The following is a 57,671-nucleotide window of genomic DNA, read 5'->3' as shown; positions in this document are numbered from 1 at the left end:
CGCAGACACGCCGGAATATGAAAGCACACCAATTCGTGATGACGATTGCTGCTGCGTTAGCTTTACTCTTCTTCATCATGTATGCGTTACGAACGATTTTATTGGGCAACACTGCATTTGGAGGGCCGGATACGATTAAACCGTACTATACTGGATTTTTGATTTTCCATATCCTGCTCGCCACATCAGGTGGTGTCCTTGGACTGATGGCTCTTTTCTTTGCTTATAAGAAAAACTTTGCGAAACACCGTAAAATTGGTCCGAAAGCATCGGTCATTTGGTTTTTAACGGCGATTACAGGTGTTATCGTCTACTGTCTTTTATACGTGGTTTACGAGCCGGGAGAGACAACAAATGTGTTTCGGGCAATCTGGAACCATTAAGGAGGTCTTGATTTGAAGAAAAACAGTTATTTGACTGTCGCCGCAGTCGTATTGATTTTAGTGGCTGCAGCAGGCGGATATTATTATTTTTTCATGAAAGAAAAATTACCTGTCATTGCGGAACCAACTCCGTTTGAATTGACGAATGCAGTCGATGGAAAGCAGTTTAGTTCGGAAGATGGAAAAGTCAAAGTCTTGACGTTTTTCTACTCGAACTGTCCGGACATCTGTCCGTTGACGTTAAACGATTACCGCAAATTAGAAAAACAGTTACGTGCTGAAGAATTGTACGGAACAGATGTTGAACTTGTTGCGGTTACGGTCGACCCGAAAGTGGATACACAAAAAGTCCTGAAAAAATATGCGTCCAACTTCGAGGCGAATGCAGAAGGCTGGAAAGTCTTGACGGGAGACGATGTCGTCATCGATCGTCTGACACGACAATTGAATTTCTATTATTCAAAAGCAGAAAGCGGCTTGGTCACACACGGCACGCAGATGTTCATCCTTGATCGGGATAATAAAGTCCGGGCGATTTCTTCGATGGCAAAAACGACAGACGAACCGGTTGACTTAGAGGAAGTAATGACATCGGTCAAACAACTTGCGAAGGAGTGAATACCGTGATGGAACAGCAGTATGAAGTAACAGGCGAAGTGACGGTCTCCGTACAAGCGATTGAAGAACTTTTACTCTGTACAGTCCTTGATTTCGGCGCAACTGTAGCACGGATCAAACGATTATCCGGAGACTCGATTTCATTCAGCTTGAAAGTCCAGGTCGACGCCACCCGGCTTCCGGGTTTGTATCACTATTTGCGTGAACAAGTAAACCTCCAATTAGGGGAAGATGTGCTCGACTATCTTCAGTTGGTGGCCAAGTAACCGGAACCCATCGATTCCAGCGGGATGTCCGGAAAAAGTAAAGGAGGCACTTTCTCGGTTCATGAGAAGGTGCCTCCTTTTTACAACCTTTTTTAAGAAATGGATATGCAAAAAAAAATCAAAATCCACGAAAGGTGAATTTTGATTCGTTTGATGCTTATTTTTCGAGCGTTTCAAGTAGTGCAGTCAAGCGGCGTTCGCAGTCTTTGACGATTTCAGGAGGGAACTCCTCATCGTACTCGACGCCGTGCGGATAGTAATGTTTTCCGAGTAACGGTGTCAACATCCGAACGACTGCTTGACGGTCCTCGATCTCACCTTGAATGGCATAGACCGGAATACGGAGGTAAAATACCTCGCCCGTCGATTGTTTTTCGTACTTCATGTCATACATGGCACGCTCATAATCCCATTGTCCTTCACGGACGAAACGGTGATGCGCCATAATCGTTTCGAGTAACCCAAACTTCATTTCCTTATTTTCGATTCCGAACTGTTCAAACTTCATGTGTGAATCCCCCTATACCCCAGTTTGCTAGCGTACACTAGTCTTTCCAAGCTATCATACCATAATGAAACAACCAATAAAGAAAAAGTTGTGAAGTCAATTTGAAGAATTCATGAACTTCCGTATTTTCGCTCAACGTATTCAAGAATCGTATCCGGTGCATGGATGCCGAGATGATTTAACCCTTCTCCGCCAAAGAAAACGTTAAATTCAAGCACATAAATATGACCGTCCCGGAAAATGAGATCAAATCCGGCATGATCGATATCAAGTTGCTTAGCGAGCGTCAGCACAAAATCAAGTGCCTCCTGTGGAATGTTCTCGAAATCAAGGACACCCCCTTGAGCGACGTTATTTAAGAACTCGGTACCGCCGACCCGCCAGTAGGCAGCGAGAACGTGATCGCCGACGACGACGACACGTAAATCCTTTTCATTCGGAATATATTCCTGTACATAAAACGTATCATGTTGCGCCACGTATTTATCCCAGTCCGCGTCATTTTTGATCAGATGGACGCCTTGACCCATGGAACTGCGGACGGTCTTGGCGACGAACGGAAAACTGAACTGATCGAGTACACGGGAAATCGTGAATTCGTTTTTTCCGTAAATTTCTGTCCGGGGAATATTATCAGGAATAACGGTTTTGAAAATCCGTGTCATTTCGATTTTATCGTGACCCAAATGGAACGTCGCTGCTGAAGGAAAAATCGGTTTTTTCATTCCATAGATGATGGAATGAATCTGCCAGTATTCCGGGAACAAGATGACATCCGCCTGGGCGATTTTATTTAATGAATCAAAATGATAATCCGACTTCGCATGTTCGGTTTTGATTCCAATCGTCCGGAACATGTTAAATGATAAAAATTGCATACAATTCATTCCTTCCTTCTGAACAAATTATACACAATTCAGCGTGCTAGGAGCGAGATAAATGTTATGATATGATGGTTAAGTTAAGGAGGAGATTCGTTGTGATTTATTCAGATAAAACAGTCGACCTCATCAACGCAGCGGAAGACCTTGCATACTCTCTCTCGCAAAGCGAAACAGGTCAAGCATATAGATTAGCAAAACAGGCACGTGCAAACTCAAGACAAGCACAGGATGTGATTCGGGACTTCAACCGAATCAAGGAAGAGTACGAATTGGTGCAACGATTTGGCCGGTATCATCCGGATTATCAAACCATCACAAAAAAAGTACATGAAATTAAACGTGCACTGGATTTACAAGAGGAAGTCGCGCAGTTTAAAAAAGCTGAAAAACAATTGGAAACGCTTCTCGGACAAGTCAGTCTCGTCCTGGCAGGACAAGTCTCTCCTCAAATCAAAGTACCGACTGGAAATCCGTTTTTCGATCAAGGATGCGCAGGCGGATGTTCGACTGGAGGAAGCTGCAGCTGTAGCGGTTAAGAACGACACAAGGGAGGAACGGTGTGTGATCAAGGATCGAATTGGACTTATCGTCTATGTCAATGCATTGAAAGCATCACGTCAATTGCGTCGGTTCGGAAATGTCTATTTCACTTCAAAACGGGAACGATACGTCTTTTTATACGTTGATTTGGAACGACATGAACAGGTGGTTGAACGGATTACAGAATTACCGTTTGTCGAAAGCGTCATTCGATCAGAACGACCGTTCATCAGTGAAACTTATGCAAATAAAAAAGGTAAGATACAAGAAGAAGTCTAACAGGTAGAGCGATGAGGTCATCCTCGTCGCTTTTTTGTGAAAGGATGAGAATGCATGCGGGTCATATCAGGGGAACGAAAAGGGATGCGAATCAAAGCTGTACCGGGGGATCAGACACGACCGACGACAGATAAAGTCAAAGAGTCTTTGTTTAATGTCATCGGACCGTATTTTGACGGAGGAAAGGCACTCGATTTATTTGCCGGCAGTGGCGGTCTTGGGATCGAGGCATTATCACGAGGGTGTGATGAAGCAGTTTTTGTCGATCAACATTTCAAAGCGATTCAAACAATCAAAGAAAATTTAGAGATAACCCGCTTTACAGAGCGCAGCCGCGTCTTAAAGAAGGACGTGACGGTGGCATTATCGGAACTTTCGGGCGAGTCACCTTTTAAACTGATTTTTCTTGATCCACCGTATGCGAAGGAGCAACTTGCTGACCAAGTGGCGTACATAGATCAACATGACATGCTGACAGACAATGGCGTCATTATTTGTGAACATGGAACGGAGACGGAGTTACCGGATGAAATCGGTCGTTTACAGGTCATCAAACGTCTGCGGTACTCTACGGTCATCTCAATTACATTGTATGAATTTACAGAACTGGAGGAACAAGCATGAAACGAATCGCCATCTGTCCCGGGAGTTTTGATCCCATCACGAACGGACATCTAGATATCATTGAACGGGCAGCACCAATCTTTGACGAAATAATCGTTGCCGTACTGAACAATTCCTCCAAGCAACCGCTGTTTTCGGTGCGTGAACGAATGGAGCTTATTTCGAAAATGACGGAACATTTACCGCACATTAAAGTCGATTCCTTTAACGGGTTACTCGTCGATTATGCTTCGGAGGTCGGAGCCGACGTCATCGTCCGTGGATTACGTGCCGTATCGGATTTTGAATATGAAATGCAGGTCGCCTCAATCAATAAAAAAATGAATGATCAAATCGAGACGTTGTTTATGATGACAAATAACCAATATTCGTTTTTGAGTTCATCGATTGTCAAGGAAGCCGCAAAATACGGAGCCTCCGTTGCCGGACTTGTGCCTCCTGCCGTCGAAGAAGCATTACGTCATAAATACAGCAAAGGAGAATTGAGATGAAAGCTTGGAAACCGGCACTGGCCGCTGTACTCGCAGCGATGATTGCTTTTTTTGTTCCGCTTCCGTATTTTATCTCTTATCCCGGAGATGCGACCTCGACGGAGCAATTGATTGATGTCGAAGGAGCGACGAAGGAGCCGGGGGATTTAATGATGTTAACGATTGCCCAGCGCCGGGCGACTCCGTATTTTCTCGTAGAGAGCCTATTTTTGCCGTTTGCGGATCGTTCGAGTGTCAGTGACTATTTGTATGACGGTGAGTCGGATACGCAGTATGAGAAACGTCAGAAGCTTTACATGGAAGAAGCCCAGCATAACGCGACGATTGAAGGGTATGAGCTCGCAGGGAAGAAGGCGACGGTCGATTTCAAGGGCATTTATGTATCTGGCATCATTCCGGACGGTCCGGCAGACGGGAAGTTAAAAGCGGGGGACCAAATCACGGCGGTTGGTGACGAAGCGATTACTTCATTGAGCGGATTCATGGAAACGATCAGCAGTAAAAAAGCTGGGACGGAAGTAGAGTTGACGTTCCTACGAAACAAAAAACAACGACAAACGAATATCAAAGTCAGTCAGCTGACGAAGGAATCAGAGCGAGTTGGACTGGGGATTTATGAGCCGCTTCCGATGTCTTCGGTAAAGACGGATCCAGAAGTCGATTTTAACGTCAAGGATGTCGGCGGTCCGTCGGCTGGGATGATGTTTACACTCGAGATTTACGACCAACTGACGAAGGGTGACTTAGCGAAAGGGTATAAAATTGCCGGGACAGGTACGATTGAAGAAGGTGGAAAAGTCGGTCCAATCGGCGGCGCCTGGCAAAAAGTTGTGGCAGCAGACGAAGCGGATGCAGAAATCATGTTTGTCCCGTCCGGTGAAAATTACAAAGAAGCTAAACCGTCCATAAAAAAAATCGAGACGAATATGAAACTCGTCCCGATCAAGACAGTGGAAGATGCACTGGATTATTTAGAAGCGTTGCCGGCGAAATGAGCAAAACGGCGATGCTCTTCGAGCGCGTCATAACGAGCCAAGGGCACAGCATAGGCTGCTGTGACTTGGCTTTCTTTGATGAGCCAAGGATGTTTCTCGAATGTCGAGATGACCGGGACCCGTTGTTTGATTTCGCGTAAAGCGAGGCGTCCTTTATCATTGAATGCTAACGGACGCACATAGTCAATCCGGTCAAATGCAATCTCATCAATCTCATTTGCCTTAGTTGAAGTCAATACGTAAATCAGGGCGCGTTGAAGGCTCGTCCGGGTATAACGACGCGTTTTGACAGCAGCCATGAAGTCGTCAAACGTCTCGTTTTTGCGTGCTCCTTCAATCAATCGCGGAGCCAAGGAAGAATCAATCCCGTTAAATTGCGTTAAATCATCGAGACTGGTTGTCAGAAGGCGGTGGCGGATAAACGGATAGTAGGGCTCAAATGAAGCGAAGACCGCGTTCTGCAGCGTCTCAGCGGTCAGTGCCGGCAAACCGATTAACGAGTGGTGTTTGGCATAGTAGGCGCGGATGGCCGTCGCACTCATGATGTCACCGATCGAAAGGTCATGATAGCCGCTCCCGATTCGTTTAGTCGTGTGTAAGGTAATCGTAGAGGCAGCCCGTGCGTAATAGTAGCCGAGGGTATTATTCGGCGTCGTCAAGTCCAGGGTTGTCGTCATTTCCCGAAATGCTTGGCTGGCGGCTGTTGCCGAAGACAGTCCGCGCGCTAATCCTTGTTGGACCAATTCTTGATAACGTGGACTCGCTTCATGATTTTCAGCAGCGGCATGGATGAAAGAGGCTAACTGACCACATTCGCTCCCGAACGATAAAATTTCGGCTCCGATGGTCTCCGCAATCGTTACCCCGCCGAGGGCGAACCGGTCAGCCCGTTGGACAGCGAAATAAAATGGAAGTTCGAGAACGAGATCGATTTCACCACTTGCGACAGCTGCTTGCGCGCGCGACCATTTATCTGTAAAGGCCGGTTCCCCGCGTTGTGTGAACGTCCCGCTCATGATCGCAACGATCAAATCAGCACCGGTTTCCTGGCGTGCGATTTTGGCTTGATAAAGGTGTCCATTGTGAAACGGATTGTACTCAGAAATAATTGCAGTCATTCTCATGAAACTTTCTCCTTTGCAAACCGAATTAAGTGCGGTAATATGGATGAAGACGTCCAAAAGTGTTCGTTCTCTAGCGATTTCAGTGTAAAGAAAAAACATTGACAAAACAAGATGTCCTCTCTATAATTCATATTGTTGCAATTGAGGTGATTCGGATGAAATGGTCCCTGATGCAATTGAATAAATTGCGCAATCTGGGTCAACTTCAGGTTAACGAGACGATTGAGCTTCCTGAGCTTATCGCCCTCCATCCGGATATCCGGGCGGTGCAACCTGTGCACGTTCGTGCAAATGCATCGTTTACATCGAATCAATTAATATTCAATCTCCGGATTACAGGTGAAATGACGCTTCCGGATGCCCGGACGCTGAGTGACGTCGCGTACCCGTTCGAGATTGAATCCATCGAGTCGTTCCTGCTCGAGGTTGATGCTGTTCCGAGTGATTCGGATGAGATCAACTTACCGAACGGGAATACGGTTGATCTTCAACCACTCGTGCAAGAATTGATTTTACTTCATGTGCCAGTGCAAGTGCATGGGGATGATGAAGAAAATCAGTTGGTTCAAGGGGAAGGCTGGACGGTTCTCTCTGAAGAAGCGCCAGAAGAAACTGAACCAAAAATTGATCCGCGACTTGCGGGTCTCGCTCAGTTCTTTAAAAAAGATCAGGATTCCTAATCTTTTCATAAAAAGACGAGTGTATTTTTTCAAGGAGGTGGACAACGATGGCAGTACCATTCCGCAGAACGTCGAAAACACGCAAACGTCTTCGCCGTACTCATTTCAAACTCCGTGTACCAGGTATGGTCGAGTGCCCAAACTGTGGTGAAATGAAACTTTCACACCGCGTTTGTAAAGCATGTGGCTCGTACAAAGGTAAAGAAATCGTCAGCAAGTAAGCTGAATGATCGGTATAAAAGCGACCCTAGAATCGAGCAATCGGTTTGACAGGTCGCTTTTTTTGATGAAAGAAGGAGCGTGAGCGGATGAGTAATATAGGAATCATCGGTGCCGGATCGATTGGATTGTTAATCGCGTCCTACCTTGCAGAACAACACCATGTGACACTCTATACGAGACAAACGACAGGGCACGACATCACCATCCTCCGGGATGACCAAGTCAGCCAACCGGTAGAGGTACGGCCACTTAGTCAATTCGAGTCACAAGACTTGGTGTTCGTGACGACAAAGTCGTATGATATAAAAAGTGTGATGCCTTACCTGACGACCGGAAAGATGCCGGTCATGTTCTTACAGAACGGAATGGGGCATGTGAAAGAAGCAGAGCGGGTACAGTATGCTTTGTTCGGAATCGTCGAACACGGTGCCATGAGAACGGGACGATACGCGGTGCAACATACCGGGATGGGACGCATCCGCTACGGACGAGTACCTGTTCCGATGCTTGAAGCCACACCGTTACAGTTTGAGTATGTTCCGAATATCGAGCAGGTCATGTTAACGAAATTATTCATGAATGCGGTCATCAATCCATTAACAGCCTATTACCGGATTACAAACGGTCAATTGTTGGAAGCGCCCTATGCTGAAAAGGCACACGGTATTTTTGAAGAGTTACGGAACGTCTTTCCAGAGCATCCGATCAGTTATGAAGAAATCGCACAGGTCATCAGACGGACCGCATTGAATCGTTCGTCGATGCTTCAAGATCTAGAGCGGGGAAGACAGACAGAAATTGAACCGATTGTCGGTTTTGTCCTGGAACACGCGATGAATCCGACGCCCTTACTGACTTTTTATTTTCATCAGATTAAATCTCAGGAAAAAAGAGGGGATTCGATGTGACGTGGTTTATTATCTTTCCAGTCTTCAGCTTGGTTAGTCTATATATCATTTTTTTTGCTGTCTTTCGCCAACATGGAAAAGCAGTTCGGTTTGCACTTGATTTAGGTACATTCATCGTATTGTATGGGATTCATGTCGCGTTGATTGCACTGACAGGTCAAAATTACTTAGGATGGTTATTGATTGCCGTACTCTTGATTTTTGCGGTCAACGCCTTATGGCAACGCATCAAAAAAGTGGACGTGGATTATATACAAATGATACGACACAGTTGGCGGATTACAATCTTGATTGCTCTTCCAGTTCAGTTGATGCTGTTTGGAATCGGAATTCAACAACTGTTCATTCATTGATTTTGTCAGAAAGAAGGGATTTTGTTTGAAGGTACAATCATTTCATGCCTTGTATGACGAAGATTCATTGATGCATAAAGCCTCTCGCCAGGAATTTTCGAAATACGTTGATCATATTGGAACAGAAGGAATGCGGGCAAGGAGCAGCCTTTTACAAGAACGGCAGTATCCGCATCTGAACCCGCTTGTCGACGAACTGTTGCGGCAAAATCCTCGGTTGAACGACAGCTTGAAGAGCCGTCTCGAACTGTTGCGGACAGGTGAGGCGCAAGTTGTGATTACCGGTCAACAAACCGGAATCTTTGGCGGTCCGATGTACGCCGTTTATAAATTGCTGACCTGTCTAAAGGTTGCCCGCCAAACGGAAGAACTGATCAGTCGCCCGGTTTTCCCGATCTTCTGGTTGGCAACCGAAGACCATGATTTTGATGAAATCAATCATCTGATCGTCCCGACACATGATTTCCGGACGCGGAAGCTGGCCGTCCAGGCGCCGGACTCGATTTCGCGCTCTGTCAGCCGTTTGGCCTTTGATCAGACAGCCGTTAAGGAAATCGTACGTCAGGCATTATGTACTGAACGAGAGACGCCGTATACAAAAGAATTGTTGGCATTGTCGGACCGGTTAATCGAATCCAGTTCGACATATGGAGAATTTTTCGCTTCTTTCTTAGGAGAACTTGTCGATCACGATATCATCTTCTTTGACGCGGATACGCAAGCAGTCCGTCAACTTGAAATCCCGTTTTTCGAACGGCTGATTCAAGACAATACCGAAATCCGCCAAGCCTTATCAAAAGGTATCCAACAAACCACCGAATTGCCGGATACATTTCTAAATGAAGAAGCGGCCCACCTCTTTGTTGAGGATATCGGACGCGATTTGTTATACCCGGGCCAAGATTTTGTGACGAAACAAGGGAAGACCTATACGGAACTGGAACTGTTGGCATTGCTGTATGCAAGCCCGGAACGTTTTTCAAACAGCGTCGTCACACGTCCGTTGATGCAAGATTACTTATTCCCGACACTCGCTTATATCGGAGGACCGGGTGAAATTGCATATTGGACGAGACTACGACCATTATTCCATCACTTCGATTGGACGATGCCGCTGTTGATTCCACGGATGGGGGCCGTCATGTTGCAGGCGAAGGAAGAGAAAGGGCTTCGGCGTCATGGTCTGAGCCTTGAACAAGCGCTTCAGGCAGGTGTCCCTCTCGCAGCGTTCGATGCGACTGCGATTAAACGCCAATTGCATGACTCGACCATGTTAGGTGCGGTCCTGGTCGAAGAAGTCACCCGGATTGAAAAACAGGAGTTTCAGACGACGGCTGTCGCAACGAAGCTCAATAAACAGCTGCAGCTTGCCTTGGAAACAATCGTCGAACAAAAACGGCGTCTTCATGAACAAACGAATCGGTCGGATCGGGCACTCCAATATCAATTGGCACCCGATTATGCACCCCAGGAACGGATTCATTCGATCTTACCTTGGCTGAATCGCTATGGTTTGAATTTAGTTCAGACCTTGCGGATGCAATATGAACAAACTGAGGCGGAACAATTGAAAATCATGCTATAAACCTGCGAAATCAGCAGGTTTTTTTGTTTTTTTAACGAAAGATACATAAAAGTTCAAAAAATCAAGGAAACTGTCTCATTTTCGTAACGTTTTCAAGAAAGAATATGATACATTGAAAAAGAGTAACGTCCAGTTTGGACAGTGAAAGGTGAGGCAGCACATGTTTGAGCATGAAACAGTATTAAAATGGGAGTCCATTAAAGGGCTGAATATCAAACCTGACGGGATTTATGTCGATTGTACGTTAGGTGGAGCAGGACACAGTGAAGAGATCGTCAAACAGTTAACGACAGGACATCTGTACGCGTTTGATCAGGATGATGTCGCACTGGCACATGCAGCAGAACGTCTCGCGGCGTATGAAGGTCGCTTTACTTTAATAAAAAGTAATTTCGTACATTTAAAAGAAGAATTAGCAGCACGATCTGTGACAAAAGTGGACGGGATTTTATTTGATCTCGGTGTATCTTCTCCACAACTAGACGAAGGCGAACGTGGATTCAGCTACAACTTTGATGCCCGACTCGATATGCGTATGGACCAAACGTCATCGCTATCGGCATATGAAGTCGTCAATGAGTGGCCGTATAACGACCTTGTTCGAATTTTGTTTACATATGGGGAAGAAAAGTTCTCCAAACAGATTGCACGCAAGATTGAGAAGGCACGCGAAATCGCACCGATTGAAACGACGTTTGAACTAGTCGAATTGATCAAAGATGCGATTCCGGCACCGGCCCGCCGCAAAGGGGGGCATCCGGCAAAACGGACGTTCCAAGCGATTCGGATTGCTGTAAATGATGAATTGAATGTCTTCGACCGCGCCGTCTATCAAGCAATTGATTTATTGGCTGTTGGTGGACGCCTATGTGTCATTACCTTCCATTCACTTGAAGACCGTATGTGTAAGCAAGCGTTCAAAGAGAAGTCATCGTTACCTGAGCTTCCGCAAGGGTTACCGATGATTCCTAAAGAGTTTGAACCGGAACTACGCCTGGTGACAAGAAAACCGATTACAGCAGGAGATGATGAACTCGATGACAATCGTCGATCACGCTCTGCCAAGTTACGAATCGTTGAAAAAATGAAGGAAAGTTGAGAGGAGCATTCAAATGGCAGAGCCACTTCGCAAGCCGATGCAAACCATGGAACCCGTTCGGCAGCAACCTATCCAAGAACCACGTAAGACGGAAGATATCGCACGTCGTGTTGCGGTTCGTCCGAAATATCGTCTATATCCATTTGAGAAGTTTTTGTACAGTGCGATGATTGGCGGAATCGTCCTTTTCGGCAGTATGACGATTGGCGCTCATAACGAAGCGTATAATGTAAGCCGGGATCTCGCGAAGGAAAATCAAGTCACGCAAGAGATGAAGAAAGAAAATGAACGTCTTCAACTCGAAGTGACCAACTTAAGCTCTCCAGAACGAATTTACAAGATTGCGAAAGAACAAGGTCTTGATATGCGAAAAGGGAACATCAAGGTGATTCCTAAATGAATCCACTATCTAAATCCCGACGGAGAGTAGCCATTGTCATGTTGATATTTGCTGCTCTCTTTTTGGTGTTCATTTCACGCTTTTTGTACTTATCGACGACAAAGAAATTCCACGGGGAAGACATGCTTGTCTACGCAGAAAAAAAACGTTGGGAGTCCCAGGCCACACTGCCGGCAGAACGTGGAGAAATCTTTGACCGACTGGGCTCGCCGATTGCGATTAACATCCCGTCCTATCATTTGGTCGCCGTCTACCGGTTAGGCGGGGAAAAAGATCCGGATGAGACAGTGGTCGACTTTAAGAAAACAGCGACCGGACTTGCGCCGATTCTCGGCATGTCGGTTAAAGAACTGGAAACCTATCTGATTGAAAATAAAAACCGTTCCCAAATCGAATTCGGTAAAAAAGGGAATGATCTGACGGTTGATCAGAAAGAACAGATTGATCGGTTGAAGCTGCCGGGGATTCGATTGATCGAAGAACCGAAGCGCTATTATCCGAACGGGATTTTCCTGTCCGATACGTTAGGGTTCGTCCAGAAAATCACAGAGGATAACGGACGGGTCGTCTTAAAAGGACAGATGGGTATCGAAAAACAGTATGATGAGGCTTTACGTGAATCGTTTGGTTCCCGTGTCTTTGAAAAAGATCGCAGCGGCGGAGAACTGGTTCAAGGTACTTCGAAAATTTCAAATGAGCCGAAAGACGGATCGAACCTCTATCTGACCATCGATCATCGGATCCAGCAAGCACTCGAGAAACAGATGCAAAAGATGTACAACGAATACAAACCTAAAAATGCGACAGGAATCGTAATGGATGCCAAGACAGGCGAAATTTTGGCGATGACGGATCGTCCGTCGTTTAATCCGAATTTACGCGATATGACGGATTTTACGAATTTTGCTGTCTCCTCACGGTTTGAACCCGGATCGACAATGAAGATCTTTACGTTGGCTGCTGCCATCGATGCAGGTGTCTTCCGTCCGAACGAACCGTATAAATCAGGGAGTTACAATTATAAGGGAACTGTCATCAAAGACTACAATGATGTCGGTTGGGGAACAATCCCGATGATTGAAGGGGTCTACCATTCCTCAAACGTCATGTTCTCGATCCTGACAGCTGAAAAGCTTGGAATCGAACGGTATAAAGACTATTTCAAGAAGTTTCATTTTGATCAAAAAACGGGTATAGATATTTCGGGTGAAGTAAACAGCCAATCTGATCTGTCCAAACCGTTGAATACGTTGATTACATCATGGGGACAATCGACGGCAGTGACGCCGATGCAGATTCTCCAAGGGGCGACAGCAATTGCCGGAAACGGTGAGATGGTCAAACCGCATATTATCCAAAAAGCGGACCATACGGATAAAGCGCCGTATAAAGCAAAAACGGAAGTGGTCGGAAAACCGATTTCTGCGGAAGCGGCAAAAGCGACCCGTGAAGCGTTGGATGGTGTCGTCAACAGTAAAATCGGTACTGGACAAATGTATAAGCTGAAAGATTATCGTGTCATCGGAAAAACAGGGACGGCACAGATTTCAGAAAACGGAAAATACATCCAAGGACAGTTTATTCATTCCTTTATTGGAATGGCGCCAAAAGATGATCCCGAATTGATCATGTACATCGCTGTCGACCGGCCATCGAAAAATGAGTCTTCGGTTTCCGGACCGAGTATCATGAGTCCGGTCTTCAAAAGTGTCATGAATACCGCTTTGCAATATCGAAGCATCAAACCTGCGACTCAAAAAGAGTCGGTGGATGTCAAAGCTAAAATCATTCCAAGTTATATTGGGAAAAGTATGAATCAAGCAGAAGAGATGGCGAAGGAACAGGGGGCCGTACCGGTCGTTCTCGGTGACGGGGTTGAAGTCGTCTCACAAATACCGACGCGCGGACAAGAATTCGTCAGCGGGGAACGTGTCCTCTTTAAAACAGGACGGACGTTCAAAATGCCTGATATCACCGGTTGGTCACAACGGGATGTTAAAAAACTTGTCAGTCTCTACGATTTAAAGTTAGACGTGATTGGTAAAGGTTTTGTAACCAAACAATCGGCACGAACTGGTACACTAGTGAAAGAAAATGGAAAGCTGACGGTGGAACTCGCTGAACCAAAAGAGTAAGAAACAGCGGTCTCCTGATTTCTGCAGTGAAACGAGGACGGACCGGAGTCATTCGTTGACTTCTGTTCGTCCTCGTTTGCTGTAATCGAGTGGAGGAAATAGGGATGGTAACAATTGCACAGATCGCCCAGTGGTTGGGATTGGAAGAAACCGATACACGGTCATTAAGAAATTTTGCGACGGATTCAAGAAGTACACTCACGGAAGGGTTGTATATCCCAATCCAGGGAGCACGCGTCGACGGACATTCGTTCATCGAGGGAGCAGTTGCTCAAGGCGCGATTGCCACGTTGTGGAAAAAAGGCATTCCGCTTCCGGAGCTTGACATCACGGTTCTTGAAGTCGAAGATCCGTTAAACGCGTTACAAGTCATCGCACAACGGTATTTACAGCAAGTGGCACCAAAAGTCATCGCGATTACTGGATCAAACGGCAAGACATCAACAAAGGATATGATTGAAAGTGTCCTGAAACAGTCGTTTCGGACACATAAAACGGCAGGTAACTTCAATTCAGATATCGGAATGCCTTTGACGATCTTGATGATGCCGAACGAGACGGAAGTTGCTGTTCTCGAAATGGGAATGAACGGGTTTGGAGATATCGAACTCTTATCGAATCTTGCCGAACCGGATATTGCACTCGTGACGAACATTGGCGAGTCGCATGCCGAACAGGTGGGCGGACGAAGTGGAATCGCCCGAGCTAAACTAGAGATTCGATCTGGTTTAAAACCGAATGGCCATCTCTTCGTCGATGGAGATGAACCGTTGTTGGGAGAAGTGCCGGCTGAACGCATTGGGTATCATGCGACCAATACGTACATCATCGAACAGGCGGAAGCGACGTTCATCGGGACGACTTTCAAATTTGATGGTGCGACGTTCAACCTACCGGTCCTTGGCAAACACCAAATCCGGAATGCAGCGTACGCGATTGCGACAGCTCGAGCACTTGGTCTTACGGACGAATTGATTCAGGCAGGATTGAACGAGGTACAATTGACACCGATGCGGATGGAACGATTAATGTATGGTCAAACTGCCATCATCAATGATGCATATAATGCCAGCCCGACTTCGATGAATGCAGCAATCGAGACGGTTGCAACGCTCGATGGATTTACGAATAAAGTCGTCGTTCTCGGCGATATGTATGAACTCGGTCAACAGGAACGCCTGTTGCATGCCTCTGTCGGGAAGAAGATTGCACTTCCTGTATCCCATGCTATCCTTGTAGGGGGGAAAGGGCGTTATATCGCGGATGGAATTGTTGATCCGACCGTCCAAGTCCAATTTGCGGACACGGTCGAAGATGCAGCCCGTCTGCTCCAACCGTTGCTCGGCAAGCAAACCGTTGTTTTGCTGAAAGCTTCGCGTGGACTCGCACTGGAACAAATCTTCACATATTTAAATGAAACTTAATCCTTAAAAGTAGGTGTTTGTAATGATTACATTATTCATCAGTTTAATTATTGCGTTTTTGGTTGTCGTACTCGTGATGCCAAAAGCGATTCCTTTTTTACACAGCCTTAAATTTGGTCAAGAGATTCGGGAAGAAGGTCCGGATTGGCACCAAGTGAAATCAGGGACGCCGACGATGGGTGGAATCGTCATTTTGCTGGCTATGATCGGCAGCCTGATTGTTCTCTTATTGATGGGAGACTTGGATCGGAGTCATCTGTCGTTGCTGTTCTTAACGCTTGCCTACGGGGCAATCGGTTTCATCGATGATTACATCAAGGTCGTCAAAAAACGTAATCTTGGTTTGAACTCGAAGCAAAAATTAGTTGGACAAATTGTTGTTGGTCTGTTGTTTGTCTGGTTGAGCGGTGGATTTTCGAGTCAGGCGACGTATCTGTCGATTCCATTTACGACCTGGTCGATTGATTTCGGTATCCTGTATCCATTAGTCGCGTTATTCTGGCTCGTCGGATTCTCGAATGCCGTCAATCTGACGGACGGACTGGACGGACTCGTATCCTTTACGGCTATTCCGACGTTCCTGTTCTTTGGCCTCTACGGATGGTTCATAGCCGATGAGCCAGGTGTTGCCTTATTTGCTTTTTCAGCTGTCGGTGCATTGATCGGGTTCCTCGTGTTTAATGTCTACCCGGCTAAAATCTTCATGGGTGATACCGGCTCACTTGCTTTAGGAGCAGCCCTTGCTGGTTTATCGATCTTATTGAAACTGGAATTATTGTTAGTATTGATTGGAATTGTATTCGTTGTTGAGACATTATCGGTCATCCTGCAGGTTATTTCCTTCAAGACGACAGGAAAACGTATCTTTAAGATGAGTCCGATTCATCACCATTTCGAAATGGTCGGTTGGAGTGAATGGCGAATCGTTGGAACATTTGCTTCGATTAGCTTAATCGTGGCGTTAATCGCCTATCTGTTCGTGTAATCGAAATTCGTGGTCAAGAAAGTGAGCGATTTAATGATGAAGAGTTCTGAACTGGAGAAGAAAAAAGTATTGGTCCTTGGGACTGCGAAAAGCGGAATTGCAGCAGCGACCTATCTTGTTAAGGCAGGAGCTGTCGTGACGGTGAATGATGGAGGGACTCCTTCGGAAGCCGACGTACAAACGCTTGAATCTTTGGAGGTCGAAACGGTTTTCGGAAGTCATCCGCTATCCTTACTGGATGGAACAGAATTAATCGTAAAAAATCCAGGCATTCCGTATCAGATTCCGTTATTACAGAGGGCAATCGAGCGTGGCATCCCGATTTGGACAGAAGTTGAACTGGCTTACCGTTCAACGAAAGCAGATTGGGTCGCGATTACCGGATCAAACGGTAAGACGACGACGACGACACTGGTCCATGAATTATTGAAACAGGGGTCAAGACGCGTTCATTTAGCTGGAAACATTGGTTTCCCGGCAGTTGAAGTTGCCCAGCAGACGGCTGCAGATGATGTCATCGTCATCGAGTTATCCAGTTTTCAATTGATGGGAATCGAATCATTCCAACCAGTCAGTGCAGCCTTCTTAAACTTGTCGCCGGCTCATCTTGATTATCACGGAGATGTAACGTCTTACGCGGCAGCAAAAGCACGGATCTTTTCAAACATGAATGAAGCTGGACGACTTGTCGTCAATGCAGACGATGAGGAAGTCATGCGCTTGAGCGAAACAGCGGCAGCGGAACGATTGACGTTTTCACGTCGTCAACCGGCCTATGCACATGTCGAAAACGGTATGATCTTCGTCGGTCAGACAAAAATTCTTCCGGTCAGTGAACTGGCGCTTGGCGGTGGACACAATCTCGAGAATGTCCTGGCCGCCTTGACATTGATTGAACCTTTTGGGATTGCCTTAACGGCGATTCAAGAGGTTTTGCGGACATTTGGTGGAGTCGCGCACCGGACAGAATACATCGGAGAATTTGCCGGACGAAAAGTCTACAATGACTCAAAAGCCACGAACAACGTGGCGACGGAAGCGGCCCTGTCCGGTTTTCACTCGTCTATCATCTGGATCTGTGGTGGACTCGAACGCGGTGCAGATTTGACACCGTTAAAAAGTGCGATGACCCATGTCAAACATGTCATCGGACTCGGTGAGACAGGTCAACGCTTCGCTGATCTAGCTGACGATCAACAGATCGCCTCTACGGTAACACGTGAGATGGAAGAAGCCGTTATCACAGCATTTGATGTTTCGAAGCCCGGTGATATCATTTTATTATCTCCGGCATCTGCAAGTTGGGATCAATATAAGACATATGAAGAGCGTGGCGAACATTTCATCCGTTCCGTTCAAAAAGTAGGGGGGACGGCGAAATGAGAATCGTAGTTTCAGGTGGCGGAACAGGCGGGCATATCTATCCGGCACTGGCCATGATCCGAGAAGTTGAGCGTCGTATGGCATGTGAAGTGTTATATATCGGTACTGAGAATGGACTCGAGGCGGACATTGTCCGCCGGGCAGGCATTCCGTTCGAATCAATTGAAATTTCAGGACTACGCCGTTCCTTGTCGTTTGAGAACGTCAAGACCGGTGTCCGCTTTTTGAAAAGTGTGGTCCGAGTCCGAAAGCTTCTGCGTGATTTTCAACCGGATATTGTTGTCGGAACAGGTGGTTTTGTTTGCGGTCCTGTCCTCTATACAGCAGCGAAGATGGGGTATAAGACGCTGGTCCATGAACAAAACAGCTTACCTGGAATCACCAATAAATTCTTGGCGCGTTATGTCGACCGGGTGGCATTGTCCTTTAAAGGGTCTGGTCATCATTTCGGGAAAAACGAAGGGAAAACGATTCTAATCGGAAATCCCCGGGCCTCAGAAGTTGCGATGTTGCAAATTGATCCAATCGAAGAAAAACAAAAATACGGTTTTGAACAAGATCGGCCTCTGATTGTCGTTTACGGCGGCAGCCGAGGAGCACCGGCCATCAATAAAGCGGTCGTCGAGATGATTCCCATGTTGACAGCAACTGACTGGTCATTGTTGTTCGTCACAGGCCAGGTCCACTATGAAGACATCCAGACACAAGTAGGAACATTACCGGACCGGATTCAATTGCGACCGTTCATTTACGATTTGCCGTTGATTTTAAAAGCAAGCCAGTTGGTCATCTCGCGTTCCGGGGCAAGTACGTTAGCCGAATTGACGACGCTCGGTTTACCGAGTATCTTAATTCCAAGTCCGTACGTGACGGAAAATCATCAGGAAGTAAATGCTTCTTCACTCGTCGAGACAGGAGCGAGTCTTTTGATCCGGGAATCCGAATTGACGGGGGAACGATTGTTCGAGGCCTGTACGAAGGCGATTGCCGATCAAGTCGGCATGTCTAAAGCATCGCTCGCACTCGGCATGCCAAATGCGGCAAGTGATTTGGTCGATGAATTATTACGGTTGATTCAGCAAAAAAACTAAAGCATTGCAGGAATAGACCGATAAGGTACTGAAATTAAACATAATGGAGGGAGAGGCTTACGTGAAGGAACAACAACCGGCAAGACAGCCGAAGATGGATACGACTGTCCGCAGCTTAGAAGATAAAATTCCATATGTCCGTGAGCAGCGTCGGAAAAAGGCGAACCGGCGTTTAATCTATGTCCTCATCCTGATCGGTCTATTGATTGGTGTCGTCTTCTATCTTCAATCGAGTTTTTCGCGTGTCGCGACGTTTGACGTCACCGGCACCGTGAACGTCAAGAAGGAAGACATCATTCAAGCATCACGTATTAAGGTGAAGGAGACACATGCCTTCAATGTGTCGGAAGAAGCCGTGTTGGAACGGATTGAAGATGTCCCGGGTATTCGTGAAGCGACGATGAAAAAAACGTTTTTACATCATTACGAAGTTGACGTCGTCGAAGAAAAAGAGATTGCGTATGCCAAAGATAAACCGGGTGCCCGGATTGTCTTAGCGGATGGGACGATTCTTCCCGGAAAGTCGAAGGAAGAATTGTTTGATGCACCGATTCTAACAGGATTTACGGATCAGTCCCTGGAACGTCTGACAAAGGAACTCGTCAAAATCGAGCCGAAAGTCCGGAGCCGGATTTCGGAAATCGTAGCCAATGATCAGACGGACAAGGGGGGATTGAAGTTATTCATGACAGACGGAAATACCGTCTTATTGAGTACATCGGCTTTTTCTAACTCGTTGAATGAATATGTCAAGGTGATTTCCGCTTTGCCAAAAGGAAAGACTGGAACAATCACCATTGATGGAGGAATCTATTTCAAACCATATAAAGGTAAAAATTAGAAAATAACATCATGGATTAGATGGGTTTGACAAACGTTTGTTTTCATTAGTAGGAAAGCGGACACATCGTCATCAAATCGTAATCTATTAGATGGGTAAGTTAGACAATAACTTCTTTTCGTGAGGTTTTTTATAGTGTAGACTTAAACGAGAAGAAGATTGTCTCGATTCCTGTAAATATAAACAGGGACGATAGGATTAGTATTATGAAAGTGGAGGTGTCACTCCCATGGAAACGAAAGGTACGATTGCCGCACTAGATATTGGGACATCGGAAGTGAAACTCATCGTCGGTGAACTTCTAGGTGGAACACTCAATGTCTTAGCGGAAGGGTCTGCACCATCTGCAGGCGTCAAGCGAGGTGTCATCGTCGACATCGATCAAACAGTAAATGCCATTAAACAAGCGGTTGCAGAAGTGGAGCGCACACTCGGCGAACCAATTGGTGAAGTATATGTAGCAATTTCCGGTGAGCACATCCAAGTCAAAGATTGCCAAGGGATGACATCAATCAAAGGGGAAGATAACGAAATCACGGATGACGACGTGAAGGATGTCCTTCACTCAGCAATGGTGATGCGGATTCCAAACGAATTGAGCGTTGTCGATGTGTTACCTAAAACATTTACTGTCGATCAGCAGACGGAGATCACAGATCCACGTGGAATGATTGGTTATCGTCTAGAAGTGACAGGGAAGCTGATTATCGGAGCGAAGACGATTCTACATAGCATCAAACGTTCCATCGAACGGGCTGGGTTGGAACTTGCGGGGTATGTGCTGGAAAGTTTAGCCGTCTCACGAATCGCAGCCTCGATTGATGAGTTGGAGCTGGGTGTAGGGATCGTTGATATCGGACATGAAACGACCACTCTTTCAATTTATGAAAAAAACGATTTAGTTTACACAACGACACTTGCGTACGGTGGAGATCACCTGACACGCGATTTGACGTATAAAATGAATTGTAAATACCAGGATGCGAAACTAGCCAAAGAAGAATACGGCGTCGCATTAGAAGCGTTAGGTGACCCGGAAGAGAAAGTCTCGTACGTGACAATCAACGGGGAACACCGTTTCGAACCACAGACGGAGATTGGCTTTGTCCTTGAAGCCCGTCTGGAAGAGATTTTTGAGATGATTCAGAAACGAATGACACAGGCTGGGTATACACAAATGAACAGTGGAATCATTCTTTGTGGTGGCAGTTCTTCCCTACCAGGAATTGACCAGCTCGGTAAGCGAATCTTTAAACAAAGCGTGAATGTGTATCAACCAGCCAGCTTGGGGATTCGTCATCCGAAGTATGCTGTCGCTGCTGGGATGTTACGATATGTTTTATCACGCAGTGCCGTTTCGAAGTCAGGATTTGACCGTGCGGACGAAAAGGGAGTAGCCGCACAAGGCCGTGAGCAAGAGGAGTTACTTGCACACCCTTCCCAACCTTCAGTACGCGAAGAGCGACCACAGAAGGAACAGCCTCCAAAAGAGCGAAAGTCATTCAGCAGTTTCTTTGAGAAATTTTTCGGCTAAATAAAAAATTATCAGTAAAAAAAATAGGGGGCCCCTTTTATGTTGCATTTTGATGAAATGATGGACCAAGTAGCTAAAATCAAAGTCATCGGAGTAGGTGGCGGTGGATCTAACGCTGTCAACCGAATGATCGAACATGGTGTCCAAGGCGTAGAATTCATCGCTGTCAACACGGATGCACAAGCATTAAACATGTCACAGGCAGATGTAAAACTTCAACTCGGAGCAAAACTGACACGTGGTCTTGGTGCCGGAGCAAATCCGGAAATCGGTAAAAAAGCTGCCGAAGAAAGCCGCGAACAGTTGACAGAAATTTTATCTGGTGCCGATATGGTTTTCGTAACGGCAGGAATGGGTGGAGGTACCGGAACAGGTGCTGCACCGGTCATCGCAGAAATTTCTAAAGAAATCGGCGCATTGACAGTAGGTGTCGTCACAAAACCTTTCATGTTCGAAGGCCGTAAACGGATGCAACATGCTGTTTCAGGTGTTCAGAACTTTAAAGAAAAAGTCGATACACTCATCGTCATCCCGAACGATAAATTGCTTGAAATCGTCGATCGTAACACACCGATGCTTGAAGCCTTTAAAGAAGCCGATAACGTTCTTCGTCAAGGGGTACAAGGGATTACGGACTTAATCGCCGTTCCTGGTCTCATCAACCTGGATTTCGCGGATGTTAAAACGATCATGACGGAAAAAGGTTCAGCATTGATGGGTGTTGGTGTCGCAACCGGCGAACACCGTGCAACGGAAGCTGCGAAAAAAGCGATTTCAAGTCCATTGCTTGAAACATCGATTGAAGGGGCAAAAGGCGTCCTGATGAACATTACCGGTAGTGCGAACTTGAGCCTTTATGAAGTAACGGAAGCGGCTCAAATCGTTCAAAGCGCTGCGGATGAAGAAGTTAACTTAATCTTCGGATCAGTCATCAACGACAACTTGGAAGACGAAATCATTGTTACGGTCATCGCAACTGAATTCGAAAACGAACCACTCGATTTTGAAATCCCATCAGCACAAGAGATGATGAAAAACTTGCTTAAGAAAAAGCAAGCGGCACCATCACCGGTAGCTGAAGAACCTAAACCGCAAGTCGAAGAGACACCTAGTAGCTCGAACCAAGAATCAGCAAAAGGGTCAGATGTTGAAGAGACGATGGATATTCCTTCTTTCCTTCGCCGGAATAATCGTTAATCCGATATTCCAAAGACACGACTGCTAGATCAAGAGGTGTCGCGTAAGCGACACCTCTTTTTTTAAAAAAGGATGGGATGAAATGTTTGGTCAATGGATAAAATGGGATACGCCGACAGGTACTGTTCGCGCAGCGTTTACGACAAAATTTTCAGCCCCTCATGGCAAGGGCAACTTAGGACTGCACGTCAAGGATGATCCGGAAGGGGTCATCAAAAATCGTGAAGTCATCGTCCGACAACTGGATTTAGCTTTAGAAAACTCTGTTTGGGCTGAACAAGTGCACGGCAATCACGTGGAACAAGTAACGACACTCGAGTCCGGTCGTGGAGCTTCTGATTACGAAACGGCAATCAAGGGTACAGACGGACTGGTGACAACGGACTCAAACGTTTTATTGATGATGCTGTTTGCTGACTGTGTACCGCTCCTGTTCTGTGATCCGCGGACCGGTATCATTGCAAATGTTCACGCCGGTTGGCGCGGAACGGTCGCTAACATCGTCGAAGCAACTCTGACAAAGATGGAACAAGCCGGTGCCGAACGGTCTTCTATTCAGATGGTCATCGGACCCTCGATTCGTGAATGTTGTTATGAAGTCGATGGACCGGTCCTTGAAGCTGTAGATCAACTTGGTCTTGAAGAATCTCCTTACATCAAGAAAGAAGACGGGAAAGCCATGTTATCGCTTCAAAAAACAAATGCTATGTTAGCCGAACGCAGTGGTGTCGGCGATGTGCTCGATACAGGAATCTGTACGAACTGTCAGGCAGAAGACTATTTCTCCTATCGTCACGGAGATCATGGTGGACGGTTTGCCAGTTTGATTGTAAAGGAGTCTCTCGATGTCAATTTCTGAAAATGTACAACATGTCCGACAAAACATGAAACAGGCGTATGAAAAGACTGAGCAAAAAAAGCAGGTACAATTGATCGGCGTGACGAAATCAGTGTCAAGTGAAGTGGCAGCCGAGCTACTCGCTTCAGGGATAACGGCACTTGGTGAGAATCGTCCGGAAGGGTTGACCGACAAACAAACGGTCTTAGGACGTGAGGCTTGTGAGTGGCATTTCATTGGAACGTTACAGACTCGTAAAGTCCGGCAAATCATTGATCGGATTGATGTGTTGCATTCCTTGGACAGGCTGCATTTGGCGGAAGAAATCAACAAACGTGCGAAACGACCCGTCGATTGTTTTGTTCAAGTCAACGTCTCCGGGGAAGAATCAAAGCAAGGAATTGATCCGGAAGATGTCCATTCATTTTTGCATGAAGTCGGACAATATCCGATGGTCCGCGTCATCGGGTTGATGACGATGGCACCATTGACGGAGGACGAGCAAGTACTGCGTTCAGTCTTTCATTCGCTGCGTGTGTTGCGGGATGAAGTGGCTTCCCGCCATCTACCGCACGCACCATGCACGGAGTTATCAATGGGTATGTCATCAGATTATCAGATTGCCATTGAAGAAGGTGCGACATACGTCCGAATCGGAACGACGTTAGTCCAATCATAAATTGTCTAGATATGCGAAAGGAGAATCGATATGGGATTCAAATCAAAAATGCAAAATCTATTTCTCGGTAACACAGACGATTTAGATGAACTCGAATATGAAAATGATGCTACAATAAATAAAGGTAGAGGTGCATCACAGCAAGAATACGACGAGTACTACGAGGAATCTACCCCGAGTGTTACTCAAAAGGAGGACCCTGTGAGACAATCGAACATCGTACCCATTCATACAAAAAAGACAAAATCACAAGTCATTCTCAGTGAACCGCGTGTGTTTAACGAAGCACAGGAAATTGGCGAACATCTTCGCCAAAATCGTGCTGTCATCGTTAACATGCAGCGGATGTCTAAAGATCAATCACGCCAAATGATCAATTTCTTGTCAGGTGTCGTGTTTGCCCTTGATGGAACGATTACGACAATCAGTCAAAATACACTCCTCTGTGTTCCGAACAACGTCGAGCTGGCCGGAAGTATTTCAAATCTGCTCGGTGAAGATGATATCAACCATAAGGGGTGGTAAGCATGGATTCGCAAGTCATGTACGCAATCGGTCGTACACTCAGCACGTTACTTCAATACTACAGCTACGTCATGATTGCCTATATTTTATTATCGTGGTTCCCAAACGCACGTGAATCACGATTCGGTCAAGTTCTCGCTATGTTAGTTGAACCTTTCCTCGCGCCGTTCCGACGGATTATCCCGCCCATCGGAGGTATGCTTGACATTTCACCTATTGTTGCCTTTCTTGTGCTTAATCTCGCACAGTCGGGTATTCGAGCAATCTTCCTGTAATGAGTGTCTATGATCATTATCGCGGACATGAGCGGGAGTTCGTCGATCTCGTCTTGAATTGGATCGACCATGTCGAAGCGACCTATACGTTTAAAGTGACAGATTTTCTGGATCCGCGTGAACAACAAATTACCCGAGAACTCGTCGGAACAAAATGTGCCCTCTTTTTTGAGGGCGGTTTTGAAGGCGCCGAACGACAGCGTGCGCTGATTGCCCCTGATTATTATGAGCTTGATGCCAACGATTTTGATATTGCCATTTATCGTATCCATTATCCCACCAAATTCGTGGAGCTCTCGCATCGCCAGGTGACAGGCACATTGCTGAATGTCGGATTAAAGCGAGGGAAATTCGGTGACGTGGTCATCCAAGATCAAGTCGTCCAATTTGCCGTTGCGAAAGAAGTGGCTTCTTATATCGAAGCAAATGTCGATCGTGCGGGAAAAACGAAGATTCGGTTGTCGCTCGTGGATTCAGAAGAACAGTTGAAGATTAAGGATCAAGAATGGCAAGAAGAACTGGGATTCGTCAGTTCGCTTCGTTTTGATACGGTTGTCAGTGAAATCCTTGGTTTTTCAAGACAAAAAGCGCAAAGCCTGATTAAACAAGGTGAAAGCAAAGTGAATTATAAAATCGTCGAAGATCCAAGTTTTTTGTTAGAGGAAGGCGACTTACTGTCCCTTCGCGGAACGGGACGTGTCAAGTTAATCGCCGTACTCGGCTCGACGAAACGGGATCGGATTAAATTGCAATACGGTCTGCTAAAAGGATAACCAACAAGCTGAGGGAGGATTTCATCATGCCATTGACGCCACTTGATATTCACAATAAGGAATTCACACGTAAGTTTCGCGGCTATGACGAAGATGAGGTCAATGAATTTCTTGATCAAGTCATCAAAGATTTTGAATTGTTGCTCCGGGAAAACCGTCAACAGCAAGAAGTCATTCAAAATATGCAGTCGCGTGTCGATTACTTCAGCTCGATGGAAGAAACATTAAACAAATCCATCATCGTGGCACAAGAAGCGGCAGAAGAAGTCAAAGCCAATGCGACGAAAGAAGCGAGCTTAATCGTCAAACAAGCGGAACGGGAAGCCGAGCAATTGCAAGATGCAGCACAACGTCGAGCACAGCGGACTGATTTCGAAGTCGAACAGATGCGTAAAAAAATCGAATTGTACCGGAATCGATTCAAAGTGTTGATTGACGCACAGATGGAATTGTTGACGAGCCATGACTGGGATGCATTCGATATTTCGACCCGGGGTGCGCTTGACGAGATTCCGGCAGTTGCGTATAATGACGACGATGTCATATAAGCTAAATCAATGAGAAGGACACGTCTTTTATCAGGATACTGTCAGCGAATCGGGGACTGGTGCGAGCCCGATCAGTAAATGAAAAAAGATATCCCCTTTGAGTGTGGGACTGAACATATTCATTAAGTTCCGCCGTTTCGCCTCCGTTATCGGGCTCTTAAGTGGTAATCTGTTTGTCAGGATTGCTAGTAGGGTGGTACCGCGAGTTCAAGCCAAGCTCGTCCCTATCAGGGGATGAGCTTGGCTTTTTTTGTACGTAAAATATAGACAAGTGAGGGAATGCCAAATGGAATACAAAGATACGTTATTGATGATGAAAACGGAATTTCTAATGCGGGGAAACTTACCGAAACGTGAACCAGATATGCAGGCACGCTGGAACGAGATGAATCTCTATGAAGCAGTTCAAGAAAAAAATGCCGGAAAACCTACATTCATCCTGCACGACGGTCCTCCCTATGCAAACGGGGACATCCATATGGGACACGGATTGAACAAAGTCTTAAAAGACATCGTCGTCCGTTATAAATCAATGAACGGATTCCGTTCTCCGTACGTACCGGGTTGGGACACACACGGACTTCCAATCGAGACGGCTCTTCAAAAAGCGGGTGTCGACCGTAAATCGATGTCGGTCGCGGAATTCCGTGAGCTGTGTGCGAAGTATGCGCTCGAACAGGTCGATCATCAACGTGAACAATTCAAGCGTCTTGGTGTTCTCGGTGACTATGACAATCCATACATCACGTTGCAACCGGAATTCGAAGCAGCACAAATTCGTTTGTTCGGCGATATGGCCAATAAAGGTTACATCTATAAAGGGAAAAAACCGGTGTACTGGTCGCCGTCATCGGAATCTGCTCTTGCAGAAGCCGAAATCGAATACCAGGATAAACGTTCTGCTGCCATCTACGTGGCGTTCCAAGTCATGGACGGAAAAAATATCTTGGAGCCGACAGATCATTTCGTCATCTGGACAACAACACCTTGGACAATTCCGGCAAACCTCGGAATCTCAGTCAGCGGTGAGTTGACATATGCACGCATCGAACACGAAGGAAAAGGCTATATCGTAGCCGAGACCCTCGTACCGGAAGTGATCGAAGCACTCGGCTGGGAAAATGCTACGGTTGGTCGTGTCTTTAACGGGACAGACTTTGAGTACATCAAAGCGAAACACCCGCTCTATGACCGGGAATCACTTGTCATGCTCGGCGATCACGTCACGGCAGAAGCGACGGGTGTTGTTCATACAGCACCTGGACACGGGGAAGATGACTTCAGAATCGGTCAAGCTTACGGTCTGGATGTGCTTTGTCCGGTTGACGATAAAGGTGTCATGACAGCAGAAGCTCCTGGTTTTGAAGGATTATTCTATGAAGATGCCAACAAAGAAATCGGTGTGGCGTTAGAAGAAGCCGGTGCTTTATTAAAACTGTCATTCATCAAACACTCGTATCCGCATGACTGGCGGACGAAAAAACCGGTTATCTTCCGTGCGACACCCCAGTGGTTCGCTTCAATCAAAGATTTCCGGGCTGAAATCCTCGACGAAATCAAAGAAGTCCAGTGGGTACCGGAGTGGGGCGAAACACGTCTTCACAACATGTTCAAAGACCGTGGAGACTGGGTCATTTCCCGTCAACGCGCGTGGGGTGTTCCACTGCCAATCTTCTATGCAGAAGACGGTACGGAAATCGTCACACCGGAAACAATCGATCATATCGCGAACCTGTTTGCGGCACACGGATCAAACGTCTGGTATGAGCGGGAAGCCGTTGATTTGTTACCGGAAGGATTTACCCATCCGGCAAGCCCGAACGGAATCTTCAAAAAAGAAACGGACATCATGGATGTCTGGTTCGATTCCGGATCATCTCATGCCGGTGTTCTTGCTACACGTCCGGAACTCGAACGTCCGGCTGACTTGTATTTAGAAGGTTCTGACCAGTACCGTGGATGGTTCAACTCGTCTCTTTCGACAGCTGTCGCAACGACAGGGAAAGCACCTTACAAAGCTGTCGTCAGTCATGGATTCGTCCTTGACGGTCAAGGGCGGAAGATGTCGAAATCAATCGGAAATACGATTGCCCCGATCCAAATCATGCAACAATTCGGAGCAGAAATCCTTCGTCTTTGGGTCGCTTCTGTCGACTATCAATCGGACGTCCGGGCTTCAATGGATAACTTCAAACAAGTTTCGGAATCATACCGGAAAATCCGGAATACGGTCCGGTTCTTGCTTGGAAACCTGGATCAGTTCGATCATACGACGCATCGTGTTGCCTTTGCTGACTTACCGGAATCGGATCGCTTCATGCGGACGAAACTGGATCAACTCGTTGGCAAAGTAAAAGCGGCGTATGACGCGTATGACTTTATGGCGGTGTATCAATTGTTGCATAACTTCTGTGTCCTTGACTTGTCTTCGTTCTATCTCGATTATACGAAGGATATCTTGTACATCGAAAAAGCAGATGCACCAGCGCGTCGTGCCGTTCAAACGGTCATGTACGATACGGTCGTTACATTGTTACAACTGATGGCACCGGTCTTACCGCATACAGCAGACGAAGCATGGGAATTCGTTCCTGGCGTCGAGACGGCAAGCATCTTCTTGACGGATCTTCCGGAAGCACCGGAAGTGACAGAGGAAGGATTGGCATTGATTGCGAAATGGAACAGTTTCCTCGTCTTCCGTGATGATGTCTTGAAAGCACTCGAAGAAGCACGTGCCGAGAAACTTGTCGGGAAAACGCTCGAAGCGAAACTGGAACTGGCACCAAATGACGAAACGAAAGCATTGCTTGCGACAATCGATCATCTTGAGCAGTTATTGCAGGTTTCACAGATTGAGTTCGTCGCTTCGGCGGAGAAATCATACGGGACAACAGGCATCACTGTTCTGAAAGCAGATGGCGAAAAATGTGAACGCTGTTGGACATATTCGACTGAGCTTGGACAAGATCCGGCTCATCCGACACTTTGCCCACGTTGTACTGAAGTCGTCAATTCTTTATAATGAATCAGGGAGGGGCAGCTACGGCGACTTCGTAGCGGTCCCTCATTATTTTTGGATGTGGAGGAAAAAAGAATGTGGCTTTACTTAGCGATTGCTGCTGTACTCGTCGGAGTGGATCAATTGACGAAATGGATCGTCGTCCAACAGATGACGATTGGTCAAGCGATTGAGATCATTCCCAATTTCTTTTATTTAAATTCATACCGGAATCGTGGCGCTGCCTGGGGGATGCTTGAAGGGAAGTTTGGATTTTTCTTCGTCATCACGCTGGTCGTCGTCATTGGGCTGATTTATTTTCTTTACAAAGAAGGCACAAAAAACAAAGTATTTGCTTGGAGCGTCGCCTTATTACTCGGCGGAGCGGTCGGGAATTTCATCGACCGAATGGCACGTGGAGAAGTCGTCGACTTTTTTCATTTTTATCCGTTCGGGTATAACTTCCCGATATTTAATGTGGCAGACGTCAGTTTGACGTTTGGGGTTATTCTGATGCTGATCAGCGTCATGTTTGAAGAGCGTTTGACTAAGAAGGGAACGATTGATTAAATGAATGAACAAAATGAATGGGCTGTTAAAGCCAATGGTGCTACCGGTCGAATTGATAAATGGTTAGCGGAACAACAAGACTGGTCCCGGTCACAAGTCCAGGACTGGTTAAAAGCGGGACACGTCGAAGTGGACGGACGAATCGTCAAACCGAACTATAAGATGTCCGGTACGGAAGAGATCCTCGTCCGGATTCCGGAAGCCGTCGAGCTGGAAGTTTTACCGGAAGATATCCCGCTGGATGTCGTGTATGAAGACAGTGATGTCATCGTCATCAACAAACCAAAAGGGATGGTCGTGCATCCGGCAGCGGGGCACGTATCCGGAACACTCGTCAATGCCTTGCTCCATCATTGCCAGGATTTGTCCGGCATCAATGGTGTCAAACGTCCAGGGATCGTCCACAGAATCGATAAAGATACATCCGGTCTCCTGATGGTCGCTAAAAATGATTTGGCACATGAATCCCTGGCACAACAACTAAAAGACAAGACGACAGAGCGTCTGTACATCGCGCTTGTCCACGGCGAGATTCCGCATGAACTGGGAACGATTGAAGCACCGGTCGGCCGTGACAAAAATGACCGTCAACGGATGACCGTGACGGATAAAAACTCAAAAGCCGCTGTGACGCATTTCCGCGTCCTTGACCGTTACGAAGGGTTCACGGTTGTTGAATGTAAGCTCGAGACAGGACGGACGCACCAGATTCGTGTCCACATGCGTTATATTGGTTTCCCGCTTGCCGGAGATCCGAAATACGGACCACGGAAAACGATGAAAATGAACGGTCAAGCGCTTCATGCGGCTGTTCTTGGATTCAAGCATCCACGGACTGGTGAGATGTTACATTTCGAGGCACCGTTGCCGGAAGAGATGACGTTCGAGATCAGTCAGTTGAAAAAACTTGAATTAGAGTCTTGACGTTTTTCTAATAAAACGGTAGAGTATCACCTAGAGAGCGATGCGAGACATCTGCCTCACACAACCGGTCGTCCGCGTTGACGATCCTACCCATAGCACACCTTTAAACGAGTCCGGAGAGGCTACGAAAGGGAGACACTTCATTTGTGTAGATACGTGTAGCGTGAGCTACCCACACTTATTGTCTTCAACAACCTCCTGCGACTTTACGCAGGAGGTTTTTTTGCAGAAAGGAGCAAGTGATGAAACCATCCGTCATTTTAGATGAAGCCGCCATCAGTCGGGCATTGACACGCATCGCCCATGAAATCATCGAACGCAACAAAGGAATTGATCAACTGATGATCGTCGGTATCAAGACACGTGGTGAGACACTGGCCCGCCGTCTGGCCCGCCGGATTGAAGAGATTGAAGGCAAACCGGTCCTGCTTGGTGTCGTGGACATCTCGATGTACAGGGATGACTTATCGAAAAAAAGTCTTGAGCCGGAAATCAAAGGCACGGACATGCCGGAGACGGTGACCGGAAAAATCATCGTCCTGGTGGATGACGTCCTATACACCGGACGCACCGTCCGCGCCGCGATGGATGCGCTCGTTGATCACGGTCGTCCGAGTATGATTCAACTCGCTGTCCTCGTCGACCGGGGACACCGGGAGCTTCCGATCCGACCAGATTTCATCGGGAAGAATGTCCCGACATCACGCGAAGAACAAGTCGTCGTCGCCTTATCTGAAGTCGATGACGCCGATCAAGTATTTATCAAACGTTAAACACAAATACCTTTAACGTGGTCCAGAGAGACCAGAAAGGGAGTTATCCTTATGAAAACCCACACAGCGATTCTTGATGTACAAGAACGGCCAAAACACCCCCTGCAATGGCTGATGCTCAGCCTCCAACATGTCTTCGCGATGTTTGGCGCGACGGTCCTGGTTCCGTTATTAACGGGATTAAACACATCCGTTGCCCTCGTCGCAAGCGGAGTAGGCACCTTGATTTTCCTCGCCGTCACACGCTTTAAAGTCCCGACGTACTTAGGTTCAAGTTTTGCTTATATCGTCCCGATCATTGCTGTCAGTGAACGCTGGGGAGTGGAAGATGCCCTTGTCGGTGGAATGGTCGCCGGGCTGGTCTACGGAATCGTTTCACTCGTCATCACATATATAGGGGTCGGTTGGCTGATGAAACTCTTGCCACCGGTCGTCATCGGACCGGTCATCATGGTCATCGGATTATCGCTTGCGCCGACAGCTGTCAACATGGCGATGAACGGAGCGGACGGAAAGTACAGCGGTACCTTCCTCCTCGTCGCCTTGACGACACTCGCCGTGACGTTACTTGCCATGACGTATTTCAAAGGCATGTGGAGTACGGTGCCGATCCTGTTCGGTATCTTGACGGGTTATCTGGTCGCTGTCGCGGCGGGAATCGTTGATTTCACTTCACTGAAACAGGCGAGCTTTTTCCAAATTCCTAACTTTACGGTACCGTTCCTGGATTACTCACCAACCTTAAACTGGGCAGCACTTGCACTCATCGTCCCGGTCACACTCGTCACATTAACAGAACACATCGGAGAACAAAAAGTGACATCACGGATTATCGGGCGCGAGACGCTTCTTGATCCGGGGATGCACCGGACGGTTCTCGGAGACGGACTGGCGAAGACGATTGCTTCAATGCTCGGCGGTCCGCCGGTGACGACATACGGTGAAAACAACGGTGTCATGGCCATTACCCGAGTATACAGCGTCTTTGTCCTCGGAGGCGCAGCCGTTCTTGCCATCAGCTTCGGATTCCTCGGCTATGTCGAAGGATTCATCAAAACGATTCCGACACCTGTCATGGGCGGCATCAGTATCCTGCTGTTCGGCGTCATCGCTTCGAACGGTCTGCGGACTCTGGTTGAAAGTAAAGTCGATCTTGCGGATAAACGCAATCTGACGATCACTGCTGTCATCCTGGTCATCGGAATCGGCGGGGCTGCTTTGAAAATCGGTAATTTCTCGTTAGAAGGAATGGCACTGGCGACGATTCTAGGAGTCCTTTTGAATCTGATCTTGCCGAAAACGAGTACCGAAGTGGCAGAACAAGAACAAGAATCATCACAACCGAAACGAGCAGCTAACGACTTTTAAGACGTTCCAGAGAGAACGATAAAGTGGAGGCCCTTCAGAAACAGATGGCGACATCTGTCTTCTTCAGCGCACCTTCACATCAGAAGGTGCGCTTTTTTGCGGCCCAAAGGAGAGAAGAACATGCAGACACGACAACGGATTGCCCATTTTACAAGTCTTGACGAGCTGTCGACAACTGAAATCGAACGATTGATAAAGCGGGGACTGCAACTGAAACAAGGCGCACCCGCCCGGCCGTTGCCGAAGAAAACCGTCGCTAACTTATTTTTCGAACATTCGACCCGGACCAAATGTTCATTTGACATGGCGGAATATCATCTCGGATTGCACGTCCTGCCATTCGAAACGGCGACCTCATCCGTTCAAAAAGGTGAAACGTTACTGGATACATGTAAGACGTTACAGGCGCTCGGCGTCGATGCGCTCGTCATCCGTCACGGAGAGACCGGTTATTACGAACCACTGCAACACCATCTGTCGATTCCAATCATTAATGCCGGAGACGGCAGCGGACAGCATCCCTCACAATCCTTACTGGATTTGATGACCATGTACGAGACATACGGTCATGTCAGCGGGAAAACGATCGTCATCTGCGGGGATCTCCGGCATAGCCGGGTTGCCCGCTCCAATGCACACGTCTTACAGCGGTTGGGAGCGACCGTCATCGGTTCCGGACCGAGGGACTGGTTCGATGAAACGATGGGAATCACTTACCGGGAGATGGATGAGGCAGTAGCCACGAGTGATATCATCATGCTGCTCCGCGTTCAGCATGAACGGCATGCGGATAAGCATTCGTTTGCAACAGATGAGTATCACGAACGGTACGGGTTAACGGAGGACCGGATGAACCGGATTCGACCGGATGCGATTGTATTACATCCCGCACCGGTCAACCGCGGCGTTGAAATTGCCGAAGAACTGGTTGAACATCCGCAATCGCGTATCTTTGATCAGATGACGAATGGTGTATTTGCGCGAATGGCGATTTTAGAACGGGCGTTTGAGACAGCAACGACAAAGGAGACGATATAAGATGGCAATCCGAATTGATCATGCGACATGGTATAAAAATGGGGAACGGCACGAGTCGAGCATTCGCATCGAAGAGGGTGTCTTGGCGGAGCTCGATGCGACACCACGCGAGACGGATCAGGTGATTGATGCGACAGGTTATACGGTCGCACCAGGATTTGTCGATATTCATGTTCATTTACGCGAACCGGGCGGCGAACATAAGGAGACGATCGCGACGGGAACGGCAGCAGCGGCGGCAGGCGGGTTTACGACGATTTGTCCGATGCCGAACACGCGACCGGTTCCGGATGACCGGGAGACGCTGGATGCGCTCTTTAAAAAGATTGAAGAAACGGCATCTGTCCGTGTTTTCCCTTATGCGGCGATTTCAAAAAATCAGCTAGGGCAGGAACTCGTCGCATTTGAACAACTGACCGATGCCTTTGCTTTCACGGATGACGGAGTCGGTGTCCAAACTGCCGCTGTCATGCGGGAAGCGATGATACGCGCCGCCGCCGTCAATAAAAGTATCATCGCCCATTGTGAAGATGATTCGCTGAAGGCAGGTTGTGTCCATGAAGGAGCGTATAGTGCACGCGAAGGATTACAGGGAATCCCGTCACTGGCCGAAAGCGTTCATATCGCGCGGGATGTCTTGATTGCGGAAGCGACCGGCTGTCATTATCACGTCTGCCATGTCTCGACAAAGGAATCCGTCCGGGTGATCCGGGATGCAAAACGGGCAGGGATTCGGGTGACGGCGGAAGTCACGCCCCATCATCTGGTGTTAACGGAAGACGATATCGTCGGACGCGATCCAAACTTCAAGATGAATCCACCACTTCGGAGCGAAGCGGATCGCCAAGCATTGCTGGAGGGTTTGCTGGACGGGACGATTGATTGTATCGCAACGGATCATGCGCCGCATGCAACAGAGGAAAAAGCACTCGGCATCGAGCGGGCTCCGTTCGGAATTACAGGATTTGAGACAGCATTTCCGTTGTTGTATACGAAGCTGGTCGAACCGGGCATCGTCACGCTTGCCCAGTTGCTCGATTGGTTGTCACGTAAACCGGCTGATTTGTTTGACTTGCCATTTGGACGAATCGAAGTCGGAGCACCTGCCGATCTTGTCTTACTCGATCTAAAGACAGTTCGGACGGTTCAACCGGATCAGTTTTTCTCGAAAGGGAAAAACACACCATTTAGTGGAGAACGACTAACGGGCTATCCGGTCTTGACGCTCGTCGGTGGAGAAATTGTATTCAAGGGGGAAATGACACATGTCTAAACGGACGTTGATTTTAGAAGATGGAATGGTGTTTGAAGGAGAAGCATTTGGTGCAAGCGAGGTGACGATGGGGGAAGTGGTCTTCCAAACAGGCATGACCGGGTATCAAGAGATGTTATCCGATCCTTCCTACTGTGATCAAATGATCGTCTTAACCAATCCGTTGATCGGCAACTACGGCATGAACCGTGATGACTATGAAACGACCCGTCCGCTTGCGAAAGCACTGATTGTCCGGGAAGTCTGTCATACACCATCAAACTTCCGCTCCCAGACGTCACTTGCAGCGGCTCTAGAGGAATTCAACATTCCCGGTTTAACGGGAATCGATACCCGTCAGTTAACCCGACACCTGCGTTCAAAAGGAGTCATGCGGGGACTCCTCGTCGATGGAGCGTACGAGTTGTCCGAGCAACTGGACCGGATTCAACAGATGACGCTTGCAACCGATCAGGTCAAACGGGCTTCGACGGAACGCGCCTATGTCATCCCGGGTGCCGGTCCACGGATCGTCTTGGTCGATTTCGGTGCCAAACTCGGGATTATCCGGGAGCTTGTCCGACGCGGATGCGAAGTCGTCGTCGTCCCGCACGACGTGACGGCGAAGGATGTCTTGCGTTACGTACCGGACGGTGTCATGTTATCGAACGGTCCCGGGAATCCAAAAGATGTTCCGACCGCGATTCCCTTAATTCAGGAACTGACCGGTCAAGTCGTCATCTTTGGCATCTGTCTTGGTCATCAATTGATTGCCTTGGCGCATGGAGCAGATACGTTTAAATTACCGTTTGGTCACCGGGGAGCAAACCACCCGGTCGAAGATCTTCAAACGGGACAAGTCAGTATCACGTCACAAAATCATGGTTACGCTGTCGAGGAAGAGTCGCTGGTCGGGTTGAATCTCATGCTGACGCACCGGGCGATCAATGATGGGACCGTTGAAGGAATCCGGCATACGATCCACCCCGTCTTTTCCGTTCAGTATCACCCTGAAGCTTCTCCCGGACCGATGGATGCCAATGATTTATTTGATCAATTTTTAACAGAAATCACGAACCAACAGGAGGTCTCTCATGCCTAAACGTCAAGATATTCAAAAGATTCTCGTTATCGGATCCGGTCCAATCGTCATCGGACAAGCGGCGGAATTTGATTATGCCGGAACACAAGCCTGCCAAGCCTTAAAAGAGGAAGGGTACGAAGTCGTTCTCGTTAACTCCAATCCGGCGACCATCATGACGGATCCGACAGTAGCGGACCGCGTGTACATCGAACCGTTACAAGCAGAGTTTGTTTCCCGGATCATCCGGAAAGAACGTCCCGATGCGTTACTCGCGACTCTCGGCGGACAAACGGGTCTGAATCTTGCTGTTGAACTGGATCGACTGGGTGTTCTTGCCGAATATGGCGTCGAGCTGCTCGGGACGAAGCTGACGGCAATCGAGGAAGCGGAAGATCGTGATTTGTTCAGAAAATTGATGTTTAGACTCGGGCACGGTGTTCCGGAAAGTGAGATCGTGCATACAGTCGAAGAAGCCGAACACTTTTGTGCGAAAATCGGTCTTCCAATCATTATTCGACCGGCATATACGCTTGGTGGAACCGGTGGCGGCATCGCTGAAACGATGGATGAGTTCATCCGGATTGTCGAAGGTGGACTCAAAGCCAGTCCGGCGACACAGGTTTTACTTGAGAAATCAATCGCCGGGATGAAAGAAGTCGAATTTGAAGTCATGCGTGACGCGACGAACCAGGCAATCATCGTCTGTGCGATGGAAAACTTTGATCCGGTTGGTGTCCATACGGGTGACTCGATCGTCTTTGCTCCGACACAAACGTTATCCGACCGCGATTATCAGATGATGCGTAATGTATCGCTCGATATCATTCGTGCACTCGGGATCGAAGGTGGGTGCAATATCCAATTCGCACTCGATCCGGTGAGTTTCACGTATTATGTCATCGAAGTGAATCCGCGTGTATCGCGTTCTTCGGCACTGGCTTCGAAAGCGACAGGATATCCGATTGCTAAACTGGCCGCGAAAATCGCCGTCGGGTATGCCTTATCCGAGTTGAAGAATCCGATTACGGAAACAAGTTTTGCTTCGTTCGAACCGGCACTTGACTATGTCGTCGCCAAGATTCCCCGTTGGCCGTTTGATAAGTTTGAGTCGGCGGACCGGACACTCGGGACGCAGATGAAAGCGACGGGCGAAGTCATGGCCATGGGACGGACGATGGAGGAAGCCTTGCTGAAAGCAGTCCGTTCGCTTGAAATCGGTCAATCCGATTTACACATGACACGTTTTGCTGAAATGAATGAAGCCGATCTGCACCGTCAGATCGTCAAAGCGACGGATGAACGATTGTTTGCCCTCTATGCCGGCATCGAACGCGGTTATACCGTCGAACAGTTGCACGAATGGACAAGCATCGACCGGTTATTCTTAGAAAAACTGCATCACATCCACCGAATTGAACAGGATATCGTCAAGAATGGATTGACACAGGAACGCCTGCATCATGCCAAACGCTATGGCTTCAGTGACCAAATGCTCGCCCGGATTACGGAACAAACCGAGACAGCTGTCCGGTCCATCCGTAACGAAGCGGGACTGCATCCAGTTTATAAAATGGTCGATACGTGTGCAGCGGAATTTGCATCCGACACACCGTATTACTACGGCACGTACGAAGTTGAAAACGAGGCGACACCAACAACACGGCCGTCGATTCTTGTCCTCGGTTCCGGACCGATCCGGATCGGGCAAGGGGTGGAGTTTGATTATGCAACGGTCCATTCCATTCAAGCGATTCGTGAAGCGGGATATGAAGCCATCATCGTCAACAATAACCCGGAGACGGTCTCAACTGACTTCTCGATTTCTGACCGGCTCTATTTTGAACCCTTGACGACGGAAGATGTACTCGAAGTCATCCGAAACGAACAGCCGATTGGGGTCATCGTGCAATTCGGCGGACAGACGGCAATCAATTTAGCTGAATCGCTGGAAGCGGAAGGGGTGAAGATTCTTGGAACGGCTCTTGAGGATCTCGACCGGGCAGAAGATCGGAAACAGTTTGAAGCGGCCCTGACACAGCTTGAAATTCCGCAACCTCCGGGGAAAACAGCTGTCACAGTAGCTGAAGCGACAGAAGCGGCAAGCGAGCTCGGGTATCCGGTTCTCGTCCGCCCGTCTTATGTCCTGGGCGGACGTGCGATGGAGATTGTCTACGGACAGCAGGAGCTGGAACATTATATGAAACACGCCGTCATTGCCTCGCCGGAACGTCCGGTTCTCGTCGACCGTTATTTGACCGGAATGGAACTTGAGGTGGATGCGATTTGTGACGGAGAAGATGTTGTCATTCCGGGCATCATGGAACATATCGAACGGGCCGGCGTCCACTCCGGGGATTCCATCGGCGTTTATCCGCCGCAACGGGTACCGCAAGCGATCAAGGATTTGATTGTCGATTATACGACGCGGATTGCCAAAGCCTTCCGGATCAAAGGATTGCTTAATATCCAATTCGTCTTTGCAGACGGAGAACTGTATGTGCTCGAAGTCAATCCGCGGGCAAGTCGGACCGTCCCGTTCATCTCAAAAGTCACCGGCTTACCGGTTGCACGCCTGGCGACGAATGTCATCTTGGGAGATACGCTCGCATCTTACGGATTGACGAGTGGCGTCTTACCGGAAGAAGAACTGGTCTCTGTAAAAGTACCGGTCTTCTCGTTTGCGAAGCTGAAGGAAGTCGATCCGTCGCTCGGACCGGAGATGAAATCGACCGGAGAAGTCATTGGAACGGACCGGACACTCGAAAAAGCGCTTTATAAAGGGTTGCTTGCCTCCGGTATGGCGATTCCGGAACACGGGCGTGTCTTGTTGACGGTCGCTGATCAGGATAAACAGGAAATGCTCGATCTCGCCAAACGCTTTACGGCACTCGGCTTTACACTTCTTGCCACGGCCGGAACAGCCGGTGTCTTGGCGGAGCACGGTCTGCGTGTCCAAGTCGTCGGTAAGCTCGGTTCGGAACAAGGGTCAATGCTCGAATGGATTGAAAAAGCGGAAGTTGAATATGTCATCAATACGATGAGTCGGGATTCGCAAGTCACGAAAGACGGCTTCATCATTCGCCGGGCAGCAGCAGAAAACAATGTCGTCTGTCTGACTTCTCTTGATACCGCGGAAGCTTTATTACGGGTCATTGAAAGCCTGTCCTTTGAAGCCAGTGCCATTCAGCCATTCGACTATATGAAAAAGGTGGTGACTCGATGATTCAACTTTTGACGGTCGTGACACGACGACAAATTGCTTCAGGCGCGACAGAATTAGTCTGTCGCCGTCCTGACGCGACGCCTATCGAACCAGGGCGGTTCATGCATTTGCGGGTCGGTCCATTATTACGTCGCCCGATCTCGATTGCTAACGTCGAAGGAGATTTAATCACATTTTTGTTCAAGGAAATCGGTCAAGGTACAAAAGAACTGGCGCGTCTTCGGGCGGGGGATCAAATCGATGCACTCGGCCCACTCGGAAACGGGTTTCCGGTCGAACATGTCGCGCGTGATGCCAAAATTGTGTTGGTCGGGGGAGGTATCGGGGTTCCACCGCTCTATTACACGATGCGTCGACTGGTCGAACGGGGAATTGCCTGCGAAGCAATTTTGGGATTCGATACGGCAGACAGTGTCTTTTATGAAGACGAGTTTCGAAAACTTGGTCCGACGACGGTGACGACCGTCGACGGGACAGCAGGAATTCAAGGATTCGTGACCGCCGCACTCGACAGCAACCGGTTCGATACACTGTTCGCCTGTGGACCGGAACCGATGTTACGCTCGATTCAACAGGTTCCGATCGAACATAAGTTTTTATCGATTGAAAACCGGATGGGGTGCGGCATTGGCGCCTGTTTCGCTTGTGTCTGTCCGACACCTGACGGACATTATGTCAAAACCTGTTCCGATGGTCCGGTCTTCCGGGCAGAAGAGGTGATTCTATGAACCGTCTACATGTGACGTTACCCGGTCTGAATTTAAAAAATCCGATCATTCCGGCGTCCGGATGTTTCGGATTCGGTGAAGAGTTTGCCAAACTGTACGATTTATCCATGCTTGGAGGCATCATGATCAAAGCGGCGACCGGGGAAGAACGGTATGGCAATCCGACGCCGCGGGTTGCAGAGAGCGGTATGGGCATGCTGAATGCAATCGGTTTACAAAATCCGGGTGTCGACGGAATCATCGCACAGAAATTACCGTTTCTCAGTCAGTTTGATACAGAAATCATTGCGAATGTGGCCGGCTCGACACCAGAAGAATATGAGGAAGTCACGAGACGGATCAGCCGGGATCCGGTCGTTAAAGCAATCGAGTTGAACATCTCCTGTCCAAACGTCAAGTCCGGCGGGTTGCAGTTCGGAACGGATCCGAAGATGGCGGCTGAGCTGACACGGCGCGTCAAAGCGGTTTCCGAAAAACCGGTCTATGTCAAATTATCTCCAAATGTCACGTCGATTGTTGAGATGGCCCAAGCAGTTGAACAGGCGGGTGCGGATGGACTGACGATGATCAATACACTTGTCGGGATGCGAATCGACGTTCGGACCGGTCAACCGATTTTGGCTAACCGGATCGGCGGATTGTCCGGACCAGCCATCAAACCGGTTGCCATTCGGATGATTCACGATGTCGCCCAAGTCGTCTCGATTCCGATCATCGGGATGGGAGGCGTCATGGAAGTGGATGATGTACTCGAGATGATTTACGCAGGCGCGTCAGCGGTAGCGATTGGAACGGCAAATTTCGTGAATCCGTTCATTTGTCAGGAACTGATAACGGCATTGCCGAAACGAATGGACGAGTTAGGCATTGAACACATTTTGGACATCAGGGGGAAAGCATATGGAGCAACTTTACATCGCGCTTGATTTTGAGTCAGCCAACCAAGTCGAACGATTTTTAGAAAAATTGGCACCACACCGTCCGGCAGTCAAAATCGGGATGGAGCTGTATTATGCGGAAGGTCCCGCTTTTGTCCGGCATTTGGTCAAACAAGGACATGCTGTTTTTCTCGATTTAAAAGTCCATGATATTCCAGAAACTGCCCGACGGACGATGCGGATCATTGGTCAACTCGGTGTTGAACTGACGAACGTCCACGCAGCAGGTGGAAAAACAATGATGCAGGCGGCCCTTGCAGGATTACGTGAGACGTCGGCCGATACACGGTTGATTGCCGTCACCCAACTGACATCGACCGATCAAGCGATGTTAACCGAACTGATGATTCCACACACGATGGACGAGGTGGTTGCGCACTATGCACGCGAAGCCGAACAGGCCGGTCTTGACGGAGTCGTGTGTTCCGCTCTCGATACGACGCACATCAAGGCCATCTGTCGACCCGGATTCCAACTGGTCACTCCGGGAATCCGGCCGAACGGGACGGCAGCAAATGATCAAAAACGGATTGCGACCGTGACGGACGCCGGACGAAACGGGGCGACGGATCTCGTCATCGGACGTGCCATCACACAGGCAGAGGATCCGAAAGCCGTCTATGAAGCATTACTCTCAGAATGGAAGGGGATCAGATCATGAATCAACTGGCAAAGGCTTTACTCGAAATCGAAGCGGTCACGTTAGCACCGACGACACCGTATACGTGGGCGAGCGGGTTACGGTCGCCCATTTATTGTGACAACCGGCTGACTTTATCCAGTCCGGCCGTTCGGACGCTGATTGCCGACAAATTAGCGGAACGCATCCGGCTCTTAAACGTCGATGTCATCGCCGGGACGGCAACAGCCGGTATTCCGCATGCGGCGCTCGTCGCGGAACGACTCGGTCTTCCAATGATTTATATCCGAGGGAGTGCCAAAGGACACGGAAAAGGGAATCAGATTGAAGGACGTTTGCAAGCCGGACAACGTGTCATCGTCGTCGAAGACTTATTGTCGACGGGGACGTCCTCGATTGAAGCCACCCAAGCAGTTGAAGCAGCCGGGGCAACCGTTGTCCTGATTCAAGCCATCTTCTCTTACGGCATGACACGACTGAAGGAAAACTTAACGGCGGCCGAAGTGGAAGCGGATGCGTTACTGACGTTTTCAGAATTGCTGGAGACAGCTGTCGAGACGGCCTACATTTCCAAAGAAGAACAGGACGCTTTACAGACCTGGTCGGTGGATCCGGTGAAGTGGAGTGAAGCGTTCCTGGCGGTCGCAAAACAGAATTAATTACGACAGCATGAGTGAAGTGAGCCGAGCATGACGGAAATGATGAGAATCATCCGTCATGCGTTCTTTTTTTTGATACACTGAAAACAAAGAAAAGGAGCTGTTTTCAGATGTTGACACATTATCGTGATTATGAGAGCTTCAAACAGGTTGCGGTCCCGTTGCTTGAACGACGACCTGATGTCCATCAGTTGCCGCTCGGGATACTCGAACGGGGGGATGTCCCGATTTTGATGGCGATTGCAGAAGAGGGAGACCGGACGATTGTCGTCCTGCAAACAATTGAAGAACAGGCGATCCTGGCAGGGGATGTGTTTACATACGAAGGAATTCGAAAGTTATCACGGATTTTGAACTGCCCCGGATATGTCGGCGAGCAGGCAATCATTAAACCGTTGCTGGCTTCGCACAGTCCGTTTCAAATCAAGATGGATCAAGGGATTTACGCATTGACGACGGTGATTCCTCCGGTAACGCTCGACTATGAGTTCCGTCTAATCGAGGAACGGTTTGCTGATCAGGCTGTTGCGTTCGGCTGGTCATTCATCCAAGAGACCGGCGCCTTACCCGCGACAGAACGCAGTCGTTTGAAAAATAAACAAACGATCCTAAAACATATTCAAGCAGATACCTTGTTTGGTCTGTTCGACGGGGAGCAGTTACTCGCGATGGCGTCTTCCAGTCGACCAACTGCTTCGGGTGTGACGATTTCGTATGTCTTCACCCCGCAAAAATGGCGGAAACAAGGGATTGCTTCTTACTTAGTGGCATGTTTGTCCGAGCATTTATTACAGCAGTATCCGATGGTGTCATTGTACACGGACTGGTCGAATCCGACGTCGAACAAGATTTATCAAGCAGTCGGCTTTAAACTCGTCGGACGTTCGGTACAAATTACGAAACGTCCGAAATACCAATGACCGGATGACAGCATGAAAAAGCAGCAGTGCTTTCCTGAATCATGAGGAAGTACTGCTGCTTTTGTTGTAGAAATAAGATATGTTAAAACGTCGCGATGATTTTTCCGCGGACGTGGCGCTCTGACAAACGTTGTAAGCCTTTGACGATGTCTGCCGCCGGAATTTCTTCCGTGACGAGCGGATCCAGTTCTTTTGCTGCAACGAGTTTTAGAAGCTCACTTGCCATATGACCGAGATTCCGGATGGCACGGTCATCTTCGCTCGCATAAGCAGCAGCGAGTGCGACTTCATGAACGGACGGAGAGAGCGTAAACGGTTTGACGACCGATTGATCGGGTCCACCGGCGATGAAGGCAAGTTGACCGGAAAAAGCGAGGCGTCCGAAATCCGCTGTTGCTTCATCACGACCTACCGTGTTGAAAATCAAATCAGCACCGCGACCGTTCGTCCAGTTTCGGATGGCTTCTGTCACGTTTTCTTTTTTATAGTCGATGGCAAGATCCGCACCGAGTTTCTTGACCCAATCGTGATTTTCCTTTGAGGCCGTCGTCGCAACGGATAACCCGAGACGTTTGGCAAGTTGAATACCGATTCCGCCGACACCACCTGCACCGGCATGGATGAGGATCGTTTCTTTACCGGTCGTGTTCATCTTTTGAACGATTGCTTCATAGGCGGTCATCCCGGCACACAAAATCGCCGCTGCCTCGGTGAAGCTGACAGCATCCGGAATTTTGGCCAGGGCACGGGCATCGACGACTGCATATTCCGCAAAGGTTCCGTTTTTTTGGAGGTTCGTATGGATTGCCACCCGGTCACCGGGCTCGACACCCGTTACGTTTTTCTCCACTTGTTCAACGATACCGGTTAAATCAACACCCGGAATATGCGGGTACGTCCAAGCCGGATTTTTCGTCGCTTTATAATCAACAGGATTCAAGGCGGCGGCTTGGACGCGAATCATGGCCTGCCCTTCACCCGGTGTGGGTGTTTCGACTTCTTCAAATGTCCATTGATCGATAGTGTCGCCTGCGTGATTTAGCCATGCTTTCATTTTAATACGCTCCTTCCGAGTAGGTCAGTTCATACGAATGGGAGTACAGTTCAACGAGGTTGCCGAACGGATCTTCACAGTACACCATCCGGTACGGTTTTTCGCCCGGATAATATTCACGGATCGGCATCCGTTGTTTGCCGCCGTGCGCGACGATTTTTTCGACCATGCCTTCGATGTCCGGATCTTGAATCGCATAGTGGAAAATGCCTGTTTTCCAGAATTCAAAGTTGTTTTCCGGTTTTACGTTGTTCGGGAACTCAAATAACTCGATCCCGACCCGGTCACCCGTCGCCATATGCGCAATGCGGAATTTTTCCCAGCCGGCTCCGAAGGCATCCGTACACATGACACCGATTGGTGAATCGTCTTCTACGACATCGGACGGTTCCATGATGATATACCAGCCCATGACCTCCGAGTAAAACGAAATGGCTTGTTCTAAATTTGGGACAGACAGTCCGATGTGCGAAAAATTACGTGGATATGTCATAACATCCAGCTCCTTTGCATTTTGATTTACGACAACGATAACTTACGATACACTCGACTGCATAGTACGCACTTTGAAGTAACTACCTGAAGGAGAGACGGAAGTAATGACGACAGAACAATTTCCAGTCAATCGGGCGCTCGCCATCATCGGCGGGAAATGGCGTCCACAGTTATATTGCACGCTAGAGGACGGTCCGAAACGTTTTTTAGAGTTACAACGCGCGATTCCCGGTATTTCCCGGAAAGTCTTGACCGATCAGTTAAAGGAACTCGAACGGCTCGGGATGGTCGAACGGATTGAATTTGATGAAGCCGTCCTGCATGTCGAGTACCGCTTGACAGACGCCGCTTATACGTTGCAACCTGCGGTAAAAGGTTTATGTGCCTGGTGAGAAGGGAACTAAATCTTCTGTTGATACCATTAATCTCAGGAGGTCATTTTAGATGAAGTTGACTTATCATGGACAGTCTACTGTCACCATCGAAACGAACGGGCACCATATCGTGATTGATCCGTTTTTCAGCGGTAACGATCACGCGATGACAAAACCGGAAGACGTCAAAGCAGATTTTATCTTGCTGACGCATGCACACGCTGATCATATGCTGGATGCAGAAGCCATCGCAAAAGCGACCGGCGCAACGATTGTCGCAACACATGAACTGGCGACTTACCTCAGCTTCAAAGGATTGAACGTGCATCCGATGAACCTGGGCGGACAGTTCGAGTTTCCGTTTGGTAAAGTCAAAATGACGCAGGCATTCCACTCTTCAAGCATCATTGACGAAGAAAAACAGACGATCACGTATATGGGGATGCCAGCCGGTTTCTTATTGACGATTGAAGAAAAAGTCATATATCATGCGGGAGATACAGCACTGTTTGGTGATATGGCGCTCTACGGTGCGCATTATGATATCGACCTCGCCTTCTTGCCAATCGGGGATAACTATACGATGGGACCTGATGATGCGTTAGTTGCAGCAGACATGCTGCAAGCGAAAGCGGTCGTTCCGGTTCATTACGATACGTTCGATTTAATCAAACAGGACGCCGAGGCATTTTGTGCGAATCTCGAAGCACAAGGGCAGACGGGTCATGCGTTAAAAATTGATGCATCCATCGAACTCTAAAATACAGTGAGCCCTTCCATGCGAAGGGTCTTCGGTAATCGAAACGGACACTTTTTCTGATAAAGCAGGAAGAGGTGTTCGTTTTTTGTTGTGCTCCAACCTCCGCCCGATGGCAATATGTGAACAATTTCGTATGATAAAGAAGGAATGTTGACAGACGAATCATAAATTCGGAATAATGGGAGAGAATTGGATGGAGGTAGACCAATGGAGGAGAACACAAGCAGAACAGAACGAAAACGCAAACAATCCTCGTTTACGCGGCTAAAGGACAAACGACGGAAAATGACGGCATCATTTGATCGGATTGGTACCCGCAAACCGATCCGGCGTCCACTGATTGTGTATGGATCGGTTCTTTTAAGTTTGCTGGTTTTATATACGGTGACGTTGTTTTTGACGACGGATTCCTTATCGCGGGGCGAAGCATTTAAAACGACGAAGCGGTATAAAACGTTGCAAATCGATGCCCCGAACGGCACGATCAACTTTGTCCGGAGTACGGACGGAAACGTTCAATTGAAATTGGTCGATAGTGCGTCAAGTCAAAAACGATTAAAGATCGGGACGTCAGGAAATACATTGACGGTGACAGGGCGAGACGGATTTGCAGCACGACTCGGGAACCGTCCGAGTGAGAAGCCGGGTGATTTTTCGATTCAAGTCGGATTACCGAACTATATGAATCGTATTGATGTCGACGCCGAGTCGATCAAAGGGATGGGTGTTTATGCCAAATCAATTAATCTGTCAGCCGAGACGTTGGACTTAAATAAAATGGACGCCGACGATATTGTTCTGACAGGTAAAGGCAATGTCAAAGCATCGAATATGAATGCCGTCCATGCTGAAGTGACGGCAGAATCGGTCAGTTTATCGGAATACGGTGCAAAACTCGATTTGACCGTCTCAACGATTGATGGTCCGATTCGATTGAAACCAACGAAAGCAGCGGGAACGATTGCTGTAACGACAGAGGGAGACATTAAAGCCTCCGACCGGTATACGAAACAAAAAGACGACGATGTGGCTTTATTCGAGTTATCCAAACAAGAAAAACCGGAAGTGACTGTCGAGAGTGAAGTCGGGCAGGTGACGCTCGAGTGAAATTCCAGTTTCGTATTGGTCTCCGGACGATCAAGACCGGAATCGCTGTAGCGATTGCCCTCAGCTTTTCCTGGTATGTCTTCGGGATCTATTCAGGTATGGGCGCCGTCGCTGCCATCGTTGCGATGCAACCGACGATTCACCGGTCGTTTAAAATCGTCTTCAATCGGATTTTAGGAACGATTCTTGGATTAGTTTGTGGACTGGCGGTCGTCGCTACGCTTGGAGCAAATCCGTTGACGATTGGTCTCGCGGTCATCGTTTCGCTTGTCTTCAACTCGATGATTGGACGGACCGACATGTCGACGTTTGCCGCTTTTGCGATCGTCCTGATGTTTGAGAGTCCGACAGCTGACTATGTCCATTACGCGTTGACTCGGTCTTTATTGACGGTCGTCGGCGTCTTATCCGCTGTCGCCGTCAACTATATCGTCTTCCCGCCGCACTACGAAGACCGCTTGTTGTTGTTCGTCAAAAAGACGACCAAACAATTGATGGAGGACTGGCGGAGTCTGGTCAAAGACGATGCGAAATTACTGACGGTCCGTAAACAGGTCTTAAAACATGAGGAAATGATCATCATGTTGCAAGAAGATCAGAAATATCCACTGGTTGCCAGTGGTCAGAGTAAAGCGTTCATTCAATTGAAACAGCTTGTTGATCTGGAAGATAAACTTCTGTTGCTTCTCGAGAGTATCGCCAGTCATCGTGACTTGCCGATGTCAGACGAGCAGGAGAAGATACTTGGACAAGAAATCGATTTTCTGCTCAGCCATCATTATGATGTGATCTTTTCACATGAACGCGATCAGCCGATGTTCAGCTTTGACCAGGAAGTCAGTGAGGTCAAAGACATCATCAACGGACACTTGCTAGATTACCGGGAACAACTCGAAAAAATGAAATAAAAAACGTCGTCCTCGAGACCCTTTTTCAATCGAAAAAGAGTGAGGGCGACGTTTTGGTTTAAGATGTCCGCAATGACTGGACGAGATCGGCGTCCGGTGTGACGTAAAGTGTCGTTTGATCCGTATAGATGACGAATCCCGGTTTTGCACCACTCGGCTTTTTGACATGACGGAGTTCTGTGAAATCGACCGGGACCTGACTCGATTCACGTGCTTTTGAATAGTAGGCGGCGACAATTGCTGCTTCTTTCAGGGTAGTCTCATCCGGCTGGTCACTGCGGATGATGACATGTGAACCGGGGATATCTTTTGTATGCAACCATGTCTCGGACCGGCGTCCGAATTTAAACGTCGCATAATCATTTTGTTTGTTGTTTTTGCCGACAAAAAATGGAATCCCGGTCGAAGATTGGTAGGCATCAAGTTTAGGGATAAGAGGTTTCTTTTTCTTTTTGCTGCGTTCCCGGACGTATCCTTCTTCGACGAGCTCTTCCCGCATCTCTCGAATATCCTCCGGAGAAGCGACATCGAGTTGTGCCTGTAGCGACTCAAAATAATTGATTTCGAGCTGGTTTTTCTCGAGCTGCTTCGCGACTTCGATTTTAGCAGTCTTCAGTTTGTTGTAACGTTTGTAGTACCGCTGGGCATTTTCGTTCGGTGAAAAGCGGGGATCAAGGGCAATCGTAATTTCCTTCCCGTCTTCGTCATAATAATCGACGACCGTCGCCTCTTTCATACCGCGTTCGAGCTGATACAGGTAGGTCGTTAATAATTCGCCTTTGTGTTTCAATTCGTCCATCTTTTCGGTAGCAGCCAGGTCACGTTCGAGTTTCGTACGTTTCAGAATATTTTTATCATATTCGCTTTTGATGAAACGCTCTAAGTCAGACGCCTGTTGTTTGACGCGATCCCGATTTGATTTCTGGTGGAAAAACGCATCGAGGACGTCTCCGCTTGTCGCAAAGGTCTTTTCTTCAACGATTTCCCCGTGGTGCAACGCGACAGGGGAGAAACGTTCCTTCCCGTTTGCGAGACGTTGGAAATAATAAGGACCTGTCAGTTCATCCAGAACGGAATGAATGGCCTCTGCAAGTGATGTCCGGTTCGAAAGACCGGCCCGCGACACGATTTCAGCAGTGATTTGCGGTGAAAAACCACTGAACAAACCTAATAACTGACGGTCGATCTTTCCGGCGTTCCAATCAATCCGGTGTAACGTCTGTTCGATGTCACCGGTCAGAGGATCGACTTTATCTTGTTCCGGCGGCAAGTGATACTGCAGACCCGGCATGATGGTCCGGAATGTATTCTGGCTGAGCGGAAGATGTTTGATCGCATCCAAGATTTTATCCTGTCCATCTGTCAGGAGGATGTTGGAATGGCGGCCCATCAGTTCGATGTACAGTTTTTTCGCTTCTTCATCCCCGAGTTCATTTCGTGAGCGGACACGCATTAAAATGACCCGGTCACGTCCGAGCTGCTCGATTGATTCGATGAAGCCGCCTTCGAGATGCTTTCGGAGCATCATACAAAACATCGGCGGTTCGCTTGGATTGCTCGTCGACTCCGATGTCAGATGAAGCCGCGCGTACATCGCATTGGCCGATGCGAGCAACATCACGTTTTTTCGTTCTGCCCGGACACTGAAAATTAAATCGAGTGCATACGGTTGGTGTATTTTATTAATCCGTGCCCCAACGAGCGGTTGGAGTTCCTGGACGACACGTGTTGTCATTAGTCCGTCAAAAGCCATGATATTACCTTCTTTCCTGATTTCGTTTCCACTTTCTAAAGGTAACAGAAAGTGCACGGTTATGGTATGATTAAGCAGTCGAGCTGAAAAAGACCACTTGCGAACTTCCTGTCTCTACTGCTAATATGAAACAATGTGAAGTTTGTTAGATGGAGGGGTTCTGAAGTGATTTTTAAAGAGCGTGGCTTATTACTCGTATTGTCTGGTCCGAGTGGTGTTGGTAAAGGAACGGTTTGCCGTGCCTTGCGCGAAGATGAAGACAATAATTTGCACTATTCTGTGTCATGTACGACACGTAAACCGCGTGAGGGAGAAGTGGACGGTGTCCATTATTTCTTCAAGACACGTGAAGAATTCGAAAGTATGATTGCCAATAATCAATTGCTCGAGCATGCGGAATTCGTCGGCAATTACTATGGTACACCCGTCGATTGGGTCAACAAGATCTTGGATGAAGGAAAAGACGTCATCTTAGAAATTGAAGTGCAGGGTGCGATGCAGGTTAAGGAACATTTTCCGGAAGCTGTTTTTCTGTTTTTGGCTCCGCCAAGTCTACAGGAACTTCGTAACCGACTTGTTGGACGTGGAACGGAATCAGAGGAAGTCATCAAACAACGTCTTCTTGTCGCGAAAGAAGAGATTGAAATGATGGATGCTTATGATTACGTCGTCACGAATGACGAGATCCACAAAGCATGTGACAGAATTCAAGCAATCGTCACTGCAGAACATTGTAGCCGGGAACGCGTTGCGTCCTTGTATAAAAAAGCCATGGAGGTCAAATAACATGTTATATCCATCAGTAGACAAGCTTCAAAAGACGGTCCCTTCGAAATACACAATCGTGACGGTTGCAGCAAAACGTGCGCGTCAAATCCAAGACGGGAAACGCGTGAAAGTAGCGAACCCGAAATCATACAAACCAGTCGGAAAAGCGCTCGAAGAACTCTTTTCTGGTGAAGTCGTGGTTACGAACCAACCGCAAGACTAATTTTGAAGCAGCCACTCCTCATTGTGGCTGTTTTTTTCAATAAGGAGGAATTCATCATGCTAACGAATCGTAACATCCTATTATGTGTCGGAGGCGGAATCGCTTCATATAAAGCAGCGGCCTTGGCATCGAAGCTCGTTCAGGCCGGAGCGAACGTTCAAGTCGCGATGACGAAGAATGCCCAACAATTCGTCGGGAAAACGACGTTTGCCGCACTGACGCGGAAACCGGTCTATGATGATGTCTTCATTGAGCATGATGCATCCAAGATTGCCCACATCGATTTAGCAGATGAAGCCGATTTGATTGTCGTTGCTCCTGCAACAGCGAATCTGATTGCGAAACTTGCCCACGGGATTGCCGACGATTTTATCACGACGACCATCTTGGCTGCGACTTGTCCCGTCGTTGTCGCTCCGGCGATGAACGTCAATATGCTCGAACATCCGGCGACGGTACGAAATATGGACCGGCTGATGGCAGACGGAGTCCATTTGATTGCACCCGGCGTCGGGAATTTGGCATGCGGTTGGGTCGGAAAAGGGCGGTTGCCTGAACCGGAAGAATTGGTCGAGACATTATCCGGTCTTTTCGAAACCAAAAAACTGGGAAATCGTCATGTCTTGATCAGTGCCGGTCCGACGGTGGAACGAATTGATCCGGTTCGTTATTTGACGAACGATTCATCTGGAAAGATGGGCATCGCGCTTGCGGAAGCGGCTCGGGATGCCGGAGCGACCGTCACACTTGTTCACGGTCCGGTCCGTGGGACAGTGCCGACCGGTATGACGACGATTGCTGTCGAATCCGGTGAGGAGATGCTCGAAGCGATGTTAGCCGTCTATGACAAACAAGACTTGGTCATCATGGCAGCGGCGGTCGCAGATTATCGCCCGACTGTCCAGTATGATCGCAAACAAAAGAAAATCGACGGACCATTACGGATTGAACTGGAAGAGACGACTGATATCTTACGAACACTTGGTGAGCGGAAGACCAAACAGATTTTAGTTGGTTTTGCAGCAGAGACGGAAAACCTGGAAACACATGCGAAACAAAAATTAATTCGAAAACAGGCGGATTTCATCGTGGCGAATGATGTCTCACGTTCGGATATCGGTTTTTCAAGTGATGAAAATCAAGTCACGGTCTACGGTAAAAGTAATGGAGCCGTCCATTACGATCAACAATCGAAGACCCGATTAGCAACCGCATTAATCGAACAGTTCGCGGAGGCCTTACGATGATTGCTGAAGTCATCGTCGATGTCGCCGCTGCGACGGTCGATCGGCCATTTGACTATGAAGTACCGGATTTATGGCGTGATCTCGTCGTTCCCGGTATGCGTGTCGAAGTTCCGTTTGGTCCGCGCTCCTTACTCGGAATCGTCGTAGCCGTGAAGGATGAGACCGATCTCGCACGAATCAAACCGATCGTACGTGTTCTCGATGAGACCCCGACGTATACGGAAGAATTACTTCGACTGTCGGGTTATTTATCAGAGACGACACTTTGCTATCAGGCGACAGCGCTCCTCGCGATGTTACCTGCTGCTTTGAAAGTCAGTTATGATAAACTGATTTTGGCGGAAGACCCGCGACTGGTTCACTGGAATCAGAAGAAAATCAGCCAGTTTCCGAGTGAGGTCCAGCAACAGATTTTAGTAGCTGCTCAAAAGGGAGAGGTGCACCTCCAACCGGTTGTCAAAGAAAAGAAAACCTCTAAAACGGACAAACGGATCCGCCTGCTTGATGAGACGATTGAATTATCAAAACAAGCTACCAAGCAGATCCTGTTTCGTGATTATCTGATGGAACGTCCGGAGGTGTTATGGAGTGAAGTGATGCACGAACTCGATTTGACCGTCAGCATTCTCAATAGTCTGGAGAAAAAAGGCGTCATTACGGTTGAGACGATTGATGTGAACCGGAATCCGTATGAACATCTTGTCCAGGATATCTTTGTTCCTTCTACGTTGACGACGCACCAGCAGGATGCCGTCGATGCGATTACGGCACCGGATGAAACGAATACGTTTTTACTCCATGGGGTGACCGGGAGCGGGAAAACGGAAGTGTATCTCGAATCGATTCATACCATGCTTGAACGGGGACGCCAAGCCATTCTGCTCGTACCGGAAATCAGTTTGACACCGATGATGGTCAAACGTTTTAAACGACGGTTCGGTGACCGTGTCGCCGTGCTTCACAGCGGGTTGTCGTTAGGTGAAAAATACGATGAATGGCGCAAGATTTCGCATGGAGAAGTGGACGTCGTCGTCGGAGCACGATCTGCGATTTTTGCACCGTTAACGAACATCGGTGTGATCATTTTAGACGAAGAACATGAAACGACCTATAAACAAGAAGAAAATCCGCGGTATCATACCCGGGACGTGGCAACATGGCGAGCGGCATACCATAAATGTCCCGTCGTCCTTGGAAGTGCGACGCCGATTCTAGAGACGTATGCACGCTCTCAGAAAGGGGTCTATCGTTACCTCCCTCTGACAGAACGATTCGGAGGCGAACTTCCACCGGTCGAGATCATCGATATGCGAAAAGAACTAGAACGCGGCAATCGAACGCCGTTCAGCCTCGCGCTTGTCGAAGGAATCAAACAGCGCATCGAGCGGGGCGAACAGACGGTCTTGCTCCTCAATCGACGGGGATACACGACATTCGTGCTGTGCCGGGATTGTGGAGAAACGCTTCAATGTCCTCATTGCGCTGTCAATCTGACTTATCATCAACACCAAGATTGTCTGAAGTGTCATTATTGTGGATTTGAAGCAGCGATGCCGAAAACGTGTCCGTCGTGTGAATCGAAAAAAATTCGGCAGTTCGGTACCGGAACGCAAAAAATCGAAGAAGAACTGGCACATTTAATTCCGGAAGCCAAAATCATTCGGATGGATCAAGACACGACGTCACGTAAAGGGGCGCATGAAAAATTACTAAATGCGTTTGAGCGCGGCGAAGGAAATATTTTGCTCGGGACACAAATGATTGCAAAAGGACTTGATTTTCCGAATGTGACACTGGTCGGTGTCATTGCTGCGGATGCCACACTCGGAATTCCCGATTTTCGGGCGAGTGAACGAACGTTTCAGTTGATCACACAGGTTTCAGGGCGGGCCGGTCGGGGAGCACTTGCCGGGCAATCGATCATCCAGACGTATAACCCGGATCATTACGTCATCCAGACGGCAAAACGGCATGACTATGAAGCATTTTATAAGCGGGAAATGCAGTTGCGCAAGTTAGGGGGGCACCCGCCCTTCTGGTTTTTAGGATTGATCACGATTTCAGCGGCCCATCCGCTTGAAGCCCAAGCGGAAGCAGAAGCGATTGCCGGACAACTTCGGCATTTGGAATCAGACGATTTAATTGTCAACGGTCCGCTCGAAGCCCCGCTCGCACGGTTGAAAAACATGTATCGCCAACAGGTGATTTTAAAACATAAAGGTCAAGAAGAAGTACGGGAGGCACTCCGTGCGATGCTTGCATTACGCATCAAACAAAAAGTCCAAGTAACAGTGGATTTAAATCCATTTGTATTCATGTGAGGTGGCAAACTATGTATAAAGTTGTAGAAGTACCAAATGAAGTATTGCGTCAAAAATGCCAACGAGTAACGAAGTTTGATAAGAAATTAGGGAAAATGATTGATCGTATGTTCGATACGATGTACGAATATGACGGCGTCGGACTCGCTGCGCCGCAAATCAATCAGCCGATTCGTGTCGCCGTCGTCCATACGGATGATGAAACGGGACCAATCGAGCTGATTAACCCGGAAATTATCGAAGCATCCGGTTCAGAAATCGATGACGAAGGATGTTTGAGCATGCCGGGAATTTTCGGACCGGTCGAACGGTTTGAGCAAATCGTTGTCAAATCACAAGACCGTCTAGGACGGAGTGTCAAAATTAAGGCGAATGGTTTTTTTGCACGGGCGATTCAGCACGAAATGGATCATCTGGACGGTGTATTGTTTACGGATAAATTAGTCGAAACAGAAGCATCCCCTCGCGTCGTCTTCATGGGGACGCCGGACTTTGCCGCAAATACGCTCCGTGAAGTGATTGATGCCGGTTATGATGTCGTCGGTGTCGTCTCTCAGCCGGATAAACCCGTTGGACGCAAACGTGAAATCAAACCAACACCGGTGAAGGAAGTTGCGCTGGCTCACGACATTCCTGTCTTACAACCCGTTAAAATCCGGGAAGATTATCAAGACTTGCTCGATTTGAAACCGGACTTGATCATTACCGCTGCTTACGGACAAATCGTTCCGACGGCCGTGCTTGAAGCACCGCGATATGGTGCGATTAATGTCCATGCGTCCTTGTTGCCGAAGTATCGCGGCGGCGCTCCGATTCATCAAGCCATCATCGATGGTGAAACGGAAACGGGAGTCACGATCATGTATATGGTGGACCGGTTGGATGCTGGAGATATGTTATCAAAAATCATCGTACCGATTGAAGAGCGTGACACGGTCGGAACGATGTTTGACAAGCTCAGTGCTGCCGGTGCCCGATTATTAATCGAAACATTACCGCAGTTGATTGCAGGTACGTTGACACCGGAAGCGCAACGGGAGGAAGACGTCACGTTTTCTCCGAATATCAGCCGGGAACGGGAACGACTTGATTTTTCACGTCCCGGAGAAGCGTTATACAATCAAATTCGCGGAATGAATCCCTTCCCGAGTGCGTATACGATGCTTGGTTCAGACCGTCTGAAAGTCTACTTTGCTGAAAAAGTCCCGGGTCACGGACCGGCGGGCGAAATCATTGCCCTCGAAGCCGACGGACCGGTCATCGCAACCGGATCTGATGTCGCATTGAAATTAGTAGATGTACAACCGGCCGGAAAAAAACGGATGGACGGTGCCACATTTATGCGTGGTGTCGGACAGACATTGACGATTGGACAGAAAGTAGGCGAACAAGCATGAATGTCAGAGATGCAGCAGTAACAACTTTATTAAAAATTGGTCAAGGTGGGGCTTTCTCCACGATTTCCGTCCACCAGATGCTTGAAAAACGTGCTATCTCAAAAGCGGATGTCGGCTTATATACGGAACTGGTGTACGGAACGCTCAGCCGTGAATTGACACTCGACTATATTTTAGAACCGTTCTTAACGAAACAAAAGAAGCTGGACCCATTCATGCGTCCGTTATTACGGATGAGTGTCTATCAACTGTTTTATCTCGACCGGATTCCGGATCACGCCGTCATCAACGAGGCAGTCGAGATTGCCAAGACACGAGGTAAACCGCATATCGCGAAAGTTGTTAACGGTGTGTTGCGGAACGTCCTTCGACAAGAAAAACCTGATTTCTCAGCGATTCCTTCAGTGGTCGACCGAATCAGTATCGAAACAAGCCATCCGGCATGGCTCGTCGAACGGTGGATTGAATTATTCGGAGAAGAAGAAACGTGGCAGATGTGCCGACTGAACAATGAACCGGCCCCCGTTACCGTACGTGTCAACCGGACCCGGACAGACAGACAAGAAGCGATTGAATTACTGGAAGCCCAGGGCGTCAGTGCGAAACCAGCCCATGCGGCACCAGACGGTCTAGAAATCATCAGTGGCAGTGTGCAACAGACGGATTTATTGGAACGTGGTTACCTGTCGCTCCAGGACGAAAGTTCGATGCTGGTTGCTGCAGCGTTAGGCGCACAACCAACAGACCGTGTCTTGGACAGCTGTGCGGCCCCAGGCGGGAAAGCGATGCATATCGCGGAAGGTTTGGCGAGCGGCTCGTTGTTGGCACTGGATCTTCATCCACACAAAGTGAAATTACTAGAAAAACAGGCAGTTCGTCTTGGACTTGAAAATGTTCAGGCGGAAGCACTGGATGCCCGTCAAGCGGGAACACGTTTTGAGGAGGCGTCGTTTGACCGGGTGTTGGTCGACGCACCGTGTTCGGGACTCGGTGTCATTCGCCGGAAACCCGATATCAAGTGGACGAAACGTCCGGAAGACTTAACGCAGTTGCCGGTCATTCAGCGGCAGATTCTGGAAGCGGTTCTTCCGCTGGTCAAACTGGATGGAACATTCGTTTATTCAACCTGTACGATGGATCCGCTCGAAAATGAGCAGCAAACGGACTATATTCTCAGCCAAGGATTTGTTTTTGACGAGACATTCAAAACACGGATGCCGGAAGCCGTTCAATCGCTGATTGGTGAACGGGCTGAATTAAAATTACTCCCGACATCACTTGGTACAGATGGTTTTTATATCGCTGCATTCAAAAAAGTGAATGAACCAACAGGATAATAAAAAACGATGAGGAGGACGGGTATGGAGTTAGCTTATTTGACGACGACTGGAAAGGTCCGTTCAAAAAATGAGGACACGGTCTTATTGGTAGGCGATGCGACACAAGGATTAGCTGTCGTCGCTGACGGCATGGGGGGACATGCAGCCGGTGAAACGGCGAGTGCCATCGTCAAGCAGATTTTTGCCGAAGCATACGCAGATATGCCAAACCGCCCGATGGAGTTATCTTCCTGGATTGAACGATTAGTGAAAGAAGCCAATGCGCAGATTCAACGTTTTTCTCAAGTCGAAAATTTGTCGATTGTCGGCACGACGATGGCCTGTGTCTGCTGGTCGGATGATTTACTTGTCATTGGACACGTAGGGGACAGCCGCGTCTATGCCCTGGAAGAAGGACAATTAAAACAGCTGACGGATGACCATTCCTATGTCAACATGCTCAAACAATTAGGGGAATTATCGGAAGCAGAGCTTGAAAATCATCCCCGTCGTAATGTCATTACACGATCCGTCGGTTCGAACGAGTCCGTGGATGTCGACATTCAAGTCCGGGATGCACCGGACTATGATATCGTGTTAGTGTGCAGCGACGGCTTGTCGGATGAGGTGCCTCATGAAGTTA

General features: G+C 48.2%; 60 protein-coding genes and 1 other annotated feature (2 of these 61 running past the window's edge). Of the genes, 54 read left to right on the top strand and 6 right to left on the bottom strand.

What is annotated here, in order from left to right; translation table 11 throughout:
* The 3 genes in view from KNP93_RS01200 to KNP93_RS01190 are tightly spaced (at most 12 nt apart) and all read left to right on the top strand, a layout consistent with a single transcriptional unit that may run on beyond the window.
* A protein-coding gene (locus KNP93_RS01200) for a DUF420 domain-containing protein (protein WP_114595414.1) crosses the window boundary here: on the top strand, nucleotides 1–383 show its 3' portion. Its footprint begins 79 nt before the window's first position; 383 of the gene's 462 nt are visible here — the last part of the coding sequence; its start codon lies beyond the left edge, outside the window; the stop codon is at nucleotides 381–383.
* Between the two features lie 12 nt (nucleotides 384–395).
* Entirely contained in the window at nucleotides 396–1,001 is a 606-nt protein-coding gene (locus KNP93_RS01195; protein WP_114595415.1) for an SCO family protein, read from the top strand.
* A gap of 8 nt (nucleotides 1,002–1,009) precedes the next feature.
* Complete coding sequence (locus KNP93_RS01190) at nucleotides 1,010–1,267, top strand: hypothetical protein (protein ID WP_114595416.1); 258 nt, start codon at nucleotides 1,010–1,012, stop codon at nucleotides 1,265–1,267.
* A gap of 157 nt (nucleotides 1,268–1,424) precedes the next feature.
* Here KNP93_RS01190 and KNP93_RS01185 read toward each other — a convergent pair whose 3' ends face one another.
* Nucleotides 1,425–1,775, bottom strand: a complete 351-nt coding sequence (locus tag KNP93_RS01185) for a YugN family protein (RefSeq protein WP_012370850.1) — start codon at nucleotides 1,773–1,775, stop codon at nucleotides 1,425–1,427.
* A gap of 110 nt (nucleotides 1,776–1,885) precedes the next feature.
* Nucleotides 1,886–2,653, bottom strand: a complete 768-nt coding sequence (locus KNP93_RS01180; protein WP_233494513.1) for an ATP-grasp domain-containing protein — start codon at nucleotides 2,651–2,653, stop codon at nucleotides 1,886–1,888.
* Nucleotides 2,654–2,754: 101 nt separating this feature from the next.
* Between KNP93_RS01180 and KNP93_RS01175 the strand changes: the two genes are divergently transcribed.
* From KNP93_RS01175 to KNP93_RS01155, 5 genes are read left to right on the top strand one after another with little or no spacing between them, the layout of a single operon-like run.
* Nucleotides 2,755–3,195 (top strand): YlbF/YmcA family competence regulator, encoded by a 441-nt coding sequence (locus tag KNP93_RS01175; protein WP_131972476.1) that lies wholly within the window; start codon nucleotides 2,755–2,757, stop codon nucleotides 3,193–3,195.
* A gap of 25 nt (nucleotides 3,196–3,220) precedes the next feature.
* The gene (locus KNP93_RS15745; protein ID WP_114595418.1) at nucleotides 3,221–3,478 is read left to right on the top strand and encodes a YlbG family protein; all 258 of its coding nucleotides are present in this window, start codon (nucleotides 3,221–3,223) and stop codon (nucleotides 3,476–3,478) included.
* A gap of 54 nt (nucleotides 3,479–3,532) precedes the next feature.
* The gene (gene rsmD, locus KNP93_RS01165; protein ID WP_131972477.1) at nucleotides 3,533–4,102 is read left to right on the top strand and encodes a 16S rRNA (guanine(966)-N(2))-methyltransferase RsmD; all 570 of its coding nucleotides are present in this window, start codon (nucleotides 3,533–3,535) and stop codon (nucleotides 4,100–4,102) included.
* Nucleotides 4,099–4,593, top strand: a complete 495-nt coding sequence (coaD, locus tag KNP93_RS01160; RefSeq protein ID WP_214852784.1) for a pantetheine-phosphate adenylyltransferase — start codon at nucleotides 4,099–4,101, stop codon at nucleotides 4,591–4,593. Before rsmD ends, coaD begins: the two co-directional genes overlap by 4 nt.
* A complete protein-coding gene (locus tag KNP93_RS01155) occupies nucleotides 4,590–5,588 on the top strand; it encodes a SepM family pheromone-processing serine protease (RefSeq protein WP_131972479.1) in 999 nt (332 codons plus the stop codon). The genes coaD and KNP93_RS01155 overlap by 4 nt, the downstream gene beginning before the upstream one ends.
* Here KNP93_RS01155 and KNP93_RS01150 read toward each other — a convergent pair.
* Nucleotides 5,561–6,712 (bottom strand): tRNA(Met) cytidine acetate ligase, encoded by a 1,152-nt coding sequence (locus KNP93_RS01150; protein WP_214852768.1) that lies wholly within the window; start codon nucleotides 6,710–6,712, stop codon nucleotides 5,561–5,563. The two genes, KNP93_RS01155 and KNP93_RS01150, sit on opposite strands and share 28 nt — an antisense overlap.
* A 155-nt stretch (nucleotides 6,713–6,867) precedes the next feature.
* Between KNP93_RS01150 and KNP93_RS01145 the strand changes: the two genes are divergently transcribed.
* From KNP93_RS01145 to KNP93_RS00975, 35 genes are all read left to right on the top strand, one after another.
* Entirely contained in the window at nucleotides 6,868–7,392 is a 525-nt protein-coding gene (locus tag KNP93_RS01145; RefSeq protein ID WP_114595423.1) for a YceD family protein, read from the top strand.
* 47 nt (nucleotides 7,393–7,439) lie between these two features.
* Complete coding sequence (gene rpmF, locus KNP93_RS01140; RefSeq protein ID WP_012370841.1) at nucleotides 7,440–7,613, top strand: 50S ribosomal protein L32; 174 nt, start codon at nucleotides 7,440–7,442, stop codon at nucleotides 7,611–7,613.
* 87 nt (nucleotides 7,614–7,700) lie between these two features.
* Nucleotides 7,701–8,522 (top strand): ketopantoate reductase family protein, encoded by an 822-nt coding sequence (locus tag KNP93_RS01135; protein ID WP_131972481.1) that lies wholly within the window; start codon nucleotides 7,701–7,703, stop codon nucleotides 8,520–8,522.
* On the top strand, nucleotides 8,519–8,875 hold the full coding sequence (locus KNP93_RS01130) for a DUF3397 family protein (RefSeq protein WP_131502647.1): 357 nt from the start codon (nucleotides 8,519–8,521) through the stop codon (nucleotides 8,873–8,875). The genes KNP93_RS01135 and KNP93_RS01130 overlap by 4 nt, the downstream gene beginning before the upstream one ends.
* A 25-nt stretch (nucleotides 8,876–8,900) precedes the next feature.
* Nucleotides 8,901–10,460: a bacillithiol biosynthesis cysteine-adding enzyme BshC gene (gene bshC / locus KNP93_RS01125; protein ID WP_214852766.1), complete on the top strand. Its 1,560-nt coding sequence runs from the start codon at nucleotides 8,901–8,903 to the stop codon at nucleotides 10,458–10,460.
* 160 nt (nucleotides 10,461–10,620) lie between these two features.
* The gene (gene rsmH / locus KNP93_RS01120; protein ID WP_114595427.1) at nucleotides 10,621–11,559 is read left to right on the top strand and encodes a 16S rRNA (cytosine(1402)-N(4))-methyltransferase RsmH; all 939 of its coding nucleotides are present in this window, start codon (nucleotides 10,621–10,623) and stop codon (nucleotides 11,557–11,559) included.
* Between the two features lie 13 nt (nucleotides 11,560–11,572).
* Entirely contained in the window at nucleotides 11,573–11,959 is a 387-nt protein-coding gene (ftsL, locus tag KNP93_RS01115) for a cell division protein FtsL (RefSeq protein ID WP_114595428.1), read from the top strand.
* On the top strand, nucleotides 11,956–14,094 hold the full coding sequence (locus KNP93_RS01110) for a penicillin-binding protein (protein ID WP_131502645.1): 2,139 nt from the start codon (nucleotides 11,956–11,958) through the stop codon (nucleotides 14,092–14,094). Before ftsL ends, KNP93_RS01110 begins: the two co-directional genes overlap by 4 nt.
* Nucleotides 14,095–14,198: 104 nt before the next feature.
* Entirely contained in the window at nucleotides 14,199–15,518 is a 1,320-nt protein-coding gene (locus KNP93_RS01105; RefSeq protein WP_214852755.1) for a UDP-N-acetylmuramoyl-tripeptide--D-alanyl-D-alanine ligase, read from the top strand.
* Between the two features lie 22 nt (nucleotides 15,519–15,540).
* The gene (gene mraY / locus KNP93_RS01100; RefSeq protein ID WP_131502643.1) at nucleotides 15,541–16,503 is read left to right on the top strand and encodes a phospho-N-acetylmuramoyl-pentapeptide-transferase; all 963 of its coding nucleotides are present in this window, start codon (nucleotides 15,541–15,543) and stop codon (nucleotides 16,501–16,503) included.
* A gap of 33 nt (nucleotides 16,504–16,536) precedes the next feature.
* Complete coding sequence (murD, locus tag KNP93_RS01095) at nucleotides 16,537–17,886, top strand: UDP-N-acetylmuramoyl-L-alanine--D-glutamate ligase (RefSeq protein WP_131502642.1); 1,350 nt, start codon at nucleotides 16,537–16,539, stop codon at nucleotides 17,884–17,886.
* On the top strand, nucleotides 17,883–18,977 hold the full coding sequence (gene murG / locus KNP93_RS01090; RefSeq protein WP_131502641.1) for an undecaprenyldiphospho-muramoylpentapeptide beta-N-acetylglucosaminyltransferase: 1,095 nt from the start codon (nucleotides 17,883–17,885) through the stop codon (nucleotides 18,975–18,977). The genes murD and murG overlap by 4 nt, the downstream gene beginning before the upstream one ends.
* 61 nt (nucleotides 18,978–19,038) lie before the next feature.
* The gene (locus KNP93_RS01085; protein WP_131502640.1) at nucleotides 19,039–19,818 is read left to right on the top strand and encodes a cell division protein FtsQ/DivIB; all 780 of its coding nucleotides are present in this window, start codon (nucleotides 19,039–19,041) and stop codon (nucleotides 19,816–19,818) included.
* A 229-nt stretch (nucleotides 19,819–20,047) separates the two neighbouring features.
* Nucleotides 20,048–21,352, top strand: a complete 1,305-nt coding sequence (gene ftsA, locus KNP93_RS01080; RefSeq protein ID WP_131502639.1) for a cell division protein FtsA — start codon at nucleotides 20,048–20,050, stop codon at nucleotides 21,350–21,352.
* Between the two features lie 39 nt (nucleotides 21,353–21,391).
* A complete protein-coding gene (gene ftsZ, locus KNP93_RS01075; RefSeq protein ID WP_114595436.1) occupies nucleotides 21,392–22,549 on the top strand; it encodes a cell division protein FtsZ in 1,158 nt (385 codons plus the stop codon).
* Nucleotides 22,550–22,631: 82 nt separating this feature from the next.
* Nucleotides 22,632–23,408, top strand: coding sequence for a peptidoglycan editing factor PgeF (gene pgeF, locus KNP93_RS01070; RefSeq protein ID WP_114595437.1), 777 nt, complete (start codon nucleotides 22,632–22,634; stop codon nucleotides 23,406–23,408).
* A complete protein-coding gene (locus KNP93_RS01065; protein ID WP_131502638.1) occupies nucleotides 23,395–24,066 on the top strand; it encodes a YggS family pyridoxal phosphate-dependent enzyme in 672 nt (223 codons plus the stop codon). The genes pgeF and KNP93_RS01065 overlap by 14 nt, the downstream gene beginning before the upstream one ends.
* 201 nt (nucleotides 24,067–24,267) lie before the next feature.
* Nucleotides 24,268–24,591 (top strand): cell division protein SepF, encoded by a 324-nt coding sequence (locus KNP93_RS01060; RefSeq protein WP_233494514.1) that lies wholly within the window; start codon nucleotides 24,268–24,270, stop codon nucleotides 24,589–24,591.
* Nucleotides 24,592–24,593: 2 nt separating this feature from the next.
* Nucleotides 24,594–24,866: a YggT family protein gene (locus tag KNP93_RS01055; protein WP_034769807.1), complete on the top strand. Its 273-nt coding sequence runs from the start codon at nucleotides 24,594–24,596 to the stop codon at nucleotides 24,864–24,866.
* Nucleotides 24,866–25,639: a YlmH family RNA-binding protein gene (locus KNP93_RS01050; protein ID WP_114595440.1), complete on the top strand. Its 774-nt coding sequence runs from the start codon at nucleotides 24,866–24,868 to the stop codon at nucleotides 25,637–25,639. Before KNP93_RS01055 ends, KNP93_RS01050 begins: the two co-directional genes overlap by 1 nt.
* Nucleotides 25,640–25,665: 26 nt before the next feature.
* On the top strand, nucleotides 25,666–26,187 hold the full coding sequence (locus KNP93_RS01045) for a DivIVA domain-containing protein (protein ID WP_131502637.1): 522 nt from the start codon (nucleotides 25,666–25,668) through the stop codon (nucleotides 26,185–26,187).
* Nucleotides 26,188–26,416, top strand: a binding site (T-box leader).
* Nucleotides 26,417–26,473: 57 nt separating this feature from the next.
* The gene (gene ileS / locus KNP93_RS01040; RefSeq protein ID WP_214852753.1) at nucleotides 26,474–29,209 is read left to right on the top strand and encodes an isoleucine--tRNA ligase; all 2,736 of its coding nucleotides are present in this window, start codon (nucleotides 26,474–26,476) and stop codon (nucleotides 29,207–29,209) included.
* A gap of 72 nt (nucleotides 29,210–29,281) precedes the next feature.
* A complete protein-coding gene (lspA, locus tag KNP93_RS01035; RefSeq protein ID WP_012370820.1) occupies nucleotides 29,282–29,755 on the top strand; it encodes a signal peptidase II in 474 nt (157 codons plus the stop codon).
* Nucleotides 29,756–30,679: an RluA family pseudouridine synthase gene (locus tag KNP93_RS01030; protein WP_026827946.1), complete on the top strand. Its 924-nt coding sequence runs from the start codon at nucleotides 29,756–29,758 to the stop codon at nucleotides 30,677–30,679.
* A gap of 242 nt (nucleotides 30,680–30,921) precedes the next feature.
* Complete coding sequence (pyrR, locus tag KNP93_RS01025) at nucleotides 30,922–31,452, top strand: bifunctional pyr operon transcriptional regulator/uracil phosphoribosyltransferase PyrR (protein WP_012370818.1); 531 nt, start codon at nucleotides 30,922–30,924, stop codon at nucleotides 31,450–31,452.
* Between the two features lie 51 nt (nucleotides 31,453–31,503).
* Nucleotides 31,504–32,820: a uracil-xanthine permease family protein gene (locus tag KNP93_RS01020; protein WP_214852743.1), complete on the top strand. Its 1,317-nt coding sequence runs from the start codon at nucleotides 31,504–31,506 to the stop codon at nucleotides 32,818–32,820.
* Nucleotides 32,821–32,958: 138 nt separating this feature from the next.
* Nucleotides 32,959–33,858, top strand: a complete 900-nt coding sequence (locus KNP93_RS01015; protein WP_188005446.1) for an aspartate carbamoyltransferase catalytic subunit — start codon at nucleotides 32,959–32,961, stop codon at nucleotides 33,856–33,858.
* Between the two features lies 1 nt (nucleotide 33,859).
* Nucleotides 33,860–35,131: a dihydroorotase gene (locus KNP93_RS01010; protein ID WP_214852741.1), complete on the top strand. Its 1,272-nt coding sequence runs from the start codon at nucleotides 33,860–33,862 to the stop codon at nucleotides 35,129–35,131.
* Nucleotides 35,124–36,212 carry a carbamoyl phosphate synthase small subunit gene (locus tag KNP93_RS01005; protein ID WP_131502631.1) on the top strand — a complete coding sequence of 363 codons (1,089 nt, stop codon included), beginning with the start codon at nucleotides 35,124–35,126 and terminating at the stop codon, nucleotides 36,210–36,212. The genes KNP93_RS01010 and KNP93_RS01005 overlap by 8 nt, the downstream gene beginning before the upstream one ends.
* Nucleotides 36,205–39,417, top strand: coding sequence for a carbamoyl-phosphate synthase large subunit (gene carB, locus KNP93_RS01000; RefSeq protein ID WP_131502630.1), 3,213 nt, complete (start codon nucleotides 36,205–36,207; stop codon nucleotides 39,415–39,417). Before KNP93_RS01005 ends, carB begins: the two co-directional genes overlap by 8 nt.
* Nucleotides 39,414–40,145 carry a dihydroorotate dehydrogenase electron transfer subunit gene (locus KNP93_RS00995; protein WP_131502629.1) on the top strand — a complete coding sequence of 244 codons (732 nt, stop codon included), beginning with the start codon at nucleotides 39,414–39,416 and terminating at the stop codon, nucleotides 40,143–40,145. Before carB ends, KNP93_RS00995 begins: the two co-directional genes overlap by 4 nt.
* Nucleotides 40,142–41,071 carry a dihydroorotate dehydrogenase gene (locus KNP93_RS00990; protein ID WP_131502628.1) on the top strand — a complete coding sequence of 310 codons (930 nt, stop codon included), beginning with the start codon at nucleotides 40,142–40,144 and terminating at the stop codon, nucleotides 41,069–41,071. Before KNP93_RS00995 ends, KNP93_RS00990 begins: the two co-directional genes overlap by 4 nt.
* On the top strand, nucleotides 41,046–41,744 hold the full coding sequence (gene pyrF, locus KNP93_RS00985) for an orotidine-5'-phosphate decarboxylase (protein ID WP_131502627.1): 699 nt from the start codon (nucleotides 41,046–41,048) through the stop codon (nucleotides 41,742–41,744). The genes KNP93_RS00990 and pyrF overlap by 26 nt, the downstream gene beginning before the upstream one ends.
* Complete coding sequence (gene pyrE, locus KNP93_RS00980; protein ID WP_214852738.1) at nucleotides 41,741–42,382, top strand: orotate phosphoribosyltransferase; 642 nt, start codon at nucleotides 41,741–41,743, stop codon at nucleotides 42,380–42,382. The genes pyrF and pyrE overlap by 4 nt, the downstream gene beginning before the upstream one ends.
* Nucleotides 42,383–42,492: 110 nt before the next feature.
* The gene (locus KNP93_RS00975) at nucleotides 42,493–43,302 is read left to right on the top strand and encodes a GNAT family N-acetyltransferase (protein WP_214852735.1); all 810 of its coding nucleotides are present in this window, start codon (nucleotides 42,493–42,495) and stop codon (nucleotides 43,300–43,302) included.
* A gap of 82 nt (nucleotides 43,303–43,384) precedes the next feature.
* On the opposite strand, the gene KNP93_RS00970 is transcribed toward KNP93_RS00975, so the two are convergent.
* Together KNP93_RS00970 and KNP93_RS00965 are read right to left on the bottom strand one after the other, a co-directional pair.
* Nucleotides 43,385–44,356, bottom strand: a complete 972-nt coding sequence (locus KNP93_RS00970; protein ID WP_214852729.1) for a zinc-binding dehydrogenase — start codon at nucleotides 44,354–44,356, stop codon at nucleotides 43,385–43,387.
* A gap of 1 nt (nucleotide 44,357) precedes the next feature.
* Complete coding sequence (locus tag KNP93_RS00965; protein WP_214852726.1) at nucleotides 44,358–44,849, bottom strand: lactoylglutathione lyase family protein; 492 nt, start codon at nucleotides 44,847–44,849, stop codon at nucleotides 44,358–44,360.
* Between the two features lie 106 nt (nucleotides 44,850–44,955).
* Here KNP93_RS00965 and KNP93_RS00960 point away from each other — a divergent pair, with 106 nt between their 5' ends.
* The 4 genes from KNP93_RS00960 (at nucleotide 44,956) to KNP93_RS00945 (ending at nucleotide 48,000) form a co-directional block, all read left to right on the top strand.
* Nucleotides 44,956–45,243, top strand: a complete 288-nt coding sequence (locus tag KNP93_RS00960) for a winged helix-turn-helix transcriptional regulator (protein ID WP_214852723.1) — start codon at nucleotides 44,956–44,958, stop codon at nucleotides 45,241–45,243.
* 52 nt (nucleotides 45,244–45,295) lie between these two features.
* A complete protein-coding gene (locus KNP93_RS00955) occupies nucleotides 45,296–45,985 on the top strand; it encodes a metal-dependent hydrolase (RefSeq protein WP_131502622.1) in 690 nt (229 codons plus the stop codon).
* A 207-nt stretch (nucleotides 45,986–46,192) separates the two neighbouring features.
* Entirely contained in the window at nucleotides 46,193–47,092 is a 900-nt protein-coding gene (locus KNP93_RS00950) for a DUF4097 family beta strand repeat-containing protein (RefSeq protein ID WP_214852720.1), read from the top strand.
* Nucleotides 47,089–48,000, top strand: a complete 912-nt coding sequence (locus tag KNP93_RS00945) for an FUSC family protein (RefSeq protein WP_214852717.1) — start codon at nucleotides 47,089–47,091, stop codon at nucleotides 47,998–48,000. The genes KNP93_RS00950 and KNP93_RS00945 overlap by 4 nt, the downstream gene beginning before the upstream one ends.
* A gap of 58 nt (nucleotides 48,001–48,058) precedes the next feature.
* Here KNP93_RS00945 and KNP93_RS00940 read toward each other — a convergent pair whose 3' ends face one another.
* A complete protein-coding gene (locus tag KNP93_RS00940) occupies nucleotides 48,059–49,753 on the bottom strand; it encodes an Rqc2 family fibronectin-binding protein (RefSeq protein WP_214852714.1) in 1,695 nt (564 codons plus the stop codon).
* A gap of 168 nt (nucleotides 49,754–49,921) precedes the next feature.
* On the opposite strand from KNP93_RS00940, the gene gmk reads away from it, so the two are divergent.
* The 7 genes in view from gmk to KNP93_RS00905 are tightly spaced (at most 56 nt apart) and all read left to right on the top strand, a layout consistent with a single transcriptional unit that may run on beyond the window.
* Nucleotides 49,922–50,539 carry a guanylate kinase gene (gene gmk / locus KNP93_RS00935; RefSeq protein ID WP_188005445.1) on the top strand — a complete coding sequence of 206 codons (618 nt, stop codon included), beginning with the start codon at nucleotides 49,922–49,924 and terminating at the stop codon, nucleotides 50,537–50,539.
* A gap of 1 nt (nucleotide 50,540) precedes the next feature.
* A complete protein-coding gene (gene rpoZ, locus KNP93_RS00930) occupies nucleotides 50,541–50,744 on the top strand; it encodes a DNA-directed RNA polymerase subunit omega (RefSeq protein WP_012370799.1) in 204 nt (67 codons plus the stop codon).
* A gap of 56 nt (nucleotides 50,745–50,800) precedes the next feature.
* Nucleotides 50,801–51,991 carry a bifunctional phosphopantothenoylcysteine decarboxylase/phosphopantothenate--cysteine ligase CoaBC gene (gene coaBC, locus KNP93_RS00925; RefSeq protein ID WP_131502618.1) on the top strand — a complete coding sequence of 397 codons (1,191 nt, stop codon included), beginning with the start codon at nucleotides 50,801–50,803 and terminating at the stop codon, nucleotides 51,989–51,991.
* Nucleotides 51,988–54,312 carry a primosomal protein N' gene (gene priA, locus KNP93_RS00920; RefSeq protein WP_214852710.1) on the top strand — a complete coding sequence of 775 codons (2,325 nt, stop codon included), beginning with the start codon at nucleotides 51,988–51,990 and terminating at the stop codon, nucleotides 54,310–54,312. The genes coaBC and priA overlap by 4 nt, the downstream gene beginning before the upstream one ends.
* 11 nt (nucleotides 54,313–54,323) lie before the next feature.
* Nucleotides 54,324–55,709 (top strand): methionyl-tRNA formyltransferase, encoded by a 1,386-nt coding sequence (fmt, locus tag KNP93_RS00915; protein WP_214852707.1) that lies wholly within the window; start codon nucleotides 54,324–54,326, stop codon nucleotides 55,707–55,709.
* Nucleotides 55,706–57,046, top strand: coding sequence for a 16S rRNA (cytosine(967)-C(5))-methyltransferase RsmB (gene rsmB / locus KNP93_RS00910; protein WP_131972497.1), 1,341 nt, complete (start codon nucleotides 55,706–55,708; stop codon nucleotides 57,044–57,046). The genes fmt and rsmB overlap by 4 nt, the downstream gene beginning before the upstream one ends.
* Before the next feature lie 24 nt (nucleotides 57,047–57,070).
* On the top strand, nucleotides 57,071–57,671 hold the 5' portion of the coding sequence (locus KNP93_RS00905) for a Stp1/IreP family PP2C-type Ser/Thr phosphatase (RefSeq protein ID WP_131972498.1). 134 nt of this gene lie beyond the right edge of the window; the window shows 601 of its 735 coding nt (coding positions 1–601); it begins with the start codon at nucleotides 57,071–57,073; its stop codon lies off the right edge, out of view.

Source organism: Exiguobacterium sp. s166 (genome assembly GCF_018618855.1).
In the GTDB taxonomy this organism is placed as follows: domain Bacteria; phylum Bacillota; class Bacilli; order Exiguobacteriales; family Exiguobacteriaceae; genus Exiguobacterium_A.
Note: the sequence above shows the minus strand (reverse complement) of the source record. Positions and strands in the feature narration are given on the sequence as shown.

Excerpts from the sequence above, each read along its gene's own strand:
- KNP93_RS00995 (WP_131502629.1), top strand. The coding sequence starts at position 39,414 with ATGATTCAACTTTTGACGGTCGTGACACGACGACAAATTGCTTCAGGC.
- coaBC (WP_131502618.1), top strand. The coding sequence starts at position 50,801 with ATGCTAACGAATCGTAACATCCTATTATGTGTCGGAGGCGGAATCGCT.
- KNP93_RS00955 (WP_131502622.1), top strand. The coding sequence starts at position 45,296 with ATGAAGTTGACTTATCATGGACAGTCTACTGTCACCATCGAAACGAAC.
- rpmF (WP_012370841.1), top strand. The coding sequence starts at position 7,440 with ATGGCAGTACCATTCCGCAGAACGTCGAAAACACGCAAACGTCTTCGC.
- KNP93_RS01055 (WP_034769807.1), top strand. The coding sequence starts at position 24,594 with ATGGATTCGCAAGTCATGTACGCAATCGGTCGTACACTCAGCACGTTA.
- rpoZ (WP_012370799.1), top strand. The coding sequence starts at position 50,541 with ATGTTATATCCATCAGTAGACAAGCTTCAAAAGACGGTCCCTTCGAAA.
- pyrF (WP_131502627.1), top strand. The coding sequence starts at position 41,046 with ATGGAGCAACTTTACATCGCGCTTGATTTTGAGTCAGCCAACCAAGTC.
- KNP93_RS01155 (WP_131972479.1), top strand. The coding sequence starts at position 4,590 with ATGAAAGCTTGGAAACCGGCACTGGCCGCTGTACTCGCAGCGATGATT.
- rsmH (WP_114595427.1), top strand. The coding sequence starts at position 10,621 with ATGTTTGAGCATGAAACAGTATTAAAATGGGAGTCCATTAAAGGGCTG.
- ileS (WP_214852753.1), top strand. The coding sequence starts at position 26,474 with ATGGAATACAAAGATACGTTATTGATGATGAAAACGGAATTTCTAATG.
- KNP93_RS01135 (WP_131972481.1), top strand. The coding sequence starts at position 7,701 with ATGAGTAATATAGGAATCATCGGTGCCGGATCGATTGGATTGTTAATC.
- KNP93_RS01030 (WP_026827946.1), top strand. The coding sequence starts at position 29,756 with ATGAATGAACAAAATGAATGGGCTGTTAAAGCCAATGGTGCTACCGGT.
- KNP93_RS01110 (WP_131502645.1), top strand. The coding sequence starts at position 11,956 with ATGAATCCACTATCTAAATCCCGACGGAGAGTAGCCATTGTCATGTTG.
- KNP93_RS00990 (WP_131502628.1), top strand. The coding sequence starts at position 40,142 with ATGAACCGTCTACATGTGACGTTACCCGGTCTGAATTTAAAAAATCCG.
- murD (WP_131502642.1), top strand. The coding sequence starts at position 16,537 with ATGATGAAGAGTTCTGAACTGGAGAAGAAAAAAGTATTGGTCCTTGGG.
- KNP93_RS01010 (WP_214852741.1), top strand. The coding sequence starts at position 33,860 with ATGGCAATCCGAATTGATCATGCGACATGGTATAAAAATGGGGAACGG.
- ftsL (WP_114595428.1), top strand. The coding sequence starts at position 11,573 with ATGGCAGAGCCACTTCGCAAGCCGATGCAAACCATGGAACCCGTTCGG.
- KNP93_RS00950 (WP_214852720.1), top strand. The coding sequence starts at position 46,193 with ATGGAGGAGAACACAAGCAGAACAGAACGAAAACGCAAACAATCCTCG.
- coaD (WP_214852784.1), top strand. The coding sequence starts at position 4,099 with ATGAAACGAATCGCCATCTGTCCCGGGAGTTTTGATCCCATCACGAAC.
- ftsA (WP_131502639.1), top strand. The coding sequence starts at position 20,048 with ATGGAAACGAAAGGTACGATTGCCGCACTAGATATTGGGACATCGGAA.
- KNP93_RS00970 (WP_214852729.1), bottom strand. The coding sequence starts at position 44,356 with ATGAAAGCATGGCTAAATCACGCAGGCGACACTATCGATCAATGGACA.
- fmt (WP_214852707.1), top strand. The coding sequence starts at position 54,324 with ATGTATAAAGTTGTAGAAGTACCAAATGAAGTATTGCGTCAAAAATGC.
- KNP93_RS00965 (WP_214852726.1), bottom strand. The coding sequence starts at position 44,849 with ATGACATATCCACGTAATTTTTCGCACATCGGACTGTCTGTCCCAAAT.
- KNP93_RS01185 (WP_012370850.1), bottom strand. The coding sequence starts at position 1,775 with ATGAAGTTTGAACAGTTCGGAATCGAAAATAAGGAAATGAAGTTTGGG.
- KNP93_RS00975 (WP_214852735.1), top strand. The coding sequence starts at position 42,493 with ATGTTGACACATTATCGTGATTATGAGAGCTTCAAACAGGTTGCGGTC.
- murG (WP_131502641.1), top strand. The coding sequence starts at position 17,883 with ATGAGAATCGTAGTTTCAGGTGGCGGAACAGGCGGGCATATCTATCCG.
- pyrE (WP_214852738.1), top strand. The coding sequence starts at position 41,741 with ATGAATCAACTGGCAAAGGCTTTACTCGAAATCGAAGCGGTCACGTTA.
- pgeF (WP_114595437.1), top strand. The coding sequence starts at position 22,632 with ATGTTTGGTCAATGGATAAAATGGGATACGCCGACAGGTACTGTTCGC.
- KNP93_RS01180 (WP_233494513.1), bottom strand. The coding sequence starts at position 2,653 with ATGCAATTTTTATCATTTAACATGTTCCGGACGATTGGAATCAAAACC.
- KNP93_RS00940 (WP_214852714.1), bottom strand. The coding sequence starts at position 49,753 with ATGGCTTTTGACGGACTAATGACAACACGTGTCGTCCAGGAACTCCAA.
- KNP93_RS01145 (WP_114595423.1), top strand. The coding sequence starts at position 6,868 with ATGAAATGGTCCCTGATGCAATTGAATAAATTGCGCAATCTGGGTCAA.
- KNP93_RS01050 (WP_114595440.1), top strand. The coding sequence starts at position 24,866 with ATGAGTGTCTATGATCATTATCGCGGACATGAGCGGGAGTTCGTCGAT.
- KNP93_RS01045 (WP_131502637.1), top strand. The coding sequence starts at position 25,666 with ATGCCATTGACGCCACTTGATATTCACAATAAGGAATTCACACGTAAG.
- rsmD (WP_131972477.1), top strand. The coding sequence starts at position 3,533 with ATGCGGGTCATATCAGGGGAACGAAAAGGGATGCGAATCAAAGCTGTA.
- mraY (WP_131502643.1), top strand. The coding sequence starts at position 15,541 with ATGATTACATTATTCATCAGTTTAATTATTGCGTTTTTGGTTGTCGTA.
- KNP93_RS01190 (WP_114595416.1), top strand. The coding sequence starts at position 1,010 with ATGGAACAGCAGTATGAAGTAACAGGCGAAGTGACGGTCTCCGTACAA.
- lspA (WP_012370820.1), top strand. The coding sequence starts at position 29,282 with ATGTGGCTTTACTTAGCGATTGCTGCTGTACTCGTCGGAGTGGATCAA.
- rsmB (WP_131972497.1), top strand. The coding sequence starts at position 55,706 with ATGAATGTCAGAGATGCAGCAGTAACAACTTTATTAAAAATTGGTCAA.
- pyrR (WP_012370818.1), top strand. The coding sequence starts at position 30,922 with ATGAAACCATCCGTCATTTTAGATGAAGCCGCCATCAGTCGGGCATTG.
- KNP93_RS01065 (WP_131502638.1), top strand. The coding sequence starts at position 23,395 with ATGTCAATTTCTGAAAATGTACAACATGTCCGACAAAACATGAAACAG.
- KNP93_RS01150 (WP_214852768.1), bottom strand. The coding sequence starts at position 6,712 with ATGAGAATGACTGCAATTATTTCTGAGTACAATCCGTTTCACAATGGA.
- KNP93_RS01005 (WP_131502631.1), top strand. The coding sequence starts at position 35,124 with ATGTCTAAACGGACGTTGATTTTAGAAGATGGAATGGTGTTTGAAGGA.
- carB (WP_131502630.1), top strand. The coding sequence starts at position 36,205 with ATGCCTAAACGTCAAGATATTCAAAAGATTCTCGTTATCGGATCCGGT.
- KNP93_RS00960 (WP_214852723.1), top strand. The coding sequence starts at position 44,956 with ATGACGACAGAACAATTTCCAGTCAATCGGGCGCTCGCCATCATCGGC.
- ftsZ (WP_114595436.1), top strand. The coding sequence starts at position 21,392 with ATGTTGCATTTTGATGAAATGATGGACCAAGTAGCTAAAATCAAAGTC.
- KNP93_RS01105 (WP_214852755.1), top strand. The coding sequence starts at position 14,199 with ATGGTAACAATTGCACAGATCGCCCAGTGGTTGGGATTGGAAGAAACC.
- priA (WP_214852710.1), top strand. The coding sequence starts at position 51,988 with ATGATTGCTGAAGTCATCGTCGATGTCGCCGCTGCGACGGTCGATCGG.
- KNP93_RS01020 (WP_214852743.1), top strand. The coding sequence starts at position 31,504 with ATGAAAACCCACACAGCGATTCTTGATGTACAAGAACGGCCAAAACAC.